43 protein-coding genes, 2 tRNA genes, 3 rRNA genes and 2 riboswitches (1 of these 50 only partly in view) are annotated in these 57671 nt (G+C 52.3%); of the genes, 13 read left to right on the top strand and 35 right to left on the bottom strand.

Annotation, left to right across the window (positions count from 1 at the left end):
- From ubiA to pgi, 4 genes are all read right to left on the bottom strand, one after another.
- On the bottom strand, nt 1–170 hold the start of the coding sequence (gene ubiA / locus CKQ54_RS05065) for a 4-hydroxybenzoate octaprenyltransferase (protein WP_181955561.1). The gene continues 697 nt to the left of window position 1, outside the view; 170 of the gene's 867 nt are visible here — the first part of the coding sequence; the start codon lies at nt 168–170; its stop codon lies off the left edge, out of view.
- Nucleotides 171–211: 41 nt separating this feature from the next.
- The gene (gene ubiC / locus CKQ54_RS05060; protein WP_120163848.1) at nt 212–751 is read right to left on the bottom strand and encodes a chorismate lyase; all 540 of its coding nucleotides are present in this window, start codon (nt 749–751) and stop codon (nt 212–214) included.
- An 89-nt stretch (nt 752–840) separates the two neighbouring features.
- Entirely contained in the window at nt 841–1248 is a 408-nt protein-coding gene (psiE, locus tag CKQ54_RS05055) for a phosphate-starvation-inducible protein PsiE (protein ID WP_095924316.1), read from the bottom strand.
- A gap of 251 nt (nt 1249–1499) precedes the next feature.
- Nucleotides 1500–3146 carry a glucose-6-phosphate isomerase gene (gene pgi / locus CKQ54_RS05050; RefSeq protein WP_120163849.1) on the bottom strand — a complete coding sequence of 549 codons (1647 nt, stop codon included), beginning with the start codon at nt 3144–3146 and terminating at the stop codon, nt 1500–1502.
- Nucleotides 3147–3374: 228 nt separating this feature from the next.
- A riboswitch (Lysine riboswitch) is annotated at nt 3375–3562 on the top strand.
- A gap of 109 nt (nt 3563–3671) precedes the next feature.
- Between pgi and lysC the strand changes: the two genes are divergently transcribed.
- Both lysC and panS read left to right on the top strand, forming a co-directional pair.
- The gene (lysC, locus tag CKQ54_RS05045) at nt 3672–5060 is read left to right on the top strand and encodes a lysine-sensitive aspartokinase 3 (RefSeq protein WP_120163857.1); all 1389 of its coding nucleotides are present in this window, start codon (nt 3672–3674) and stop codon (nt 5058–5060) included.
- Nucleotides 5061–5152: 92 nt separating this feature from the next.
- A complete protein-coding gene (gene panS / locus CKQ54_RS05040) occupies nt 5153–6070 on the top strand; it encodes a ketopantoate/pantoate/pantothenate transporter PanS (protein ID WP_112287084.1) in 918 nt (305 codons plus the stop codon).
- A gap of 85 nt (nt 6071–6155) precedes the next feature.
- Here the strand turns inward: panS and CKQ54_RS05035 are convergent, their stop codons facing one another.
- The 7 genes from CKQ54_RS05035 to CKQ54_RS05005 form a co-directional block, all read right to left on the bottom strand.
- Nucleotides 6156–7808 (bottom strand): Na/Pi cotransporter family protein, encoded by a 1653-nt coding sequence (locus CKQ54_RS05035; protein WP_112287085.1) that lies wholly within the window; start codon nt 7806–7808, stop codon nt 6156–6158.
- 15 nt (nt 7809–7823) lie between these two features.
- Nucleotides 7824–8480, bottom strand: a complete 657-nt coding sequence (locus CKQ54_RS05030; RefSeq protein WP_120163850.1) for an HAD family hydrolase — start codon at nt 8478–8480, stop codon at nt 7824–7826.
- Nucleotides 8477–9469, bottom strand: a complete 993-nt coding sequence (locus CKQ54_RS05025) for an ABC transporter ATP-binding protein (protein ID WP_120163851.1) — start codon at nt 9467–9469, stop codon at nt 8477–8479. The genes CKQ54_RS05030 and CKQ54_RS05025 overlap by 4 nt, the downstream gene beginning before the upstream one ends.
- A 2-nt stretch (nt 9470–9471) precedes the next feature.
- Nucleotides 9472–10257 carry an ABC transporter permease gene (locus CKQ54_RS05020; protein ID WP_113876665.1) on the bottom strand — a complete coding sequence of 262 codons (786 nt, stop codon included), beginning with the start codon at nt 10255–10257 and terminating at the stop codon, nt 9472–9474.
- Nucleotides 10258–10279: 22 nt separating this feature from the next.
- The gene (locus CKQ54_RS05015; RefSeq protein ID WP_112287089.1) at nt 10280–11122 is read right to left on the bottom strand and encodes an ABC transporter permease; all 843 of its coding nucleotides are present in this window, start codon (nt 11120–11122) and stop codon (nt 10280–10282) included.
- A 26-nt stretch (nt 11123–11148) separates the two neighbouring features.
- Nucleotides 11149–11946: an alkaline phosphatase family protein gene (locus CKQ54_RS05010; protein WP_120163852.1), complete on the bottom strand. Its 798-nt coding sequence runs from the start codon at nt 11944–11946 to the stop codon at nt 11149–11151.
- 85 nt (nt 11947–12031) lie between these two features.
- A complete protein-coding gene (locus tag CKQ54_RS05005) occupies nt 12032–13090 on the bottom strand; it encodes an ABC transporter substrate-binding protein (RefSeq protein WP_112287091.1) in 1059 nt (352 codons plus the stop codon).
- A 202-nt stretch (nt 13091–13292) separates the two neighbouring features.
- Between CKQ54_RS05005 and CKQ54_RS05000 the strand changes: the two genes are divergently transcribed.
- A complete protein-coding gene (locus tag CKQ54_RS05000; protein WP_120163853.1) occupies nt 13293–14003 on the top strand; it encodes a UTRA domain-containing protein in 711 nt (236 codons plus the stop codon).
- Nucleotides 14004–14191: 188 nt separating this feature from the next.
- On the opposite strand, the gene metH is transcribed toward CKQ54_RS05000, so the two are convergent.
- Nucleotides 14192–17875, bottom strand: coding sequence for a methionine synthase (gene metH, locus CKQ54_RS04995; RefSeq protein WP_120163858.1), 3684 nt, complete (start codon nt 17873–17875; stop codon nt 14192–14194).
- Nucleotides 17876–18140: 265 nt separating this feature from the next.
- Here metH and iclR point away from each other — a divergent pair, with 265 nt between their 5' ends.
- Entirely contained in the window at nt 18141–18983 is an 843-nt protein-coding gene (iclR, locus tag CKQ54_RS04990) for a glyoxylate bypass operon transcriptional repressor IclR (RefSeq protein WP_112287093.1), read from the top strand.
- Nucleotides 18984–19029: 46 nt separating this feature from the next.
- On the opposite strand, the gene aceK is transcribed toward iclR, so the two are convergent.
- From aceK to CKQ54_RS04945, 9 genes are all read right to left on the bottom strand, one after another.
- A complete protein-coding gene (gene aceK / locus CKQ54_RS04985; RefSeq protein WP_120163854.1) occupies nt 19030–20742 on the bottom strand; it encodes a bifunctional isocitrate dehydrogenase kinase/phosphatase in 1713 nt (570 codons plus the stop codon).
- Between the two features lie 54 nt (nt 20743–20796).
- Complete coding sequence (gene aceA / locus CKQ54_RS04980) at nt 20797–22119, bottom strand: isocitrate lyase (RefSeq protein ID WP_113876659.1); 1323 nt, start codon at nt 22117–22119, stop codon at nt 20797–20799.
- 40 nt (nt 22120–22159) lie between these two features.
- Complete coding sequence (gene aceB / locus CKQ54_RS04975; protein WP_120163855.1) at nt 22160–23758, bottom strand: malate synthase A; 1599 nt, start codon at nt 23756–23758, stop codon at nt 22160–22162.
- A 374-nt stretch (nt 23759–24132) separates the two neighbouring features.
- Nucleotides 24133–25062: a homoserine O-acetyltransferase MetA gene (metA, locus tag CKQ54_RS04970; RefSeq protein ID WP_113876657.1), complete on the bottom strand. Its 930-nt coding sequence runs from the start codon at nt 25060–25062 to the stop codon at nt 24133–24135.
- Nucleotides 25063–25354: 292 nt separating this feature from the next.
- A 5S ribosomal RNA gene (gene rrf, locus CKQ54_RS04965) occupies nt 25355–25470 on the bottom strand.
- Nucleotides 25471–25594: 124 nt separating this feature from the next.
- Nucleotides 25595–28503: ribosomal RNA gene (locus CKQ54_RS04960) — 23S ribosomal RNA — on the bottom strand.
- Nucleotides 28504–28712: 209 nt separating this feature from the next.
- A tRNA-Ala gene (locus CKQ54_RS04955) sits at nt 28713–28788 on the bottom strand.
- Nucleotides 28789–28925: 137 nt separating this feature from the next.
- A tRNA-Ile gene (locus CKQ54_RS04950) sits at nt 28926–29002 on the bottom strand.
- 71 nt (nt 29003–29073) lie between these two features.
- Nucleotides 29074–30616, bottom strand: a 16S ribosomal RNA gene (locus CKQ54_RS04945).
- The 16S, 23S and 5S rRNA genes sit together here with 2 tRNA genes alongside, the layout of an rRNA operon.
- 713 nt (nt 30617–31329) lie before the next feature.
- Between CKQ54_RS04945 and purH the strand changes: the two genes are divergently transcribed.
- Both purH and purD read left to right on the top strand, forming a co-directional pair.
- Nucleotides 31330–32919 carry a bifunctional phosphoribosylaminoimidazolecarboxamide formyltransferase/IMP cyclohydrolase gene (purH, locus tag CKQ54_RS04940; RefSeq protein ID WP_113878329.1) on the top strand — a complete coding sequence of 530 codons (1590 nt, stop codon included), beginning with the start codon at nt 31330–31332 and terminating at the stop codon, nt 32917–32919.
- Nucleotides 32920–32964: 45 nt separating this feature from the next.
- Complete coding sequence (gene purD / locus CKQ54_RS04935) at nt 32965–34254, top strand: phosphoribosylamine--glycine ligase (protein ID WP_120164010.1); 1290 nt, start codon at nt 32965–32967, stop codon at nt 34252–34254.
- A 65-nt stretch (nt 34255–34319) separates the two neighbouring features.
- On the opposite strand, the gene CKQ54_RS04930 is transcribed toward purD, so the two are convergent.
- The 6 genes from CKQ54_RS04930 to nudC form a co-directional block, all read right to left on the bottom strand.
- Nucleotides 34320–34973 (bottom strand): DUF1481 domain-containing protein, encoded by a 654-nt coding sequence (locus CKQ54_RS04930; protein WP_425272802.1) that lies wholly within the window; start codon nt 34971–34973, stop codon nt 34320–34322.
- 51 nt (nt 34974–35024) lie between these two features.
- Nucleotides 35025–35297 carry a nucleoid-associated protein HU-alpha gene (hupA, locus tag CKQ54_RS04925; RefSeq protein ID WP_013577396.1) on the bottom strand — a complete coding sequence of 91 codons (273 nt, stop codon included), beginning with the start codon at nt 35295–35297 and terminating at the stop codon, nt 35025–35027.
- Nucleotides 35298–35488: 191 nt separating this feature from the next.
- Nucleotides 35489–36079: a YjaG family protein gene (locus CKQ54_RS04920; RefSeq protein ID WP_095924297.1), complete on the bottom strand. Its 591-nt coding sequence runs from the start codon at nt 36077–36079 to the stop codon at nt 35489–35491.
- A gap of 70 nt (nt 36080–36149) precedes the next feature.
- Entirely contained in the window at nt 36150–36830 is a 681-nt protein-coding gene (nfi, locus tag CKQ54_RS04915; protein WP_120164011.1) for a deoxyribonuclease V, read from the bottom strand.
- Between the two features lie 9 nt (nt 36831–36839).
- A complete protein-coding gene (hemE, locus tag CKQ54_RS04910; RefSeq protein ID WP_120164012.1) occupies nt 36840–37904 on the bottom strand; it encodes a uroporphyrinogen decarboxylase in 1065 nt (354 codons plus the stop codon).
- 71 nt (nt 37905–37975) lie between these two features.
- Nucleotides 37976–38761: an NAD(+) diphosphatase gene (gene nudC, locus CKQ54_RS04905; protein ID WP_112288553.1), complete on the bottom strand. Its 786-nt coding sequence runs from the start codon at nt 38759–38761 to the stop codon at nt 37976–37978.
- A gap of 98 nt (nt 38762–38859) precedes the next feature.
- Between nudC and rsd the strand changes: the two genes are divergently transcribed.
- From rsd to thiH, 7 genes are all read left to right on the top strand, one after another.
- A complete protein-coding gene (rsd, locus tag CKQ54_RS04900; RefSeq protein ID WP_112288552.1) occupies nt 38860–39375 on the top strand; it encodes a sigma D regulator in 516 nt (171 codons plus the stop codon).
- Nucleotides 39376–39460: 85 nt separating this feature from the next.
- A riboswitch (TPP riboswitch) is annotated at nt 39461–39587 on the top strand.
- 122 nt (nt 39588–39709) lie between these two features.
- On the top strand, nt 39710–41662 hold the full coding sequence (thiC, locus tag CKQ54_RS04895; RefSeq protein ID WP_120164013.1) for a phosphomethylpyrimidine synthase ThiC: 1953 nt from the start codon (nt 39710–39712) through the stop codon (nt 41660–41662).
- Nucleotides 41659–42312 (top strand): thiamine phosphate synthase, encoded by a 654-nt coding sequence (thiE, locus tag CKQ54_RS04890; RefSeq protein WP_120164014.1) that lies wholly within the window; start codon nt 41659–41661, stop codon nt 42310–42312. The genes thiC and thiE overlap by 4 nt, the downstream gene beginning before the upstream one ends.
- Complete coding sequence (locus CKQ54_RS04885; protein WP_120164015.1) at nt 42305–43054, top strand: HesA/MoeB/ThiF family protein; 750 nt, start codon at nt 42305–42307, stop codon at nt 43052–43054. The genes thiE and CKQ54_RS04885 overlap by 8 nt, the downstream gene beginning before the upstream one ends.
- On the top strand, nt 43051–43251 hold the full coding sequence (gene thiS, locus CKQ54_RS04880; protein ID WP_120164016.1) for a sulfur carrier protein ThiS: 201 nt from the start codon (nt 43051–43053) through the stop codon (nt 43249–43251). The genes CKQ54_RS04885 and thiS overlap by 4 nt, the downstream gene beginning before the upstream one ends.
- A 1-nt stretch (nt 43252) precedes the next feature.
- A complete protein-coding gene (locus tag CKQ54_RS04875) occupies nt 43253–44032 on the top strand; it encodes a thiazole synthase (protein WP_120164017.1) in 780 nt (259 codons plus the stop codon).
- A complete protein-coding gene (thiH, locus tag CKQ54_RS04870) occupies nt 44029–45207 on the top strand; it encodes a 2-iminoacetate synthase ThiH (protein ID WP_120164018.1) in 1179 nt (392 codons plus the stop codon). The genes CKQ54_RS04875 and thiH overlap by 4 nt, the downstream gene beginning before the upstream one ends.
- Before the next feature lie 231 nt (nt 45208–45438).
- On the opposite strand, the gene rpoC is transcribed toward thiH, so the two are convergent.
- The 8 genes from rpoC to secE form a co-directional block, all read right to left on the bottom strand.
- The gene (gene rpoC / locus CKQ54_RS04865) at nt 45439–49659 is read right to left on the bottom strand and encodes a DNA-directed RNA polymerase subunit beta' (protein ID WP_095924286.1); all 4221 of its coding nucleotides are present in this window, start codon (nt 49657–49659) and stop codon (nt 45439–45441) included.
- A 91-nt stretch (nt 49660–49750) separates the two neighbouring features.
- The gene (gene rpoB, locus CKQ54_RS04860) at nt 49751–53779 is read right to left on the bottom strand and encodes a DNA-directed RNA polymerase subunit beta (protein WP_095924285.1); all 4029 of its coding nucleotides are present in this window, start codon (nt 53777–53779) and stop codon (nt 49751–49753) included.
- Nucleotides 53780–54111: 332 nt separating this feature from the next.
- A complete protein-coding gene (gene rplL / locus CKQ54_RS04855; RefSeq protein WP_013577410.1) occupies nt 54112–54477 on the bottom strand; it encodes a 50S ribosomal protein L7/L12 in 366 nt (121 codons plus the stop codon).
- 66 nt (nt 54478–54543) lie between these two features.
- Nucleotides 54544–55041, bottom strand: a complete 498-nt coding sequence (gene rplJ, locus CKQ54_RS04850; protein WP_112288545.1) for a 50S ribosomal protein L10 — start codon at nt 55039–55041, stop codon at nt 54544–54546.
- Between the two features lie 337 nt (nt 55042–55378).
- A complete protein-coding gene (gene rplA / locus CKQ54_RS04845; RefSeq protein ID WP_120164019.1) occupies nt 55379–56083 on the bottom strand; it encodes a 50S ribosomal protein L1 in 705 nt (234 codons plus the stop codon).
- A 3-nt stretch (nt 56084–56086) separates the two neighbouring features.
- Nucleotides 56087–56515 carry a 50S ribosomal protein L11 gene (gene rplK / locus CKQ54_RS04840; protein ID WP_013577413.1) on the bottom strand — a complete coding sequence of 143 codons (429 nt, stop codon included), beginning with the start codon at nt 56513–56515 and terminating at the stop codon, nt 56087–56089.
- A 178-nt stretch (nt 56516–56693) separates the two neighbouring features.
- The gene (gene nusG, locus CKQ54_RS04835) at nt 56694–57239 is read right to left on the bottom strand and encodes a transcription termination/antitermination protein NusG (RefSeq protein WP_009639145.1); all 546 of its coding nucleotides are present in this window, start codon (nt 57237–57239) and stop codon (nt 56694–56696) included.
- On the bottom strand, nt 57240–57623 hold the full coding sequence (secE, locus tag CKQ54_RS04830; RefSeq protein ID WP_034794996.1) for a preprotein translocase subunit SecE: 384 nt from the start codon (nt 57621–57623) through the stop codon (nt 57240–57242).
- Between the last annotated feature and the right edge of the window lie 48 nt (nt 57624–57671).

The raw sequence follows: 57671 nt of genomic DNA, 5'->3' as shown, positions 1-57671 counted from the left end.
GCACGCATAAAGAAAACGCCCAGTACGAACACCAGCAAAATCTTAGCAGATGGCATTCCACCACCGGCCACCCACAATGCCCATAATGTTGGCCACAGCAGCAACAGCGAGCCGATAGGTTTATCAATACGCATCAGGCGGCAGTAATCACGCCATGTGCCCTGAGTCATACTTCCTGACACTCTCTGTTCTCCTTGTTGATTAGTCTGGCTCATGCCTTGCTCACTTTACCCTCGGGGCGATGCACCGGCGAGTCCGGCAGGAAAATTTCCGTCAGCAGCAGCGGTTTGTCTGAAAGCCGCAGGCGGGAACGACGCGCCCATAAATCGCCCTGTTCACTCTGTAATTGCCCTAAGTGAATGTAATCGCGGGTCAGGTTGTTGCCGCTAAACAGATAGCGTCCGAGCGGCACGGTGCCCAGATCGACCAGCGCCAGGTCTGGCCCGGTCAGCGTTTCTTCAGGAATGACCGTGCGTCCCAGAAGCCAGGGTTCGGCATCGCCAAACAGCACGATTTCGCGGATCCAGTAACGGGCACTTTCCGGCAACTGCTGTGCTTCGCTTTCACCCAATTCCTCGCGGCTGACAAAACATTCGTTTTGCGGTTTCACGGTGACGGTAACACCCTGCTTTTCGAACCGGCGGGTCATGGATCCCATTTCCATCAGCCAGTCGGCGACATCTGCAGGTACCTGCGAGGGATCGTCAAACCAGTGGATCGGGGATTGTTCGGGGGAATGGGAATCAGACATCAACGGCTCCGTAATGAAGGTATTCATACCTCCAATGAATTATCTGCCCCGCATTCTAGCGCATGAATGCGGGTCAGTAATGGCCTGTTTTATTCGCGGCGCAAACGTTCGCCGTTAGCCAGGAACAGCGTCACGACCAGCACGAGGATCGCACAGGCGTAAACCAGCGTGTCATAAGGACTTTTATGGTCGACGATAATCAGACGGATAATCGCGGTGATACCGATGTAAATAAAATAGCGCAACGGGAAGTGATAGCCCGAGGAAAAGTATTTGATAATCAGTGCAATAAACTCGAAATAGAGGAAGTAAATGACAATTCCCTCTATCAGTAAATACGACGAAGACTGGTCGTTATTCACGAACAATACCATCGCCAGATGATACGTCTCGCGCCCGATAAAAATCATCAGGATCGCGGCCAGTCCCAATAAGAAAACGTTCAAGATTCGCTGCATAATGACGGATATCATCATTGCGCGTTTTGATCCTGCCATGTGATCTAAATCCCACTTTTGTTATGAATACCCGCAGAATACCACAGAGTCCGCACCAGAAAACGAGCATTAAAAAAGGGTCAGCCGGTGAAGGCTAACCCTTTTATTTAGAAATATTTTGGCCCGTCCCTCTAAATCATTCGTGCTGCATCCAGGCGGCAACTGAGTGAACTCCCGGGAGCATACACAAGTATGTGACCGGGATTCGTGAAGGCAGCCAATGCCGGGTCAGCGCGAAGGATAACGAGGGATTAGCGCCAGTTTTTAAAGCGGTTAATCAAACCGTTAGTCGAGCTGTCGTGACCGGTAACATCTTTGTCGTCTTCCAGCTCTGGCAAGATACGGTTCGCCAGCTGTTTGCCCAGCTCTACGCCCCATTGGTCAAAGGTGTAGATATTCAGGATAACGCCCTGAGTAAAGATTTTGTGCTCGTACATCGCGATCAACGCACCCAGGCTGTAAGGCGTGATTTCACGCAGCAGGATAGAGTTGGTCGGACGGTTACCTTCGAACACTTTGAACGGTGCAACGTGTTTAACGTCTTCCGGTTTTTTACCCTGATCGGCGAATTCTTTCTCGACGACATCCAGAGATTTACCGAACGCCAGCGCTTCTGTCTGTGCGAAGAAGTTAGACAGCAGTTTGGCGTGGTGATCGCTCAGCGGGTTATGGCTGATGGCCGGCGCGATGAAGTCACAAGGGATGATTTTGGTTCCCTGGTGGATCAGCTGATAGAACGCGTGCTGGCCGTTGGTGCCTGGTTCGCCCCAGATGATCGGGCCCGTCTGGTAATCTACCGGGTTGCCGTTACGGTCAACGAACTTACCGTTAGATTCCATGTTGCCTTGCTGGAAGTAAGCAGCAAAACGGTGCATGTACTGGTCGTATGGCAGAATCGCTTCGGTTTCGGTGCCGTAGAAATCGTTGTACCAGATACCGATCAGCGCCAGCAGAACAGGCAGGTTTTTCTCCGCCGGGGTATTCGCGAAGTGATTATCCATCGCGTGAGCACCGCTCAGCAGTTGTTCGAAGTTATCGAAACCAACAGACAGGGCGATGGACAGACCGATTGCAGACCACAGTGAGTAACGGCCGCCGACCCAGTCCCAGAATTCGAACATGTTGTCGGTGTCGATACCAAACTCGCTCACCGCTTTACCGTTGGTGGACAGCGCCGCGAAGTGTTTCGCCACGTGTTTGTTGTCGCCAGCGGTTTTCAGGAACCAGCCGCGCGCGCTGTGGGCGTTGGTCATGGTTTCCTGGGTGGTGAAGGTTTTTGATGCGACCAGGAACAGCGTGGTTTCCGGTGACAAGTCTTTCAGCGTTTCGGCGATGTGCGTGCCATCCACGTTGGAGACGAAATGCATATTCAGGTGGTTTTTGTACGGACGCAGCGCTTCGGTGACCATGAACGGACCGAGGTCTGAACCGCCGATACCGATGTTCACCACGTCAGTGATGGCCTTACCGGTATAACCTTTCCACTCGCCACCGATAACGCGCTCGGTGAAACCTTTGATTTTCGCCAGAACCGCATTCACTTCCGGCATCACATCTTTGCCGTCCACGACGATCGGCGTGTTGCTGCGGTTACGCAGGGCAACGTGCAGCACGGCACGGTCTTCTGTGCGGTTGATCTTCTCGCCAGAGAACATCGATTTGATGGCGCCCTGAAGGTCGGTCTCTTTCGCCAGCGCCTGCAGTTTGTCCAGCGTCTCTGCAGTGATTCGGTTTTTGGAGAAATCGACCAGCATCTGGTCTTCAAACGTGGCAGAGAATTTGGAGAAACGATCACCATCTTCAGCAAACAGATGGCTAATCTGCACATCTTTCATCTTGTCGAAATGCTGCTGCAGGGCTTGCCAGGCAGCGGTCTGAGTTGGATTGATATTTTTCATAGCAATGCTCTTAGGCTGAGAATAAATATGAGGTAACTGTCCCGATTGTATCCTGAACTTCCTGGGAAGAGATGCCTTTTCTTGCGATAGGTCAGATCTGCTAAATCACAATGACAGAGAACAATATTAGATGAGAATCGTTCAAAATGTGGCGCATGGGCCGCGAGACCGTTGACAGACGCGCCATAACCCGTTATTCCTAAGCACCTAACTCGCGCGCGTGTCGCGTGAGCCAGAAGAGGCGCGTCGCCCAGGAAGTGTATCGGAGGAGCCGAATCCTACGAAGGTACATCAGGGGGAGCGACGCCGAGGTCTGAAGCCCGCGGCAGGCATATGATCGACTACAGGGGCTGAATCCCCTGGGTTGTCACCGGGCATCCGAGAGGATGTCGACAAGGTGGGGCGCTTCTGGGTGTATCGTAGCATTTCTACGTCTGCCCCCTTCCCGCTCTCCCCTTGTGCCAATTCTTAAAGTTTATGGAATAGATGGGCGTCTGGTATGACGACCCTGACACGAGGTTTTACATGAATTACGCAGCAACCCGCAACGCCAACCCGCAGCCTCTGGGCAACGTTATCGTCGCCAAATTCGGCGGTACCAGCGTAGCGGATTTCGACGCCATGAATCGCAGTGCAGATATCGTTCTGTCGCGCCCTGACGTGCGTCTGGTTGTTCTCTCCGCCTCTGCGGGCGTCACCAATTTATTAGTCGAGCTGGCCGAAGGCAAAGAAGCCGAACGCCGGGCGTTCCTGCTTGATGAAATTCGCCGTATCCAGAATGCCATTATTGACCGTCTGGACAATCCGACGGTAATCCGCGAAGAGCTGACCCGCATGCTGGAAAACATCGCCATGTTGTCCGAAGCTGCCAGCCTCGCGACATCAACGGCACTGACCGACGAACTGGTCAGCCACGGCGAGCTGATGTCCACGCTGTTATTTGTAGAAATCATCCGCCAGCGCAACGTGCCGGTGGAGTGGTTCGACGTGCGTAAAATCATGCGCACCAACGATCGTTTCGGTCGTGCAGAACCGGACACGCAGGCACTGAGCGAACTGACCGTTCAGCAACTGCAACCGCGACTGCAGGACGCGCTGGTTATCACACAAGGCTTTATCGGTTCTGAAGGCAAAGGCCGCACCACGACACTTGGCCGTGGCGGCAGTGACTACACCGCTGCATTGCTGGGCGAAGCGCTGAGCGCCGTCCGTGTCGATATCTGGACCGACGTACCGGGGATTTACACCACCGATCCACGTCTGGTGCCCGCGGCAAAACGCATTGATCATATCGCCTTTGAAGAAGCCGCTGAAATGGCGACATTTGGCGCGAAAGTTCTGCATCCAGCCACATTACTGCCGGCAGTACGTCGCGGGATCCCGGTGTTTGTCGGTTCGAGCAAAGACCCGTCGGGCGGTGGCACGTTAGTGTGTGATACCACTGACAACCCGCCACTGTTCCGCGCGATTGCCCTGCGTCGCAGACAAACGCTGGTCACGCTGCACAGCCTGAGCATGTTGCATTCACGCGGTTTCCTCGCCGAAGTGTTTGGCATTCTGGCACGTCACAGCATTTCCGTGGATCTCATTACCACATCCGAAGTCAGCGTAGCGCTGACGCTGGATACCACCGGTTCGACCTCTTCTGATGCCAGCCTGCTGACCACCTCGCTGCTGACAGAATTATCCTCACTGTGCCGGGTGGAAGTGGAAGAAAATCTGGCGCTGGTCGCCATCATCGGCAACAAGCTGTCACAGGCCTGTGGCGTCGGCAAAGAAGTGTTCGGCGTGCTGGATCCGTTCAATATCCGCATGATTTGCTACGGCGCAAGCAGCTACAACCTGTGCTTCCTGGTGCCGGGCAATGATGCGGATCAGGTCGTTAAAACTCTACACCGCAACCTGTTCGAATAATTACGGGCGCGGTATATGAGAAGACCGGGCCATGTGCCCGGTCTTTTTTTGTCTGTACTTTTGCAAAACAACAAAGACAAGGATCATCCTCAATGTTAGCTAAAATAACCCGCCTGTTCCCGCTGTGGGCCGTGCTGTTATCCGTCGCGGCCTATTATTCGCCCGGCACATTCACCCCAATCGGCCCGCACGTTTCCACACTGCTGATGCTGATTATGTTCGCGATGGGCGTTACCCTCGAATTCGGTGATTTCAAACGCGTTCTTTCCCGTCCCGGCCCGGTCGCTGCGGCGACATTCCTGCATTATCTGGTGATGCCGCTGGCGGCCTGGGTACTGGCGAAGTTGTTCCATATGCCTGCAGATTTATCGGCGGGCATGATCCTGGTCGGCAGCGTGGCCAGCGGAACGGCTTCTAACGTGATGATTTACCTTGCCAAAGGTGACGTTGCGCTTTCCGTGACCATTTCGGCTGTCTCCACGCTGGTGGGCGTTTTCGCAACCCCGCTGCTGACACGTTTGTATGTCGATACACACATCAAGGTGGATGTGGAAGGCATGCTGCTGAGCATTTTGCAGATCGTGGTGATCCCGATTTTAGCCGGTCTGATTATTCATCATCTGTTCACGAAAACCGTGAAACGCATCGAACCGCTGTTGCCGCTTTTCTCCATGATTTGCATCGTGGCCATTATCAGCGCCGTGGTCGCGGGCAGTCAGGGTTTTATTGGCTCCGTCGGCCTTATCGTGATTGTGGCGGTGATCCTGCACAACGGCATCGGCCTGCTGAGCGGCTACTGGGGCGGGAAACTGTTTGGCTTTGACGAAACCACCTGCCGCACGCTGGCGATGGAAGTCGGGATGCAGAACTCAGGTTTAGCGGCGACGCTGGGGAAAATCTACTTCACCCCGCTGGCCGCGCTGCCAGGTGCGCTGTTCTCGGTCTGGCACAATCTGTCGGGTTCTTTGCTTGCCGGTTACTGGTCCGGTAAACCGGTTAAAAAAGACTAACTCTCCTCTTATAAAACAAAGGGCGCTTTTTACAGCGCCCTTTGTTTTCTTAACGAACCATTTGTTTTCTTAACGACCGATGATGTTAAACCCGTTTCATATCGTCATTCGGTTCGCGCTGTTCATCTTCCTGCTCGTCCTGATCCAGCACGTTATACGCCACCGCACAGAACAGCGAATTCAGACGTTTCATATCACCCAGCAACCCAAGGTGCAGCGAACTGGTTTCAATGCTTTGCACGTTATGCTGATGCAAACGGTCAACGTGAGCGTGCGCATAACGGCGGTCAAGAATACGGAAACGGTGTTTAGAGCGGCGCAGACGGCGCGCACTGGTCAGGTCGTTCGACAGGAAAACACCCAGACTCAGACGCAGGTTATCCTGCAATTTTTCATGTAAAGCATCCAGCTCCACCAGCCCTTCCGGCGAAAATGCCCGGCGCGTGGCGTGAGATTTGGCCGTGATATCGCCGGTCATGCGCTCGATAATGTCACCGGCCTGTTCGAGATTCAGCGCCATTTCAATGATTTCAGCCCAGCGGCGTGAATCATCTTCGCCCAGACCTTCTTTATTGATTTGAGCCAGATACAGCTTGATGGCGGTGTAGAGCACATCCACATCATCGTCGAGACGGCGTACTTCGCGATCCTGCGCCAGTTTACCGTGCATCACTTCGCGGTTGAGGATCAGCATATGTTCGACCACGTCGCCCATACGCAACGTTTCACGTGCGGCATTAGCCAGCGCCAGCGTCGGGGTATCGATCGCGCTGACGTCCAGATGGCGCGGACGCAAACGCGGGTCATCTTCCGGCACATCGGCAATCATCAGCTGGCAAATCTTCGCCATCGGCGCGGTCAGAGGCACCATCGCCAGACAGCGGATCAGGTTGTAGAACATGTGAAAATAGATCACCAGCTCTTCGTCCGGAATGCCCAGTCGCGCCAGCTGCGTCGAAAGTGGCCCGACAAACGGCAGCACAATCACTAAACCAATCAGTTTAAACAGCGTACTGCCCAGCGCGACACGTCGGCCTGCGGCGTTCATTTTGCTGGCATTGATCATCGCCAGCAGCCCGCTGCCGAGGTTGGCACCAATCACCAGACACAATGACACTTTCAGTGAGATAACGCCGGTTGCGGCGAGCGTTGCCGTCAGCAGAACTGCGGCCAGACTGGAATAACTGATGATGGCAAAGACTGCGCCGGTCAGGGCATCGAGCAGCACATCACCGGTCAGGGAAGAGAACAACACTTTTACGCCGGACGCCTGCATGATCGGCGTTGCCGCACCCACAATCAGTTCCAGCGCCAGTAAAATCAGACCCAGCCCGATACAGACACGTCCCATTTGTCCGGCGCGGGTTTGCTTGCGGCTGAGGAAGAAAGCGACACCGACGAAAATCAGCAGCGGGGAAAGCCAGGACAGATCGAACGTCAGGATACGCGCCATCACGGCGGTCCCGACATCTGCGCCGAGAATAATCACCAGCGCCGGTGCCAGCGCAACCAGCCCCTGCGAAACAAAGGACGTCACCAGCAGCGCCGTCGCATTACTGCTTTGTACCAGTGCGGTCACGCCAATACCGGCGACAAACGCCAGCGGTTTTTTCTCGACACTGTTACTCAGAACACGGCGCAGATTGGCGCCAAAGACACGCATGATGCCGGTACGCACGATGTGCGTACCCCATACGAGTAAAGAAATAGCAGACAACAGATGCAAAAGGGTTAACACGAAAGAACAGCTCCATTAACGCCAGGCATAGACCGGCCATCCTGCCTGCCGGGCGTGCTGGAGCAGGATGGCGTCCGGATTCACAGCCACCGGCTGACCCACACGGGTCAGTAAGGGCAGATCATTATGGGAATCCGAATAGAAACTGGCTTGTTGCAGCAGGGAATCGTCCTGATTGATGAGTTCAAGCAAACGCGACACTTTACCTTCGCGATAGGTCATCATCCCCTGCGTGGCGCCGGTAAAGCGCCCGTCTTTTATTTCAACACCAATCGCCAGCGTTTCCTCAACACCGAGGTAACGGGCAATCGGACGCACCAGATGCTCTCCGGACGCGGAAATAATCACCGTCCGATCGCCCTGTGCGCGGTGAGCGGCCAGACACTCACGCGCCTGCGCATAAATGCGCGGTGCAATCACAGCCTGAATATAACCCGCGACCATTGCCGCGACGTCACTTTCGCTGCGTCCGGCAAGTGGCACCAAAGTAAAGCGCATGTACTCCTGCATGTCCATCTTACCCACGGCATATTGTTGCATCAGCGCGGCATCCTGTTGCAGGAAAGCCTGCTCATCTGCCACCCAGCCATTCTCCACCATGTAGGCAGACCAGAGGCTGGAACAGTCGCCGCTAATCAGGGTTTCATCGAGATCAAACAGCGCCAGTTTCATGCAACTTCCCGTAACGTAACAAGATCTAACTGTAGACCAATATCGCTGCCATCGGCGCGAAGTGAGGCCACAGAACGGTTTAACACATCCACAGAAAGCTCGACTCCGTGCGCTATAACACGATAACGCACCACATTACCAAGCAGGCTGTGGCTGAGAACTTTAGCCGGAATACCTTCAATCAGCTCGCATATCGTCACCGACTCCGGACGAATGGCAACGCGGCCCGTGTAAATAATACCGGTCAGCGCCATCGCCTGTTCAGGGCTCAGCAGGTTGTAGCTGCCGATAAAGCCCGCGGCAAACGCATCGACAGGCTCAGTATACAGGGTTTCGGCATCGGCATTTTGGACGATTTGTCCTTTGTTCATCAGCACAATCCGGTCTGACATGGTCAGTGCTTCTTCCTGATCGTGAGTAACGAAAATCGCCGTCAGGTTCATTTCGCGCTGAATGCGGCGGATTTGCTCACGCAGATGCTTACGGATACGGGCATCGAGCGCGGAAAGGGGTTCGTCGAGCAGAAGCAGACGCGGTTGCGTCACCAGCGAGCGCGCCAGCGCCACACGCTGACACTGACCGCCGGAAAGCTGGTGCGGATAACGTTTGCCGTAATCGTTCATTTCCACCAGTTCCAGCACTTCTCCCACGCGGCGATGCAGTTCGGAAGCCGGTATCTTCTGCATCTTCAGACCAAACGCGACGTTGGCTTCCACCGTCATATTCGGGAAAAGCGCGTAGCTCTGGAAGACCATCCCGATCCCGCGCTGTTGTGGCGGCAACGGCACGATATCCTGCCCCTGGATTAGAATCTTTCCGCTGTCGACCGAAGTCAGCCCGGCCAGACAGCGCAGCAGCGTGGATTTCCCACAGCCGCTCGGCCCCAGCAACGTGACGAATTCGCCCTCTTCTGCCGAGAAATCGATGTTGTTGAAAATCTGTGTCGGGCCGTAAGACTTGTTGAGTTGAGTGACCTGCAAATACGACATAATCAGCTCTTTCCTTTGTTCAGCATGTTCGCCACCCAGGTGAAAATCAGGACGACCATGAAATAGGAGATAACCAATGCGCTGGTGAAATGGCCACTGCCATTGCGCATGTTATAGAGATAAACCTGCACCGTTTCATAACGGCTGCCCGCCAGCAGGTTGGCGAATACGAATTCCCCGATCAGGAACGAGAACGACAGCAGCACGGCAATCATTCCGCCCTTGCGTAAGTTCGGTAAAACCACCAGCAGCGCGGCTTTCCAGGTGCTGGCACCGAGCAGGTGCGCCGCATCCATCAGGTCACGAAGATTGATGGCCTGCATGTTGTTTGAGATGGCGCGATAGATAAACGGCAAGGCGATGGTGAAGTAACAGCCAATCAGGATCCACGGCGTACCGGTCAGCGCCAGTGGCTCAGCGGAATAAAGCTGCATCAGCCCCACTGAAGACACCACCGGCGGCACGGCAAACGGCAGCAGGATCAGGATATTCATCAGCGCGTCGAGCTTCGGGAAGTAGTAAGCAATCACAAACATCAGTGGCAGGATCAGCACCAGCGACAGGAAAAGCGTGCCGAAACACACCAGCAGTGAGTGCCAGAGTGCGATCAGGAATCGCGGATCGCTCCACAGTTCCACCAGCCATTTGAGCGTAAAGCCGCTAGGCAAAATGGTGGCGCCCCATTCCAGTACCAGCGCATACACCAGCGTCGCCAGCAACGGCAACATCAGGACAATCAGTAAAACCCAGATCACCACACGGTGGTAAATCGCTTCAGAGCGCGACATCTTACGTTCCTTTTTCAGGCAATCAGCTGCGCTGACTGAGATAGCTTTTACGCAATAACCACTGATGGATCAGCGTGATAAACGCCATCAGCACCACCAGTAACATCGCCAGCGCACTGCCCATATTGGGATCGAGCGAAATATCTCCCGACACCAGCGCCGCAATACGCACAGGCACCACGTTAAAGTTGCCAGTGGTCAGCGCGTAGACCGTGGCATACGCGCCCAGTGCATTGGCGAGCAAAATCACAAAGGTCCCCAGAAGCGCCGGGAACAGCACCGGAATGCCGATATACCGCCAGTAACTCCAGCGCCCCGCACCCAGCAACGCTGCAGATTCGCGCCAGTCTTCGCGCAGGGCATCGAATGCCGGATACATCAGCAAAACACCAAGCGGGATCTGGAAATAGGTGTAGAGAACAATCAGCCCATCTTTCGAATACAGGTCGAAGTGTTCCATCAGGCCATATTTTCTCAGCAGCAGCGTCAGGCAGCCGTTCAGTCCGAGCAAAATCACAAAGGCGAACGCCAACGGTACACCCGCGAAGTTGCTGGTCATATTGGTAAATGACATCACGAAGTCGTGAAGTTTTGTCGGACCCAACTGGCGAAGTGAATAACTGCCCACTAACGCGATAAGTAAGCCGTACAAACTCGACCAGATGGAAATATCCAGCGAGAAGCGCATCGCCTGCAGATAAAACGGTGACGTCAGAATGTCGCTGTAATTGCCCAGCCCCCAGGCTTCATAGGTTTCGCTGTAAAAACTGCTCACCGCAATCCAGGCCAGCGGCGCCAGCTGAAAAGCGATGAAAAACACCAGAAATGGCAACATAAACAGCGCCGCAATCCACTTAGCTTTCATCGGTTATCCTCTAAAAGTGACAGGATTCAGGCCAGTAATGCCGCGCAATGTGGCTTGTCGTGGGCAATATTCAGGATCTGGCAAATTGTTCCGCACAGCTCGGTTTGCAACGGCGCGGCGTCTTTCAAGCTGAACGCACTGCCGAACACGAACAGCGGCACCTGTCGCTCTTCTGGCAAAATACCACCGTGGCTGCGGTCATCGTTCATGCCGTGATCGGCGGTCACCATCACCTGATAACCGGCATCCAGCCAGTCGCCCAGATAGTGCGAAAGAATGCCGTCCGCCGTCCGTGCTTTGTTGCGGTATTGCGGCGTCGACAGGCCAAATTTGTGGCCAGCATCATCAATATTCATCGGGTGAATGAGCATAAAATCGGGGTCATGCCGACGGCGCAGGCTTTCTGCATCGTCGAACAAATGCGAATCGGGGTAACCGTCATCGTAATAAAAATGACCATGCTGAATTGTCAGCGACTCATCGCTGGTATGGCGGTCACGCGGCGGGTCAAACGGCGTGCGGTTATACAATTCGCTGACCCAATGATAAGCCGCAGCCGCCGTGGTCAGGCCGGCGTCGCGGGCATAATGGAAAATACTGCGTTGCGTGGATAACCGGTCAACGTGGTTATGCACAATCCCACTCACCACCGGCGTAATGCCGGTGAGGATGCATTCATAAAGCGGCCGGGACAGCGATGGCAGTTCGCATTCCAGTTGATACAAGCGGCCGCGTCCTGCGGCACACTGAGCCTGTAAATAACCCATTGCGTCTTTGCCGACCTGATAATTCAGGCCGTCGAGTACTACCAGAATGCTCTTCATTACACTTATGCCTTTCGTTTCAAACAGGTGTTGTCATTGAACCAATGCTTTCGCTGTCCGGTTTTTCTTATTTTTGCTTAATGGATTACTGCTGCATGTTGATCATGACGTTTTCCTGCCACAGACGAGGCAAGGTTTTGGCACTCTTATCCCAGGCAGCCGGATCGGCAATCGGGTGAGCATTTTTGTATTCGCTGGAAGGAAGCAGTTTGGCTTTGGCATCGTCGGGCAGCGTGATGTGATCAGCACGGATTGGACGGGCATAACCCTGCGCTAAGTTGATCTGACCTGCATCAGAGAAGATGTATTCACGCGCCAGTTTGGCGGCATTCGGGTGCCTGGCGAATTTGTTGATAATGGTGGTATAGCCGGAAGTGATGCTGCCATCAGAGGGGATCACCACGTCGAAGCGGGTTTTGTCAATTTTGTCGCGATAGCTCAGCCCATTGAAATCCCAGACCACGCCGACCTGCACTTCACCTTTTTCCAGAGAAGCAATGACCGGGTTAGTCAGGCTAAGACGCCCTGCTTTCGCCAGTTTGCCGAAATATTCCAGACCTGGTTTCAGATCCTTTTCATTGCCGCCCATCGCGTACGTTGCCGCCAGCACGCCGTTCGCGGCCTGCGCTGCCGTGCTCACATCACCGATGGTCACTTTGTATTTGCTGTTCAGCAGATCAGCCCAGCTGTGAGGCTCATCTTTGACCTGAGATTTATCAATGATAAAAGCAATGGTGCCGGTGTAAGCAAGTGCCCACATACCGTCTTTATCTTTCGCCCAGTCTGGCACCTGATCCCAGGTGGTAGGTTTATAAGGTTGAGTCACACCTTTTGAAACAGCAACCGGACCAAAGGCCGCACCCACATCACCGATATCAGCGCTGGCATTGTCTTTTTCCGCCAGGAATTTCGCAATTTCCTGCGCGGAACTCATGTCGGTATCGCTGTGTTTCAGGCCATATTTGGTATTCAGATCACTCCAGGTGGCTTTCCAGTTCGCCCAGTCATCAGGCATACCGACGCTGTTTACGGTTCCTTCGGCTTGCGCCGCTTTCAGGAGTTCAGCAGGAGGCTCAGCGGCAAATACCGATGAGGAGGAGAGGACAAGCGCGCTGGTTAACACAGATGCGAACAACTGTTTCATAACGGATGCTCCGGATGGTAGTGTGTGAAGTGCTGGTCTAGTCCAGCAAGAACCAAGCCAATCTAACGCTCAATTGTGATAATTATATGTCAGCGTGAAAAAGCAGCAGTTTTAAGCTTATCGCTGTTAACACGCGCACATTATTTACGCGATAAAGAGCCGGATTGGTGCAAAAACGCACTGAAATGAGGCTTGCTGACCGATGAGTGAATCGCAGACCACCCTTGCTGTTATCTGCAAGGCATTGAGCGAAAGTATTGCGGCCGGGGCATTTTCTGCCGAGGGAAGGCTGCCTTCTGAGCGGGCGTTAAGTGAACAATTTTCCACAACCCGTATCACAATACGGGAAGCATTAAGCCAGCTTGAGGCACAGGGGCTGATCTACCGGGAAGTACGCCGTGGCTGGTTTGTGTCACCGCCCCGCATTATTTACAACCCGTTGCAAAGAAGTCACTTTCACGCGATGGCGAAAGACCAGGGACGTAGCGCGCAGACCGAAGTGATCGATGCGAAGCACTGCGTTGCCAGTGAGACTGTCTGCCAGAAGTTACTGTTACCGTCTGAGAGTGAGGTGATATGTATCCGCCGGCTGCGTTATATCGATAAACGCCCGGTTTTGTATGTCGAGCACTATCTTAATCCGCTGTATTTTCAGGGCATTCTTGACGCGGATCTCACGACATCGCTGACTGATTTGTACGCATCCCGCTATGACATCCACTATGGACGCGTGCGTTTCGACATGGTGCCGACATTGCTGTCTGAACAAGCGTCACATGCGCTGAAAGTTGCTTCCGGCAGTCCGGCGCTGTTTATTACGCGTATCAACCGTGACCAGCATGACCGGGTTATCGACTGCGATCTGGAATACTGGCGCTATGACGCATTGCACATTGATGTGGAAGTGAACTGATTTAAAGAAGCAGAGAAATGGCAGGTGGAACCGGACGAGGGCTGAGGATGAATGTCAGGATCAGTGAAAACAGGCAGATCGTAAAGACGCCGTAAAATCATCCCTGATGGCTCGAACCGCGCCATCCATGGCGCGGACGCTTTACTCTTCTGCCTGTTTTCACCTCCAGAGAGCGGGAGTATTCAGGATCAGTCGGCGTCGTAACCTAAGTTCGGCGCCAGCCAGCGTTCGACTTCGGCGACAGGCATATTTTTACGCGCCGCATAATCTTCCACCTGATCACGCTGAATCTGCGCCACGGCGAAATATTTGCTGTCCGGGTGACTGAAATACCAGCCCGATACCGCCGCCCCCGGCCACATGGCGAAGGATTCGGTCAGTTGCATACCGGTGTTGGCTTCGACATCAAGCAGTTTCCAGATTTGACCTTTTTCAGTGTGTTCAGGACAGGCCGGATAACCAGGAGCCGGACGGATGCCCTGATAATTCTCGCGGATCAGTTCTTCATTGCTCAGATTTTCTGTCGGCGCAAAGCCCCAGTAAACCTTACGCACTTTTTCATGCAGGTATTCTGCGAACGCTTCTGCCAGACGGTCTGACAGCGCTTTAATCATGATTTTATTATAATCATCATGTTGCTTGTCATACGCCTCAGCCAGCGCGTCTTCTTCCAGCCCGCCGGTGACGGCGAACGCGCCCATGTAATCTTTCTTGCCGCTGGATTTCGGCGCAACAAAGTCCGCCAGACAGTAGTTGGCGAAGTCGTTTTTTTCGGTTTGCTGACGTAAATGATGGCTGACGACCAGCACGTCTTCACGACGTTCATCGCTATAGATTTCAATGTCATCACCCTTGCGGTTTGCAGGGAACAAGCCGACGACACCACGCGGATTAAGCAATTTCTCTGTGGAGAGTTTATCCAGCAGGTCATTGGCATCTTTGAACAGGCGCTTCGCTTCCTCGCCGACCACTTCATCTTCAAGAATGCGCGGGTATTTACCGGCCAGCGACCAGGTCATGAAGAAAGGCGTCCAGTCGATGTAATTACGCAGCGTTTCAATGCTGGCTTCCACTTTCTGAATGCCCAGCCGGTGAGCGACAGGCGGCGTGTAATTGTCCCAGTCAATGGTCATCGCGTTATCGCGGGCGACCTCAAGGCTGACCGGCGGTGTGCGGGGTTTTTTACGTGCATGCTGGATACGCACGGTGTCGTACTCTTTGCGCGTACGTTCGATAAACGCGTCACGCTGATCTTTTGACAGCAAGGCCGAGACCACGCCGACAGAACGCGAGGCATTTTGCACATAACAGGTCGCGCCACTGTAGTTTTGTTCGATTTTAACCGCGGTGTGCGCTTTTGAGGTGGTCGCGCCGCCAATCAGCAACGGCATGGTGAAACCTCGACGTTCCATCTCTTTCGCCACGTTAACCATTTCATCCAGCGACGGCGTGATCAGCCCCGAAAGCCCGATGATATCGACATTTTCTTCAATGGCCGTTTTCAGGATTTTGTCGGTGGGCACCATCACACCGAGATCGATAATCTCGTAGTTATTGCATTGCAGTACCACGCCAACGATGTTTTTGCCGATGTCATGTACGTCGCCTTTTACTGTCGCAAGCAGGATTTTGCCGTTGGTCTGGCCCTTCTCCTTACTCGCTTCGATGTACGGCTCCAGATAGGCCACGGCCTGCTTCATTACGCGCGCAGACTTCACCACCTGCGGCAGGAACATTTTACCGGCACCAAACAGGTCACCGACAACGTTCATGCCGTCCATCAGCGGACCTTCGATCACTTCAATCGGCCGCGCAGCGAGCTGGCGACACTCTTCGGTATCCAGTTCGATAAATTCGGTAATGCCTTTCACCAGCGAGTATTCAAGGCGTTTTTTGACTTCCCAGCTGCGCCATTCCGCCTGCTGTTTGTTGGCTTCGCCATCGTCCTTGCTGCCACGGTATTTTTCGGCAAGTTCAAGCAGACGCTCAGTACCATCGTCGCGGCGGTTGAGGATCACGTCTTCAACGGCGTCGCGCAGTTCAGCAGGTAAATCATCATAAATCGCCAGCTGCCCGGCGTTGACGATGCCCATATCCATACCGTTGCGGATAGCGTGATACAGGAAAACGGCGTGAATAGCTTCGCGCACCGGTTCATTACCCCGGAACGAGAAGGAAACGTTGGAAACACCGCCGGAAATCAGTGCGTGCGGCAATTGTGTTTTGATATCGGCGCAGGCTTCGATGAAATCGACAGCGTAGTTGTTGTGCTCTTCAATGCCGGTGGCGACCGCGAAAATATTCGGGTCAAAAATGATGTCTTCCGGCGGGAAACCGACTTTTTCAGTCAGTAATTTGTAGGCACGGAGGCATATTTCAATTTTGCGGGCGCGGGTATCCGCCTGTCCGGTTTCATCGAATGCCATGACCACTACGGCCGCACCATAGCGGCGCACCATGCGGGCGTGATGCAGGAAGGCTTCTTCGCCCTCTTTCATGGAAATGGAGTTAACAATCCCTTTGCCCTGAATGCATTTCAGGCCTTTTTCAATGACGTCCCATTTGGACGAGTCGATCATGATCGGCACGCGTGCAATATCCGGTTCACCGGCAATCAGATTGAGGAAACGCACCATCGCCGCTTCGGCGTCGAGCATCCCTTCATCCATGTTGATGTCGATAATTTGGGCGCCACTTTCCACCTGCTGACGAGCCACGGCCAGCGCTTCCGAATACTTTTCTTCTTTAATCAGCCGTTTAAATCTGGCGGAACCGGTGACGTTGGTGCGTTCACCGACGTTCACAAACAGCGTCTGCGGATCAATAGTCAGTGGTTCCAGCCCTGCAAGACGGCAGGCAACCGGGATAACCGGCAACGCACGTGGCGGTACGCCCTCGACAGCTTTCACCATCGCCGCAATATGTGCAGGCGTGGTACCACAGCAGCCACCGACGATGTTCAGGAAGCCCGAGCGCGCCCATTCGGCAATGTGCTCCGCCATCTCTTTGGCTTCCAGATCGTAGTCACCAAAGGCGTTGGGTAAACCGGCGTTGGGGTGAGCTGTCACATAACATTCTGCAATGCGGGATAGCTCAGCAACATACTGACGTAACTCATCCGGCCCCAGTGCACAGTTCAGGCCGAAAGTGAGCGGTTTAACGTGACGCAGTGAGTTATAAAAAGCTTCTGTCGTCTGGCCTGATAGCGTACGGCCGGAAGCGTCAGTGATAGTGCCGGAAACCATCACAGGCAATACAATGCCCATCGCTTCAAACTCGCTTTCAACCGCGAATGTGGCGGCTTTGGCGTTGAGCGTGTCAAAGATGGTTTCGATCATGATCAAATCTGCGCCGCCTTCAATCAGCGCACGGGTCGATTCGCGATAGGCCTGGACCAGTTGATCGAAAGACACATTACGGAAAGCGGGATCGTTGACGTCTGGGGAAATCGACGCCGTACGGTTAGTCGGGCCTAACACACCGGCGACGTAACGTGGTTTATCCGGTGTGCGGGCGGTCCACTCATCGGCGCACTGACGCGCCAGCCGGGCTGCTTCATAGTTAATTTCAGCCGACAGCGATTCCATATGGTAGTCAGCCATCGCAATCGTGGTGGAGTTAAAAGTGTTGGTTTCGAGAATATCGGCGCCAGCAGCCAGATAACCGTTATGGATCTCGACGATCACTTCCGGTTTAGACAAGACCAGAAGATCGTTATTGCCTTTAAGATCGCTTTCCCAGTCAGCAAAACGTTCGCCACGGTAATCTTCTTCTTCCAGACGGTAGCTTTGGATCATGGTGCCCATGCCGCCGTCCAGAACCAAAATGCGCTGTGCCAGTTGCTTATGTAGCGCCTCAACTCGATTAGTCACTTTCACCTCATCACCCGTCACTGACACCCGGCAAATTGTGCATTCATGCGCCGGAAATTATGGTCAACATCCTAGCATACCTTCCCCGACCAAAAGCCCGCGCCGACGTGAGACTTTTTCAATTCAGGAAGGCATCCCGCAAATGCAGTGCAACACATCGGATGAGCGCAAAGGCTGGTTGCGATCCATACTGTAAAAACGAAAACCAATTCCAAAAATGATTTTTCTTCGCCAGCATTTGGCGCATCTTACAAGGAACAGGCTCATGGCAACGTCCGTATCGGCTCCGGCCAAACGTGCTAAGAAAACCAAAGCCGCGACTGCAACAAGCAGCGCCGCGACCGGGCAGGTTCAGTCCCTGACACGTGGCCTTAAGTTGCTGGAATATATCGCTGAAGCGCAAGGCAGCGTAGCGCTGACAGATCTTGCTCAGCAGGCAGGATTGCCGAATTCCACCACCCATCGCCTGCTGACCACGATGCAGCAACAAGGTTTTGTCCGTCAGGTCGGCGATCTGGGTTTGTGGACCATAGGCTCGCACGCTTTTGTTGTGGGAAGCAGTTTCCTGCAAAGCCGGAATTTACTGGCGATGGTCCACCCGATGTTGCGTCGCCTGATGGAGGAATCCGGCGAAACGGTGAATCTGGCGGTACTGGATCACAGTGATTATCAGGCGATCATTATCGATCAGGTGCAATGCAATGCGCTGATGCGAATGTCCGCGCCGATTGGCGGCAAATTACCGATGCATGCGTCAGGTGCCGGTAAAGCCTTTCTTTCGACATTACCGGAAGAACGCCTGGCAAAACTGCTGCATAAGATTGGCCTGCACAGCTATACGCCGCTGACAAAAACCTCTCCGGCGAACCTGAAGCAGGAGCTGGCGGACACACGTAAACGCGGCTATGCCTTTGATGATGAAGAGCATGCACTTGGCCTGCGCTGTGTGGCGACCTGCATTTACGACGAACATAATGATGCGTATGCGGCGATTTCCATCTCTGGCCCGATTTCGCGCATCACTGATGACCGGGTGACGGAGCTGGGTGCTCTGGTGATCCATGCGGCGAAAGAAATTACGCAGGCGTACGGCGGCGGGAAACACTGAAAGGGCACTGAAATCCCGCCGAAATATGGCGGGACGATTACGCGCTTTAGCGGCGGCTAAAGCGCTGAGAACGGCGATAAGCAAACACATCTTCCACATGCCCTTCGCTGATACGCTGCTGTAAACCGCGCCAGTAACCGGCGCTGAACAGGTCGTCGTGCAGCGACTCAAAAATCTGACCAAGACGCTTGTCACTGCACAGGAAATGCCGGAATTCTTCCGGGAAAACATCACCGGGCGCAATGCTGTACCAGGGTTCGCTGGCCAGTTCATCTTCAGGATAACGTGCTGCTGGAATGTCGCGGAAATTCACTTCGGTCATGTAGCAGATTTCGTCGTAGTCATAAAACACCACACGACCATGACGGGTCACGCCAAAATTCTTAAACAACATATCACCTGGAAAGATATTCGCCGCGGCCAGCTGCTTGATTGCATTGCCATATTCCTCTATTACATCATGAAGCTGCGCATCACTGGCCTGCTCCAGATATAAATTCAGCGGCGTCATACGCCGTTCTATATACAGATGATGAAGCGCAATGCTGTCACCCAGATCTTCAATTTTAGCCGGCACTTCTCGCTGTAATTCAGTCATCAGCTCAGGACTAATATTTTTCTTCGGCAGAACAAAATGCTCGAACTCCTGCGTATCGGCCATCCGCCCTACGCGGTCATGCTCTTTCACTAACTGATAGCAGGCCATGACCTGTGCTTCGGTCACTTCTTTTTGCGGCGCAAAATTGTCTTTGATGACTTTGAACACCCGGTCACTGCCGGGCAAAGTAAAGACCAGCATAACCATGCCTTTGACACCCGGCGCAATAATAAAAGACTCGTCGGTCTGCGCCATAAAGCGTAAGTGCTCGCGGTAACACTCAGTTTTTGCATGCTTCTGGCAGCCGATGGCGCTGTAAAGTTCAGCAGTGGTTTTCGCCGGTAATATCTCACGCAACCATTCAACCAGCGCGCCGGGTTGTGGGGCGTACACCATGAAATAAGAGCGCGCAAACCCGAAAACGATGCTGGCATCATTACCTTCAGTAAGACAGGTATCCACAAACAACTGATTCTGATGATTGAGATGTACCGGCAACAGCAGCGGGAATACCTGCGACCCTGCCCTGATTTTCCCGATAATCCACGTGGCCTTATTGCGATAAAAAAGCTCTGTGGCGATCTCAATATCAGCATCCGCCAGCCACTCAGCGGAAAAGCGTTGCTGCAATGCCGTAGCAATATAATCAACATCGCGGTTCGCCTCTTCCCACGGTAAACGTACCGGCAGGTCATCAAGCACCTTTGATAATGCGGCTATCAGATTGCCCTGCACCGGATACTCACGTGACAAGGGACGGGAACAATTTTGTGGTTTTCTGACAGGCTGCTCGCTGAAAATAAAAAGCTTATCTGCCGTCAGATCACGATGTTTGAAGATCCGGCAATAAACTGAATTAAAAAAGCTTTCGGCGATTTCAGCCCGGGGATAATCAGGCAGTAATTCGGAGTAACATTCCTTTATGCGGATCAGGAATGCGGCATCATAAAAGTGCTGACCGGTGATGCATTTAAGCTGGGCAACCACCAGTCCGACATGGTGATCATACAAATGAATACGCTGCTTCATCGCCGCCTGTACCGCTGGCCAGTTGGCATTTTCAAAACGTTGCTGCGCCCCCGATGTCACCTCCAGAAAGCGGCCGTACTGTGCGTCGAATCCCTGCAAAATAGTCTGTGCAATCAACAGTTCTATACGCATAGTGGCAGCTCCAAAAGAGAAAAAGGCCCGGATTTCGCCGGGCCAGAAAGAGAGTCAGTGCGATGTGGATGAGAATTGCTGTTCTTCGGTGGAACCGGTCAGCGCGGTCACCGAGGAGCGCCCGCCCTGAATGATGGTGGTGACCTTGTCGAAATAGCCCGTTCCGACTTCCTGCTGATGGGAAGCGAAAGTGTAGCCACGGCTGATGGCAGCGAATTCAGGTTCCTGCACTTTGTCGACATAGTGCTTCATCCCTTCGCCCTGTGCGTAGGCATGAGCCAGATCGAACATGTTGAACCACATGCTGTGAATGCCCGCCAGCGTGATGAACTGGTACTGATAGCCCATCGCGGCCAGCTGATCCTGGAAACTGGCGATGGTTTTATCGTCGAGATTCTTCTTCCAGTTAAACGATGGCGAACAGTTGTAGGCCAGCAGTTTGCCCGGGAATTTGGCATGAATGGCCTCGGCAAAACGCTGAGCCAGTTTCAAATCTGGCGTAGATGTTTCACACCACACCACGTCAGCGTATGGCGCATAAGCCAGCCCCCGGCTGATAGCCTGTTCAATACCCGCATGCGTTCTGTAGAAACCTTCATGCGTTCTTTCGCCGGTAATAAACTGGCTGTCATACGGGTCACAATCGGATGTCAGTAAATCTGCGGCATCTGCATCGGTGCGCGCCACCAGCAACGTCGGCACCCCGAGAACATCGGCGGCAAGACGCGCGGAAACCAGTTTCTGTACCGCTTCCTGTGTTGGCACCAGAACTTTTCCGCCCATATGCCCGCACTTTTTAACAGCAGCGAGCTGATCTTCAAAATGAACGGCTGCAGCACCGGCTTCAACCATGGATTTCATCAGTTCAAACGCATTGAGTACGCCACCAAAACCGGCTTCAGCATCGGCCACAATCGGCAGAAAATAGTCGGTATAACCGGGCTGACCGGGTTCAATGTTATTCGCCCACTGGATCTGATCAGCACGGCGGAAAGTATTGTTAATCCGCGCCACCACTTCAGGCACCGAATTCACCGGATACAACGACTGATCCGGATACATACTGGAAGCCGTATTAGCATCGGCAGCCACCTGCCACCCGGACAGATAAATGGCTTCAATCCCCGCTTTCGCCTGCTGTAATGCCTGCCCGCCGGTCAGAGCACCGAGGCAATTCACATAGCCTTTACGCGAAGCGCCATGCAGTAAATTCCACAGACGTGCCGCACCGTGCTGAGCCAATGTACATTCAGGGTTTACTGAGCCACGCAGGCTGATCACCTCTGCCGCCGTGTAAGGTCGCGTGATATTTTTCCAGCGCGGCTGGTTCCAGGTTTCTTCAAGCTGCTGAATTTGCTGAGTACGGGTCGTTTTCATGGCAAATGCTCCGGTCTTTTTTTATGTAGGGTAAGAAGAGTCAGGCCAGCAGCTGATAGCCCGGCAGGGTCAGGAAGTCGATTAACTCATCCTGTGTGGTGATTTTTTCCATCAGTGCCGCGGCTTGTGTGAAGCGACCTGCGCTGAAACGCTGTTCGCCCAACTCCTGCTGAATGACCAGCATTTCCTCATTGAGCATGCGGCGGAACAGCGGTTTCGTGACCGGCTGGCCGTCATTTAACGACTTGCCATGGTGGATCCACTGCCAGATAGATGTCCGGGAGATTTCAGCGGTGGCGGCATCTTCCATCAATCCGTAAATCGGCACGCAGCCATTACCGGAAATCCAGGCCTCAATGTATTGCACTGCGACGCGGATATTGGCGCGCATACCTTCTTCGGTGCGTTCGCCGGAACAAGGTTCGAGCAATTGTCCGGCGGTAATTTGATCATCTTCTTCCCGCAAGACATCCAGCTGGTTTGAACGGTTGCCCAGCGCTTTGTCAAACACTTCAAGCACGGTGTCAGCCAGCCCGGGGTGTGCGATCCAGGTACCATCATGTCCGTTATTCGCTTCCAGCTCTTTATCTGTCCGGACTTTGTTCAGCACCCATTCATTGCGCTTAACGTCTTTGCTGGGAATAAAGGCCGCCATGCCACCCATCGCAAATGCGCCACGGCGGTGACAAGTTTTAATCAGCAGACGCGAGTAAGCACTGAGGAAAGGCTGAGTCATGGTCACGGACTGGCGATCGGGTAATACGCGGTCAGCATGATTCTTCAGTGTTTTGATATAGCTGAAGATGTAATCCCAGCGACCACAATTCAGGCCGACAATATGATCCCGCAGGTGATAAAGGATTTCATCCATCTGGAAAACAGCAGGCAGGGTTTCAATCAGTACCGTCGCTTTAATCGTACCGCGAGATAATCCGGCATAGTCTTCGGCAAAACTGAAGACCTGGTTCCACCAGTCAGCTTCATGATAAGACTGCATTTTTGGCAGGTAGAAATAAGGGCCACTGCCTTTTTCCAGCAAAGCGCGGTAGTTGTGGAAGAAATACAAAGCAAAATCGAACAGCGAGCCGGGAATAGCTTCGCCCTGCCAGGTCACATGCTTTTCGGGTAAATGCAGCCCACGGACACGGCAAATCAGGATGGCCGGATCGGGCTTGAGCTGATAAATTTTCCCGGATTCATTGGTGTAGCTGATCGTCCCGTTCACCGCGTCGCGTAAGTTGATTTGCCCTTCGATGACTTTCTGCCAGTCCGGAGCCAGAGAATCCTCAAAATCCGCCATAAAAACTTTCACATTGGCATTGAGCGCATTGATTACCATCTTGCGTTCAACAGGACCGGTGATCTCTACGCGGCGGTCCAGCAAATCAGCCGGGATCCCGAGTATTTTCCAGTCTGAATTTTTAATGGAAGTGGTTTCCGAAATAAAATCAGGCAATGCCCCCTGATCTATATTCTGCTGCACGGCAATACGGTCAGCCAGTAAGCGGTTACGCTGCGGGGTAAAATGCACGACCAGCTCGGACAAAAACTCCACGGCCTCTTGGGTCAGAATTTGCGCTTCGTTCTCGCCAAAACGACGCGTAAAGCCAAGCTGACTGCGTGTAATTTGCTCTGACATCGCTTTTCTCCTGAATTATCTGCTTAATCTGCCAGACCGCTTCACTGAACAGACACTTTTACGGTTGGAAATACACCGGAGATGCACTCATATTTCTGAGGCAATTTTCCTCTGGTCATTTATTGCCCGATAGATTTAAGCGTAATCAGGAATTCCATAAAATCAAAAACGATTTCCATTTTATTTTTAAATATAAAAAGACTTATTTTTAATCAATGAGATATGCGTAAATTATTTTTTCATAAAATGGTAATGAATTTCGATCGAAGGAAGAGTACGAAGAACAGGAAGGGACCAGAGAAAAGGATCGCAGGGATAAAAAGAGGATGAACAGACGACCGGCAAGATCGTCTGCTGAAAACGTGAATAAGGGATTACTCGAGGGTTGGATTCATCTGACGCAGGTCAAACGGCGTGATCTGATAAACGTAATAATTCAACCAGTTAGTGAACAACAGGTGACCGTGACTCCGCCAGGTCGCCTTCGGTGAAAGTTCGGCGTTATCCTGCGGGAAGTAGTTGTAAGGCATTTCCGGAGATAAGCCCGCTGAGACGTCGCGCAGATACTCTCCGGCCAGCGTTCCTGCATCATATTCAGGATGTCCCGTCACGAAGGCCATACGCTTATCTTTCGTCGCAAAGAGATACGCCCCCGCCTCTTCAGATTCCGCGAATATATCCAGATCCGTATGCTGACGAAGCACATCAGCGGGGAAATCTGCATAACGAGAATGCGGAGCGAGGAAGCTTTCATCAAAACCGCGGGTCAGTAACGCCAGAGGTTGCAGCGTCTGATGCGGGTACACCCCTGAGAGCTTGGCTTCACGCGTCATTTTAGGCAGACCGTAAAGTACATTCAGTGCAGCCTGAACCGCCCAGCAGACAAATAGCGTCGATGTTACATGCTCTTTCGCCCAGTGAATGACACGCTCAATTTCCGGCCAGTAGGCCACATCGCAAAAGTCGACCAATCCCAGAGGCGCACCGGTGACGATCAGACCGTCATAGTTGTCATGTTGAATGTCTTCAAAGTCGCAATAGAAGTTGTTCAGATGCTCTGCGGGGGTGTTTTTAGACTCACGGCTATCGATGCGCAGCAGCTGTACATCAATCTGAAGAGGCGAGTTTGAAAGCAGCCGTAAAAACTGATTTTCGGTCTCAATTTTCTTCGGCATCAGGTTGAGAACCAGCACCTTAAGAGGACGGATCTCCTGGGTTTTCGCACGTGATGACGTCATGACAAAGACGTTCTCATTGCGCAGGAAATTCACGGCTGGTAGTTCATCTGGAACCCGGATCGGCATAACAACTTCCTCACTGCATCCATTTATACGTTTAGACTTCTAGATAGCCGAAGATAACGGGTTTTGTTTAAGATGTCGAGCTTGCAAGTGGTAAGTGAAAATGTTTCAGCTTCAGTTATTAATTTAGAGGATCTGGTTATAAAGAACGGGAAATGAAGGGAAAGATGCGATAAGAAACAGGCGTCAAACGAGTAAACACTTACGATTTTCGAACAAATATTGAACAATAAAATCCAAATTCCCCATAGCAAAAAGCCCTGTACGTCAGTACAGGGCTTTCCACTTATTTGATGCCTGGCAGTTCCCTACTCTCGCATGGGGAGACCCCACACTACCATCGGCGCTACGGCGTTTCACTTCTGAGTTCGGCATGGGGTCAGGTGGGACCACCGCGCTACTGCCGCCAGGCAAATTCTGTTTTATTCCTACCGCATCGTGCCATGATTTCTCATCCCACTCCGCCATACGAACCAATCTCGGAACAATCAGCTGAAAATCTACTTCAAGTCTCTAAAAACACCTTTGGTGTTGTAAGGTTAAGCCTCTCGGGTCATTAGTACTGGTTAGCTCAATGCATCGCTGCACTTACACACCCAGCCTATCAACGTCTTAGTCTTAAACGTCCCTTCAGGTGGCTTAAAGCCACAGGGAAGACTCATCTCGAGGCAAGTTTCGCGCTTAGATGCTTTCAGCGCTTATCTTTTCCGCATTTAGCTACCGGGCAATGCCATTGGCATGACAACCCGAACACCAGTGATGCGTCCACTCCGGTCCTCTCGTACTAGGAGCAGCCCCTCTCAATCTTCCAACGCCCACGGCAGATAGGGACCGAACTGTCTCACGACGTTCTAAACCCAGCTCGCGTACCACTTTAAATGGCGAACAGCCATACCCTTGGGACCTACTTCAGCCCCAGGATGTGATGAGCCGACATCGAGGTGCCAAACACCGCCGTCGATATGAACTCTTGGGCGGTATCAGCCTGTTATCCCCGGAGTACCTTTTATCCGTTGAGCGATGGCCCTTCCATTCAGAACCACCGGATCACTATGACCTACTTTCGTACCTGCTCGAGCCGTCACTCTCGCAGTCAAGCTAGCTTATGCCATTGCACTAACCTCACGATGTCCGACCGTGATTAGCTAACCTTCGTGCTCCTCCGTTACTCTTTAGGAGGAGACCGCCCCAGTCAAACTACCCACCAGACACTGTCCTCACCCCGGATCACGGGGCCGAGTTAGAACATCAAACATTAAAGGGTGGTATTTCAAGGTTGGCTCCACGCAGACTGGCGTCCACGCTTCAAAGCCTCCCACCTATCCTACACATCAAGGCTCAATGTTCAGTGTCAAGCTATAGTAAAGGTTCACGGGGTCTTTCCGTCTTGCCGCGGGTACACTGCATCTTCACAGCGAGTTCAATTTCACTGAGTCTCGGGTGGAGACAGCCTGGCCATCATTACGCCATTCGTGCAGGTCGGAACTTACCCGACAAGGAATTTCGCTACCTTAGGACCGTTATAGTTACGGCCGCCGTTTACCGGGGCTTCGATCAAGAGCTTCTCCTTGCGGATAACCCCATCAATTAACCTTCCGGCACCGGGCAGGCGTCACACCGTATACGTCCACTTTCGTGTTTGCACAGTGCTGTGTTTTTATTAAACAGTTGCAGCCAGCTGGTATCTTCGACTGGCTTCAGCTCCGGGAGCAAGTCCCTTCACCTACGCGCCAGCGTGCCTTCTCCCGAAGTTACGGCACCATTTTGCCTAGTTCCTTCACCCGAGTTCTCTCAAGCGCCTGAGTATTCTCTACCTGACCACCTGTGTCGGTTTGGGGTACGATTTCGTGTTACCTGGAGCTTAGAGGCTTTTCCTGGAAGCTTGGCATCAACTACTTCACCACCGTAGTGGCTCGTTATCACGCCTCAGGGTTGATATGCGACCGGATTTACCAAATCACACCCCCTACACGCTTGAACCGGGACAACCGTCGCCCGGCTAGCCTAGCCTTCTCCGTCCCCCCTTCGCAGTAACACCAAGTGCTGGAATATTAACCAGCTTCCCATCGACTACGCTTTTCAGCCTCGCCTTAGGGGTCGACTCACCCTGCCCCGATTAACGTTGGACAGGAACCCTTGGTCTTCCGGCGTGCGGGTTTTTCACCCGCATTATCGTTACTTATGTCAGCATTCGCACTTCTGATACCTCCAGCAAACCTCACAGTTCACCTTCGACGGCTTACAGAACGCTCCCCTACCCAACAACGCATAAGCGTCGCTGCCGCAGCTTCGGTGCATGGTTTAGCCCCGTTACATCTTCCGCGCAGGCCGACTCGACCAGTGAGCTATTACGCTTTCTTTAAATGATGGCTGCTTCTAAGCCAACATCCTGGCTGTCTATGCCTTCCCACATCGTTTCCCACTTAACCATGACTTTGGGACCTTAGCTGGCGGTCTGGGTTGTTTCCCTCTTCACGACGGACGTTAGCACCCGCCGTGTGTCTCCCGTGATAACATTCTTCGGTATTCGTAGTTTGCATCGAGTTGGTAAGCCGGGATGGCCCCCTAGTCGAAACAGTGCTCTACCCCCGAAGATGAGTTCACGAGGCGCTACCTAAATAGCTTTCGGGGAGAACCAGCTATCTCCCGGTTTGATTGGCCTTTCACCCCCAGCCACAAGTCATCCGCTAATTTTTCAACATTAGTCGGTTCGGTCCTCCAGTTAGTGTTACCCAACCTTCAACCTGCCCATGGCTAGATCACCGGGTTTCGGGTCTATACCTTGCAACTTGACGCCCAGTTAAGACTCGGTTTCCCTACGGCTCCCCTATTCGGTTAACCTTGCTACAAAATATAAGTCGCTGACCCATTATACAAAAGGTACGCAGTCACCCAACAAAGTAGGCTCCCACTGCTTGTACGTACACGGTTTCAGGTTCTATTTCACTCCCCTCGCCGGGGTTCTTTTCGCCTTTCCCTCACGGTACTGGTTCACTATCGGTCAGTCAGGAGTATTTAGCCTTGGAGGATGGTCCCCCCATATTCAGACAGGATGTCACGTGTCCCGCCCTACTCATCGAACTCACAACGTATGCATTTTTGTGTACGGGACTATCACCCTATACTGTGCGACTTTCCAGACGCTTCCACTAACACATACGCTGATTCTGGTTCTGGGCTCTTCCCCGTTCGCTCGCCGCTACTGGGGGAATCTCGGTTGATTTCTTTTCCTCGGGGTACTTAGATGTTTCAGTTCCCCCGGTTCGCCTCATTACACTATGTATTCATGTAATGATAATGTGTCGAAACACACTGGGTTTCCCCATTCGGGTATCGTCGGGTATAACGGTTCATATCACCTTACCGACGCTTTTCGCAGATTAGCACGCCCTTCATCGCCTCTGACTGCCTAGGCATCCACCGTGTACGCTTAGTCGCTTAACCTCACAACCCGAAGGTGTTTCCACCGTCGCGCTGCGATTATTTGAGAGACTCTGTTACAGACTAATCCACCACTCAGTACTTCTACGGAGAGTGATGTTCAGCTGTAAACTTTCAATTTTCAGCTTGTTCCAGATTGTTAAAGAGCAAAATACTTCGCAGTATACTGTTTCCAATACACTCTGAAGTATTATTTAGGGGCTGTACGGTAATGGTGGAGCTAAGCGGGATCGAACCGCTGACCTCCTGCGTGCAAGGCAGGCGCTCTCCCAGCTGAGCTATAGCCCCATACAGTCACTTACAGATACCTTAATCACTAACACACCAGCAAGATGAGTTAGCCAATTTGTTCTCAGGCAAGGCGGAGTTCATACGACGTTTGCAAGTGCAAACGAGTGTGACGACAACGCAGCATGAGGACGAATTGGTAGGCCTGAGTGGACTTGAACCACCGACCTCACCCTTATCAGGGGTGCGCTCTAACCACCTGAGCTACAAGCCTATTAAGGTATTTCTGCTCGTTACTTTCTATCAGACAATCTGTGTGGACACTGCACAATGCGTATCTTGAGGTAAGGAGGTGATCCAACCGCAGGTTCCCCTACGGTTACCTTGTTACGACTTCACCCCAGTCATGAATCACAAAGTGGTAAGCGCCCTCCCGAAGGTTAAGCTACCTACTTCTTTTGCAACCCACTCCCATGGTGTGACGGGCGGTGTGTACAAGGCCCGGGAACGTATTCACCGTAGCATTCTGATCTACGATTACTAGCGATTCCGACTTCATGGAGTCGAGTTGCAGACTCCAATCCGGACTACGACATACTTTATGAGGTCCGCTTGCTCTCGCGAGTTTGCTTCTCTTTGTATATGCCATTGTAGCACGTGTGTAGCCCTACTCGTAAGGGCCATGATGACTTGACGTCATCCCCACCTTCCTCCGGTTTATCACCGGCAGTCTCCTTTGAGTTCCCACCATTACGTGCTGGCAACAAAGGATAAGGGTTGCGCTCGTTGCGGGACTTAACCCAACATTTCACAACACGAGCTGACGACAGCCATGCAGCACCTGTCTCAGAGTTCCCGAAGGCACTAAGCTATCTCTAGCGAATTCTCTGGATGTCAAGAGTAGGTAAGGTTCTTCGCGTTGCATCGAATTAAACCACATGCTCCACCGCTTGTGCGGGCCCCCGTCAATTCATTTGAGTTTTAACCTTGCGGCCGTACTCCCCAGGCGGTCGACTTAACGCGTTAGCTCCGGAAGCCACGCCTCAAGGGCACAACCTCCAAGTCGACATCGTTTACAGCGTGGACTACCAGGGTATCTAATCCTGTTTGCTCCCCACGCTTTCGCACCTGAGCGTCAGTCTTTGTCCAGGGGGCCGCCTTCGCCACCGGTATTCCTCCAGATCTCTACGCATTTCACCGCTACACCTGGAATTCTACCCCCCTCTACAAGACTCTAGCTTGCCAGTTTCAAATGCAGTTCCCAAGTTAAGCTCGGGGATTTCACATCTGACTTAACAAACCGCCTGCGTGCGCTTTACGCCCAGTAATTCCGATTAACGCTTGCACCCTCCGTATTACCGCGGCTGCTGGCACGGAGTTAGCCGGTGCTTCTTCTGCGAGTAACGTCAATGTACAGTGCTATTAACACTGAACCCTTCCTCCTCGCTGAAAGTGCTTTACAACCCTAAGGCCTTCTTCACACACGCGGCATGGCTGCATCAGGCTTGCGCCCATTGTGCAATATTCCCCACTGCTGCCTCCCGTAGGAGTCTGGACCGTGTCTCAGTTCCAGTGTGGCTGGTCATCCTCTCAGACCAGCTAGGGATCGTCGCCTAGGTGAGCCATTACCTCACCTACTAGCTAATCCCACCTGGGCACATCCGATGGCGTGAGGCCCGAAGGTCCCCCACTTTGCTCTTGCGAGGTCATGCGGTATTAGCTACCGTTTCCAGTAGTTATCCCCCTCCATCAGGCAGTTTCCCAGACATTACTCACCCGTCCGCCGCTCGCCGGCAAAGTAGCAAGCTACTTCCCGCTGCCGCTCGACTTGCATGTGTTAGGCCTGCCGCCAGCGTTCAATCTGAGCCATGATCAAACTCTTCAATTAAAAGTTCGATTTGCTTAAACAAGTTAAGCGGTGCTCAGAGATTACTTCGTAATAATTCAACTAAATGAATTACTGCTTGGTCACTCTAAGACTTGACATTGCTGTCAATAAATATTTTGCCACCGAAGTGGCTGATATCGTCTTGTGAGTGCCCACACAGATTGTCTGATAAATTGTTAAAGAGCAGTGAGTTACGCGCTTTCGCTTGCTAACTCGAGGTGGCGTATATTACGCTTTCCTCATTCAGTGTCAACCGTTTATTTCATCCGATTGCCGCTGTTTTTAATCTTTCCGACCCGGTTACTTCGTGATGTTGTTCACGTTGTTCCCTGTCGATGGAGCGGCATTATAGGGAGTTCTCAGCAGGCCGCAAGGGCTAATTTTAAGAAAAATCACTGTTTGCTGCATTACACAGCAAACACACTGCTTATACCGTGTTTTACACAGATTTATCCACAGGGGAGCAGGAATCTCAAATTTTGCGAGCGTCGCGCAATCGTTTTCGCTACAATTTCGCGCGTCAGTTTTCGCAGCCCTTTATGGGTAATAATGAAATACCGGTTGCCGGAGGGGAGTTATCCGAGCTCAGTCCCGCGTTTTCTGCAAATTGCTCTCAATAATTTTCTCTATATAAAGAGAAGGAGAGAAGAAAAGCGTCACTGAACTCCGATAACGCTCTTTACTGCGACTCCAAAGCCAAGGATACAACCACCATGCAACAATCTCGTCCAATCCGCCGCGCCCTGCTCAGTGTTTCTGACAAAGCCGGTATCGTAGAATTCGCCCAGGCCCTGTCTTCGCGTGGCGTTGAATTACTTTCCACTGGCGGAACTGCCAGTCTGTTGGCTAAAGCCGGCCTGCCAGTCACTGAAGTGTCTGACTACACCGGTTTTCCGGAAATGATGGATGGACGCGTCAAAACTCTGCACCCGAAAGTTCACGGCGGCATTCTCGGTCGTCGCGGGAAAGATGATGAAATTATGGCGCAGCATTCTATTGCGCCAATCGACATGGTGGTCGTTAACCTTTATCCGTTCGCACAAACCGTCGCTCGCCCGGACTGTTCACTGGAAGATGCAGTAGAAAACATTGATATCGGTGGCCCGACAATGGTTCGCTCGGCGGCGAAGAACCACAAAGACGTCGCCATCGTGGTGAAGAGCAGCGACTACGCTTCTATTATAGAAGAGATGGATTCCAACAGCAGCTCGCTGACGCTGGCGACCCGTTTCAATCTGGCGATCAAAGCTTTCGAGCACACGGCCTCTTATGACGGCATGATTGCCAACTACTTCGGCACCATGGTGCCGGCTTATCACGGCGATACCGAATCCGCTTCCGGACAGTTCCCGCGCACACTGAATCTTAACTATATAAAGAAACAAGATATGCGTTATGGCGAAAACAGCCATCAGAACGCGGCCTTCTATATAGAAGAGAACGTCAGCGAGGCTTCGGTTGCCACTTCTACCCAGCTTCAGGGCAAGGCGCTTTCTTATAACAACATTGCGGATACCGATGCCGCACTGGAATGTGTGAAAGAATTTGCTGAACCGGCCTGCGTCATCGTTAAACATGCCAATCCTTGCGGCGTGGCCATCGGTGACAGCATTCTGGCCGCTTACGAGCGCGCCTATCAGACTGACCCGACATCCGCTTTCGGCGGCATTATTGCCTTCAACCGTGAACTGGATGCCGAAACAGCAAAAGCCATCATCAGCCGTCAGTTTGTTGAAGTGATCATTGCGCCATCTGTCAGTGCCGAAGCTCTGGCCCTGACCGCAGCCAAACAAAACGTTCGCGTACTGACCTGCGGGCAATGGGAAGATCGTCAGAAAGCACTGGACTTCAAACGTGTTAATGGCGGCCTGCTGGTTCAGGATCGCGATTTGGGTATGGTTGATGCGGCTGATCTGCGTGTGGTTTCAGAGCGCCAGCCGACGGAGCAGGAACTCACAGATGCGCTGTTCTGCTGGAAAGTCGCAAAATTCGTGAAATCCAACGCCATTGTGTATGCACGTGACAAAATGACCATCGGTATCGGCGCTGGCCAGATGAGCCGCGTTTACTCCGCTAAAATTGCCGGTATTAAAGCCGCCGACGAAGGTCTGGAAGTCGCCGGTTCTGTCATGGCTTCTGATGCTTTCTTCCCGTTCCGCGACGGCATCGATGCAGCAGCAGCAGTAGGCATCACCTGCGTTATTCAGCCTGGCGGTTCTATCCGTGACGATGAAGTGATCGCCGCGGCAAACGAACACGGCATTGCGATGCTGTTCACCGACATGCGCCACTTCCGTCATTAATTTTCTTTTAGCGGGTGCGATGCGCCCGCTCACCGGAGTCTTCGAATGAATATTTTAATTATCGGTAACGGCGGGCGTGAACATGCACTGGCATGGAAGGCATCGCAGTCACCTCTGGCTGATAAAGTCTTTGTTGCGCCTGGCAATGCCGGTACCGCGCTGGAGCCGTTGCTGGAAAATGTGGACATCGCCGCCACTGACATCGCCGGTTTGCTGGCTTTCGCCAAAAGTCATGATATTGACCTGACCATCGTTGGCCCTGAAGCGCCACTGGTAATTGGTGTGGTGGATGCTTTCCGCGCAGCCGGTCTGAAAATCTTTGGCCCGACGCAGGAAGCAGCGCAGCTGGAAGGTTCTAAAGCTTTCACTAAGGATTTCCTGGCTCGACATAACATTCCAAGCGCTGATTATCAGAACTTCACTGAAATCGAAGCTGCGCTGGCTTATCTGCGCAGCAAAGGCGCGCCGATAGTCATCAAAGCTGATGGTCTGGCAGCAGGTAAAGGCGTCATTGTTGCGATGACGTTGAAAGAAGCGGAAGACGCCGTTCACGACATGCTGGCAGGCAATGCTTTCGGCGATGCAGGCCATCGCATTGTTATTGAAGAATTCCTCGACGGCGAAGAAGCCAGTTTCATCGTTATGGTCGACGGCACCAATGTGCTGCCGATGGCGACCAGTCAGGATCACAAACGCGTGGGTGACGGCGACAGCGGCCCGAATACCGGCGGCATGGGCGCTTATTCTCCGGCGCCGGTAGTGACCGATGAAATTCATCAGCGCGTCATGGATCAGGTTATCTGGCCGACCGTTCGTGGGATGGCGGCAGAAAACAACACTTATACCGGTTTCCTGTATGCAGGTCTGATGATCTCAGCTGACGGGCAGCCAAAAGTGATCGAGTTCAACTGCCGTTTCGGCGATCCGGAGACTCAGCCGATCATGTTGCGTCTGCGTTCAGATCTTGTGGATCTTTGCCTCGCCGGTGCTGAAGGTCGTCTGGGCGATAAAACATCAGAGTGGGATCCGCGCCCGTCGCTGGGTGTCGTGCTCGCCGCGGGTGGCTATCCTGCCGATTACAAAACCGGAGACGTTATCCACGGTCTGCCGCTGGAAGAAGCGCCAGATGGCAAAGTCTTCCAGGCCGGAACCCGCTTGCAGGATGAACGTGTGGTAACGAATGGCGGCCGCGTATTGTGTGTGACTGCGTTAGGCAAAACCGTGGAAGCGGCTCAGGCACGCGCTTATGATTTAGCAAAAGATATTCACTGGGAAGGCAGCTTTTGCCGCAAAGACATCGGTTATCGCGCTATCGACCGCGAACGTAATCAGTAATTTTTTCCGTCCCGACGATCAACAAAGGCACGCTTCGGCGTGCCTTTTCTTTTATCAAAACGGGATCAGAGGTCAGACTCTTTCGGTTCCCATTTACAGAAATCTTCATTGGCGACCAGCAACAGCTCGTTGCCCTGCGGTGCCGTCAGCCAGGCTAGCCCCAGATTATCATTACTGCGACTGGCTCGTTTCGCCAGCCAGACCTGTGAACGGACAGTGAGCGCCGGCGTCACTTGTTCACCTGCGCAGGTCGTTATGATGCCTTTGCGCCAGCGAGCCTGAACCAGGCGGACATTCCCTGCCTGCAGCGCATTGCTCAGGTCGAGGATTTTTGACGCTTCATATTTATAGCGTTCGATTTCATCAGAGGATAATTTTTCCCGACGCTCCGGGAGCTGTCGCTGCATAAAGCTGACATTGCCACCCTCGTCAAAACGCAGCATGACGCCCAAATCCGTTTTGGTGGCATGAGTTTCTTTAATCAGGTGCAATTGCCCCTGCTGGAATTCGTATCGGGTGATGATCGTATCGCCGCCGAAATAGGGGCTATAGACGTTGAGAATGGTTTGAGGCTCGTGCTGGGCGGTATCTTCACGCCAGAGCCGGTTGATTCCCTGATCAGCAACATAACCGCTGGCAAAGAATAACTCAGAACCTTTATCAGAACTACAACCCACCAGACCGAGCACCAGTAAACCTGCTACCAACCTGGGGGTGATAAACTGAAGGGGCCTAAAAACCCCTCCGCTTATTCTTTTCACTGCAAGCAATTACTTAACAGCGTCTTTCAGAGCTTTACCAGAAACGAACGCAGGCACGTTTGCAGCTGCGATTTTGATTTCTTTACCAGTCTGTGGGTTACGACCAGTACGCTCGTTACGATGATTTACCTTGAAAGTCCCGAAACCAACCAATTGTACAGCATCACCTTCTTTCAGAGACTCGGTAATAGCAGACAGAGTAGATTCAAGAGCAACTTTGGCCTGTGCTTTGGAAAGATCAGCTTTGTCCGCAATTACATCAATCAGTTGAGTCTTGTTCATAAGTTATCCTTTACAGTGTGTTTATCGTTTGCAAAGCATCGAGTGCGACGGATATGCCGATTGACAGCACCCTCCTGCATACACGCACCGATAGCCACTTTTTTTTACGCACCCCAAATGTAGACCAGACAGGGTGCGGATGTGAAGCCTTAAGGCACGACAAATCAGGCGTTAAATCACGTTTTCTTGCCTTATTGCGCTAAATTTATGCCGATGTTACTGACAGCGGCTTCACGCAGGTCAGAACGTAACCCTTTTATTAATTCCAGGTCACGCTCTTCACAGTCAGCCAACAGGCGAAAAATCTCCCATTGGATGTCCCATTCTTCTTCAACGGCAGGGATGACCTTGAGTTCTTCATCGGTCATTTCTTTACCTGCCTGAGTCATTTCCAGCATCGCGACAGTACGAATTGACGTCTCACTCACCGCAATGGCATGAGACAACGTTTCGCCGCTTAGACGCGAATGAATCAGTTCGCCTAATGCAATACACGCATCAATCGCCGGATAAACCCCGTAGAGATCGTAATCATCGGAAGAAGGCACCGCTTCCTCCAGTTTTTCGAGCTGTGAGTCAAAATTGACCTTGGCGTCTTTTACCACCAGCGTTTCCCAGATTAAGTCCAGGATACGACGGTAAAGCTGTGCTTCGCCAAACCCGGTTTCCAGGCAAAATGCCTGATAGTTCGGGTACATGCGTTCGCACAAGCTCGCCATAAACGTCACGTGTTGCCAACTTTCCAGCTTTTCGAGACGTAAATGAATTGGATTACGTAACATGAGTTGATCTCGTTAACTTTTCTGCGCGGGAGTTTACCTGAAATAAATCAATATCCCTATTCCTTGATTCCTAAAGATCATCACTCAAGCGTTGCCAGCGTTGAAACGACGCCCGGTTTGATGCCACGGCATCCGCCCAACGGGTCGGTTCCGGCAGCCGATATTGCCGCATGCATTGTTCCACCCAATAAAGAGAAGAATCCATGCTGATCCGATTACCAGGCGAGATGAACAATGGATTACAGCGTAGCTTGCTTCGCCACACCCAGCCAATCTGTTCATCGCCTTCATACAGCCCCTGACTGCTGTGTAGCGCTTCACCTAACGGCAGGAACTGCCCGCATAAACGGCTTTTCGCCACACCAATGGTCGGCACGTCAATCATCAGGCCAAAATGACTGGCGACACCGAGCCGCCGCGGATGCGCGATCCCCTGCCCGTCAACCAGAACCAGATCAGGGTGCGATGAGATTTGCTGCCAGGCTTGTAAAAGTGCGGGGAGCTCACGGAAAGAAAGGAAACCAGGAATGTAGGGCATGACGGTCGGAATGCGGGCTATCTGGTATTCGACCAGCTCCAAAGTTGGATAACTCAGAACAGCGACCGCCGCGCGGGTGACTTCACCGCCCTGCTCAAACCCGACATCCACACCGGCGATCAACGACGGTGTGGTGAATTCAGGCGGATCCTGCAGTTCAATCTGATCTGCGAGGATCCGTTGCTCTTCACGTAACGCGCGCGTGTCGATCATAATGCCATGTTACTCGTGATACTGGCGGGACAGGCTGTGTACCGCTTCCACAAAAGCTCCCGCATTTTCTGGCGGAACGTCCTGGTGGATACCGTGGCCAAGATTAAACACATGGCCATTACCTTTGCCGAAACCAGCCAGAATGGTTTCCACTTCCTGCTCAATCCGCACCGGTGAGGCGTAAAGCATGGAAGGATCCATGTTGCCCTGAATCGCCACTTTGTCGCCAACCCGACGGCGCGCTTCAGCAATATCGGTGGTCCAGTCCAGACCCAGCGCGTCACAACCCGTTGCCGCCATCGCTTCCAGCCACTGGCCTCCGCCTTTGGTAAACAAGGTCACCGGCACACGGCGGCCTTCGTTTTCACGAATCAGGACATCGACGATTTTGTGCATGTAGTTAAGAGAGAACTCACGGTAATCGCGAGGTGTCAGCACGCCGCCCCAGGTGTCAAAAATCATCACCGACTGCGCGCCCGCTTTAATCTGAGCATTAAGGTAAAGAATGACGCTGTCGGCCACTTTATCCAGCAACAGGTGCAAGGTAGACGGATCGGCGTACATCATTTTTTTAATTTTGGTAAAGGCTTTGCTGCTACCGCCTTCAATCATATACGTCGCCAGAGTCCACGGGCTACCGGAGAAACCGATAAGCGGCACTTCACCTTTCAGGTTTTTACGGATGGTACGCACGGCGTTCATCACATAGCCCAGCTCCATTTCAGGATCCGGAACCGGCAGCTTTTCGACATCAGCACGATTGGTCAGTGGCGAAGAAAAACGCGGGCCTTCACCGGCTTCGAAATACAGCCCCAGCCCCATCGCATCAGGAATGGTCAGGATGTCGGAGAACAGGATCGCTGCATCCAGCGGATAGCGACGAAGCGGCTGTAAAGTCACCTCACAAGCCAGTTCGGCATTCTTACACAGCGACATAAAATCGCCGGCTTCAGCGCGGGTTTCTTTGTACTCCGGCAAATAACGGCCAGCCTGACGCATCATCCACACCGGTGTAATGTCCACTGGCTGACGTAACAAAGCACGCAGGTAACGGTCGTTTTTCAACTCATTCATTCTTGCTCTTTCCTTCAATATTCGGGCCGCCCGACAATCATATGACGGCATTCTATCACGCAAAACTGACGCTAGACCTCGTCGTCTTCGCTTTCTGCGCGGCACTGCGCAACTGTGTCTTCAATCAGACGACGGGCAATCGTGCCGGGCGGTGGCAGCTGTGGCAGCTGGTCAAAGCGGTACCAGTCAGCGTTAAGCAGCTCTTTCGGGTCGTGTTTAATATCGCCGCTGTCGTAATCCGCCATAAATGCCATCATCAGCGAATTGGGGAACGGCCACGGTTGGGAACTGACGTAACGGACATTCTTCACGCGGATATTACTTTCTTCCATGACCTCGCGAGCCACGGTTTCTTCCAGTGTTTCACCGACTTCAACAAAGCCAGCCAGAACCGTGTGAATGCCATTACGATGACGGACGTGCTGCGCCAGCAAAATCTCATCACCTTTGCGGATTGCTACAATGATGCAGGGCGCAATCTGCGGGTAATAGCGTTCGCGGCAATTCCCGCAAAGTGCGGCCCACTCGGTCTTACTGACGTGCATTTCATGCCCGCAGTATCCGCAGAACTTATGAGAACGATAAAATTCTGACAGCTGCACGCCGCGCCCGACCAGCTGGAATAATCCGCGATCCTGATCCAGCAGCTGACGGGCAGAAACCATATGATTTGGCATTGTCTGACGGACCAGCCAGACAGGTTCACCCTGCCATTCACCAATCTGACGCGCCGTTTTACCGGTCAGAGAATATTGTGCGGCGCTGCCAAACGGCAGTTCGCCCTCAGGCAGCCACAGCTTGCCTTCCTGGCTGATAACCCACCAGCCGTTATGTTGCTCAGTAATCTGTAATTCCATAATTGTTGTTGCATAACCTCGTCGGGACTGACAATCTGAGTAAGATATTCACATATTAGTAACTTTTAGTTACTTTTTTATCGCTCACGGAGTCAACCATGCTAAATCGTCTGGAAAGACTGACCCAACGCGTTGGTGGCAGTAATGAGTTAGTGGATCAATGGCTGCACGCGCGCAAAGAGCTGCTGGTTTCGTACTGCACTTTGGTCGGCCTGAAACCCAATAAAGAAAAACATACCCCTCTCAACGAAAAAGCGCTGGATAACTTTTGCCATAACCTGGTGGACTATCTTTCTGCCGGTCATTTCCATCTGTATCAGCGGATCATTGATGAAGTCGAAGGTGCGAACAGTCCGATAAAATTGCAGGCTGCGAAAATATACCCTGCACTGGAGCTGAACACTGAAGCTATCATGGCTTTCCATGATAGTTACACTGAAAATGATATTGATGATGACAATGCTTTCGCATTTCATTATGCATTATCCGATGTAGGTGAAGCGTTGGATGCGCGTTTTCAGCTGGAAGATCAATTGATTATTCTGGCATTTGACCGCAGCAATCATGAAGAAAAACCCCCTGCAAATGAAGAACATCTCGCCAGACCGGCTTAACGCTTTGTCACATTAAAACTCTGCACCTGTTTGTGGTTTTAATTGTAGTTTTAGTTGTAGTTTCAAAAAACGCCTCCTATATTGAGGCTTCTTGTCGGAGTGCCTAGCGCATAATTTTCTCGCGAAGATTACGCCAGGCTGAGACCGTTAATTCGGGATCCGCGGAACCTGATCGGGTTAGTACCCGCGAAGGGAACAAGAGTAATGTTATGCGTTCAGCTCACTCTGGCATTCGCCTGCATCAGGCCGCCTGTGCTGCACCGCCCATTTTTACTCCTGCCGTAAACCTCCAGACAAGCAATTTTCCATCACGTTTTTTTGCGAGGAATTTGCTATGTCGAGTACCCAGAAACCCGTTATTTCCGAAAAGAAAGCGTCTAATCGCCGTGAACAACGTGCGCAGGCTCAGTCGTTTATCGACAGTTTGCAGGGCGAAGCCTTCCCCAATTCCCGCCGTATTTATCTTGAAGGTGACCGCAAAGATATTCGCGTGCCGATGCGTGAAATCCAGCTCAGCCCGACACTGGTCGGCGGTGGCAAAGATAATCCGAAGTTCGAAGAAAACGAAGCCATCCCTGTTTATGACACCGCCGGACCTTACGGGGATCCGTCAGCAGTTATCGACGTGCACACCGGTCTGGAAAAATTACGTGCCCGCTGGATAAAAGAGCGTGCGGACACGGAGGAACTCCCACAGGTCAGCTCCGGCTTTACCCAGCAACGGCTGGCGGACGAAGGGCTGGATCATCTGCGCTTCGAACATCTGCCGCGTCCGCGTAAAGCCATGTCTGGCAAAAATGTTACGCAACTGCATTACGCACGCAAAGGCACGATTACCCCGGAAATGGAGTTCATCGCCATTCGCGAAAACATGGGCCGCGAGCGGATCCGTGGTGAGATTTTGCGCCAGCAACACCCCGGTGAAAGCTTTGGCGCGCATTTGCCTGCCAATATCACCGCAGAGTTTGTGCGTCAGGAGGTCGCCGCCGGGCGTGCGATTATTCCTGCTAACATCAACCATCCTGAATCAGAGCCGATGATCATCGGGCGTAATTTCCTGGTGAAAGTGAACGCTAATATCGGCAACTCAGCGGTGACATCATCCATCGAAGAAGAAGTCGAGAAGCTGGTGTGGTCAACGCGCTGGGGCGCAGACACCGTGATGGATCTCTCCACCGGCCGTTATATTCATGAAACCCGCGAATGGATCCTGCGTAACAGCCCGGTGCCGATCGGCACGGTGCCGATTTATCAGGCGCTGGAAAAAGTGAACGGCGTGGCCGAAGACCTGAACTGGGAAATGTTCCGCGATACCCTGCTGGAACAGGCCGAGCAAGGCGTCGATTACTTCACCATTCATGCCGGTGTCTTGCTGCGTTACGTGCCGATGACGGCCAAACGTCTGACCGGCATTGTGTCGCGTGGTGGTTCGATTATGGCGAAATGGTGTCTGTCACATCATCGCGAAAGTTTCCTGTTTGAGCATTTTCGTGAAATTTGCGAAATCTGCGCCGCCTACGATGTCTCCCTTTCATTGGGCGACGGCTTACGTCCGGGCTCAATTCAGGATGCCAATGACGAAGCACAATTCGCTGAATTACGCACGCTGGGCGAACTGACCAAAATTGCCTGGGAATACGATGTGCAGGTGATGATCGAAGGTCCCGGGCATGTGCCGATGCAGATGATCCGACGCAACATGACCGAAGAACTTGAACACTGCCACGAAGCGCCGTTCTATACACTCGGCCCGCTGACCACTGATATCGCGCCGGGTTACGACCACTTCACCTCCGGTATTGGTGCGGCGATGATTGGATGGTTTGGCTGCGCCATGCTGTGTTATGTCACGCCAAAAGAGCATCTCGGCCTGCCGAACAAAGAAGACGTTAAGCAGGGTTTGATTACCTACAAAATCGCAGCACACGCCGCCGATTTAGCCAAAGGTCATCCGGGTGCGCAAATCCGCGATAACGCCATGTCCAAAGCGCGTTTTGAATTCCGCTGGGAAGACCAGTTCAATCTGGCTCTGGATCCGGCCACTGCCCGCGCTTACCACGATGAAACGCTGCCGCAGGAATCCGGCAAAGTTGCTCACTTCTGCTCGATGTGCGGTCCGAAATTCTGCTCAATGAAAATCACTCAGGAAGTTCGCGATTACGCCGCCGCGCTGGAAGCCAAAGCCCAGCCAATAGAACTCGTTGAATCCGGCATGGCGCAAATGTCGGCCGAATTCCGTTCACGCGGCAGCGAGCTTTATCACCCTGCCACGGAGATCAACAAATGAATCAGTCCGCTCAGCCCTTTCCTGCCGTTCCTTTTCACCTCGGTTTATATCCGGTCGTTGATACTGTGGAATGGATCGCCCGCCTGCTGGAAGCAGGGGTTAAAACGCTGCAACTGCGTGTAAAAGATTTACCCGATGAAGAAGTCGAGCCAGCAATAATCGAGGCCATCGCACTAGGGAAAAAATATCAGGCGCGGTTATTCATCAACGATTACTGGCGTCTGGCGGTAAAACATCAGGCTTATGGCGTGCATCTGGGTCAGGAAGATCTGGATACTGCCGATCTTGCGGTAATCCGTCAGGCAGGTTTACGACTGGGCGTTTCCACCCATGACGATACAGAAATGGCGCGCGCTGTCGCCGTGAATCCTTCATATATCGCACTCGGACATATCTTCCCGACGCAGACCAAGGACATGCCGTCAGCCCCCCAGGGTCTGGAAGAACTTTCCCGACATATTAAGCAACTCGACGGAAGATTCCCGACGGTAGCTATTGGCGGGATCAGCATTGAACGCGCGCCGTCGGTTCTCGATTGCGGCGTCGGCAGCATTGCCGTGGTCAGCGCCATTACGCAGGCAGCGGACTGGCGTGCCGCTACCGCCGAACTGCTGGCTTTATGCGCCAGCAAGGTGCCGGAAGATGCTTAACGACGCGGCATTTATGCGTTACAGCCGCCAGCTGATGCTGGAAGAATTCGGCCCGCAGGCGCAGGAAAAGTTACAGGCGGCAAAAGTGCTGATCGTAGGTCTTGGCGGTCTCGGCTCTCCCGCAGCCCTGTATCTGGCGGCTGCGGGCGTCGGCACGCTGATTCTGGCCGATGACGATCAATTGCACATCACTAATCTTCAGCGGCAAATTCTCTACCGCACAGCGGATCTCGATCAGCCCAAAGCCGCTCTGGCAAAGCGTGAGCTGCTGCGCCTGAATCCGCTTTGCGAAGCCGTGGCGATCACGGAACGACTGTCGGGAGAAGCTTTAACCCGTGCCATATCAGATGCTGATATCGTTTTGGATTGCAGCGACAACATGGAAACCAGACACGCGGTCAATAAAGCCTGCGTGGATGCCGGTAAAACGTTAATCAGCGGCAGTGCCGTCGGATTCAGTGGGCAGCTTCTGGTAATTGAAGCCCCCTACACTCACGGCTGTTATGCCTGTTTGTATCCGGATCAGGAAACCGTGCAACGTGATTGCCGGACATCCGGCGTACTCGGGCCAGTTGTGGGCACCATCGGCATATTACAGGCACTCGAAGCACTGAAAATTCTGGCAGGTCTGCCTTCGGTTCTGAGCGGCAAACTGCGGCTGTTCGACGGAAAAACACAAAACTGGCGTTCGCTGCAACTCACGCGATCGTCAAGCTGTGCCGTCTGCGGAGGCCACGCGTGAACATTCTGGTTAATGATGAATCTCACCACTTCAGTCAACCGCTCACGTTACTTGCCCTGCTCGATGAACTGGCGTTAAAGCCAGCAGGCAGCGCGCTGGCAGTTAATCAGGTCATTATTCCCCGTGATAACTGGCCTGCTCACTTGCTGGAAGACGGTGATGAGATTTTGCTCTTTCAGGCGATAGCCGGAGGCTGACATGTTAAAAATTGCTGATACCACATTCACATCGCACCTTTTTACAGGTACGGGAAAATTCGCCAGTCCGGCATTGATGCAACAGGCGCTGGCCGCATCCGGCTCTCAGCTGGTGACCATGGCGATGAAGCGGGTCGATCTGCGCCGCGGGGGAGACGATATTTTGTCTCCCCTGCAGCAACTCGGCGTGCGTTTGCTGCCGAATACTTCAGGGGCTAAAACGGCGGAAGAAGCGGTGTTTGCCGCGCAACTGGCAAGAGAAGCGTTGGGAACAAACTGGGTGAAACTCGAAATTCACCCGGATGTAAAATATCTGCTGCCTGATGCCGTTGAAACGTTGAAAGCCGCAGAGATTCTGGTGAAACAAGGCTTCGTGGTTCTGCCGTATTGCAGCGCGGATCCGGTGCTGTGTAAGCGTCTGGAGGAAGCGGGTTGCGCAGCGGTCATGCCGCTGGGTGCGCCAATCGGTTCCAATCAGGGGCTGCAAACCCGCGAGTTTCTGCAAATCATCATCGAACAGGCGCGTATTCCTGTGGTGGTGGATGCCGGTATTGGCGCGCCGAGCCAGGCCGCGCAAGCGCTGGAAATGGGTGCCGATGCTGTGCTGGTCAATACCGCGATTGCCGTCGCGGGCGATCCGGTAGAGATGGCTACCGCATTCCGCCTCGCGGTTCAGGCCGGAGTCATTGCCCGCCAGAGTGGTTTAGGCGGCAGACAGCGACACGCCAGTGCATCGAGCCCGCTGACCGGTTTTCTCAATACCTCACAGGCGACGTCATGAGCAGCTTTACGGATGTCTGGTCTGCGCTGAACTGGGATGACCTTTCGCTGCGCATTAACAGTAAAACAACACGTGACGTCGAACGGGCGCTCAGCCGGAATAAAATCGACCGTGAGGGTTTTATGGCGTTAATTTCTCCGGCGGCGCTGCCTTATCTGGAACCCATGGCGCAGCGGGCTCAACAACTCACGCGCCAGCGCTTCGGCAACACGGTGAATTTCTTCGCACCGCTGTATTTATCCAATCTTTGCGCCAACGAATGTACTTATTGCGGCTTTTCGATGAGCAATAAAATCAAACGTAAAACGCTGGATAAGGATGAAATCGGGCGGGAATGCGAAGCGCTGAATGCGCTGGGCTTCAAACATCTGTTGCTGGTCACCGGCGAACACAAAGGGAAAGTTGGCATGGACTATTTTCGCCGTCACTTCCCGGCGATCAGAAACCATTTTGATTCGCTGATGATTGAAGTTCAGCCGCTGCAACAGGAAGAATATGCTGAGCTGAAAACGCTGGGACTGGATGGCGTGCTGGTTTATCAGGAAACCTATCACGCGCCGACGTATGCATTACATCATCTGCGAGGCCAGAAACAGGATTTCTTCTGGCGACTGGAAACACCAGACCGGCTCGGACGAGCGGGAATTGATAAAATCGGGCTGGGTGCACTGTTCGGACTTTCAGGAAACTGGCGGACTGACAGTTATATGGTGGCCGAGCATTTGCTGTATCTGCAACAAACTTACTGGCAAAGCCGTTATTCGGTGGCGTTTCCGAGATTGCGTCCTTGCGCCGGTGGAATAGAACCGGCGTCATTGCTGGAAGAAAATCAGCTTGTTCAGCTGATATGCGCTTTCAGAATGCTGGCACCGGATGTCGAGCTTTCACTGTCTACACGCGAATCACCTTATTTCCGCGATCACGTCATTCCGCTGGCGATCAACACCGTCAGTGCCGGATCTAAAACACAGCCCGGCGGCTATGCTGACGATCATCCGGAGCTTGAGCAATTTGCTCCGCACGATAACCGATCGCCACAACGCGTTGCGCAAGCATTAACGCAAGCCGGGCTTCAGCCGGTGTGGAAAGACTGGGACAGTTTTTTGGGGCGCGTCTCGCAGGAAAATGTCGGTGGATGGCAAACCGGTAAACTCTCAGGAATGCAGATTCCATAAAATGATTTTGCCCCTCGCGCCAGCAGGCCGGGGGCATTACTGTGCTTTTGCCGCTGCATATTCGCAGATGGCCGGCGCCACTCATCCCGGCGCTGCTTCCAAATAGCCGGAACAGGTTATCGTCCAGTTCCCTGTTCCGGCTCCTCTTTCTCAGCATTATCAATTCCCAGATTTCAGGCAAAAAAAAACCGCCCCCGAAGGAGCGGTTTTATGCGTTTCGACAGAAGACGATTAATCGTCGCTGTTACCGAAACCTGCGTTCAGCAGTTCAGCCAGGTTAGCCGTTGCTTCATCCGCGCTGACTTGCGGTACAACTGGCACTTCGCCCTGAGCTTTACGGCGTGCACGATCCTGGTGATAAGCGTAACCGGTACCGGCTGGGATCAGACGGCCAACGATAACGTTCTCTTTCAGGCCACGCAGTTCATCACGTTTACCGGCAACAGCCGCTTCGGTAAGAACGCGCGTGGTTTCCTGGAACGACGCAGCAGAGATGAAGGATTCGGTCGCCAGGGATGCCTTGGTGATACCGAGCAGGTCACGGCTGAATGTTGCCGTGATTTTGCCTTCAGCTTCCAGCTTACGGTTAGCGATTTTAACGCGAGACATTTCTGCCTGCTCGCCTTCCAGGAAGTCAGTGCCACCAGCGCTAACGATGGTGCCTTTACGCAACATCTGACGAACGATAACTTCGATGTGTTTATCGTTAATCTTAACGCCTTGCAGACGGTAAACTTCCTGCACTTCGTTGGTGATATAGCGGGTAACCGCGTGAACACCACGTAAACGCAAGATGTCGTGCGGAGACTCTGGGCCGTCGGATACGACGTCACCACGTTCCACAACTTCGCCTTCGAACACGTTCAGCTGACGCCATTTAGGGATCATTTCTTCGTAAGCATCGCTGCCATCTAACGGAGAAATTACCAGACGACGTTTGCCTTTGGTTTCTTTACCGAAGGAGATGATCCCGCTGATTTCAGCAAGGATTGCAGGCTCTTTCGGACGACGTGCTTCGAACAGGTCAGCAACGCGTGGCAGACCACCGGTGATGTCCTTGGTACCGCCGGATTCCTGAGGAATACGCGCCAGGGTGTCACCAGAGTGGATCTGAGTACCATCTTCCAGCTGAACAATCGCTTTACCTGGCAGGAAGTATTGAGCAGGCATATCAGTACCTGGGATCAATACGTCGTCGCCTTTAGCGTCAACGATTTTCAGTGCCGGACGCAGGTCTTTACCGCTACCGGTACGCTCTGCAGAGTCCAGAACTACCAGAGAAGACAAACCGGTCAGGTCGTCGGTCTGGCGTGTGATGGTCTGAGTATCCACCATATCGGCAAAGCGAATGAAACCACTCACTTCACTGATAACTGGCATTGTGTGCGGATCCCAGTTAGCAACGGTTTCGCCGCCGTTAACTGATGCGCCATCGCCTTTGCCCATCACGGAACCGTAAGGCACTTTATAGCTTTCTTTGGTACGACCGAATTCGTCGATCAATTTCAGCTCAGTGTTACGGGAAGTGATGACCAGTTTGCCGTTAGAGTTGCTAACGTGCTTATGGTTGCTCAGTTTAATGGTACCAGTGTTCTTAACCTGGATGCTGGATTCCGCTGCCGCACGAGATGCCGCACCACCGATGTGGAACGTACGCATCGTCAGCTGGGTACCCGGCTCACCGATGGACTGTGCTGCAATAACACCGATCGCTTCACCTTTGTTGATGATGTGACCACGTGCCAGGTCGCGACCGTAGCAGTTTGCACACACACCAAAGTCGGTTTCGCAACTTACGACTGAACGTACTTTCACGCTGTCGACTGAGTTCTCTTCTAACAGATCACACGTCTTCTCGTGAAGCAGGGTGTTACGTGGAACCAGGATATCCGCCGTACCCGGCTTGAGGATATCTTCTGCAGTCACACGACCCAGAACACGTTCGCGCAGTGGTTCTTTAACGTCGCCACCTTCGATGACCGGAGTCATCATGATGCCTTCGTGAGTACCACAGTCGTCTTCGGTCACAACCAGATCCTGCGCGACGTCAACCAGACGACGAGTCAGATAACCGGAGTTAGCCGTTTTAAGTGCGGTATCCGCCAAGCCTTTACGAGCACCGTGAGTAGAGATGAAGTACTGGAGTACGTTCAGACCTTCACGGAAGTTCGCGGTGATTGGCGTTTCAATGATGGAACCATCTGGTTTCGCCATCAGGCCACGCATACCGGCCAGCTGACGAATCTGTGCAGCAGAACCACGCGCACCGGAGTCGGCCATCATAAAGATACTGTTGAAGGAAACCTGCTGTTCAACAACACCGTCACGGTTGACGACGTCTTCAACAGACAAGTTTTCCATCATTGCCTTAGCAACACGTTCGTTGGCCGCAGCCCAGATGTCGATCACTTTGTTATAGCGTTCGCCAGCAGTTACCAGACCAGACTGGAACTGTTCCTGGATTTCAGCAACTTCGGTTTCTGCTTCTTCGATAATCTCTGCTTTCTTCGCAGGGATTACCATGTCATCGATACCTACTGACGCGCCTGAACGGGCAGCGTAAGCAAAACCGGTGTACATGATCTGGTCAGCAAAAATAACGGTCGGCTTCAGGCCCAAAATGCGGTAACAAGTGTTCAGCATTTTGGAGATAGCTTTTTTGCCCAAAGGCTGGTTGACGATAGAGAACGGCAGACCTTTTGGTACGATCATCCAAAGGATGGCGCGACCAACAGTCGTGTCGATAATCGACGTCTTGTGCGTAACTTCGCCTTCGGTATTTTTGATCTCTTCTGTAATACGCACTTTGACACGCGCATGCAGAGAGGCCAAACCGGCGCGGTAAATACGCTCAGCTTCTTTAGGACCGGTCAGAACCATGCCTTCGCCTTTGGCGTTAACACAGTCACGAGTCATGTAGTACAGACCCAATACAACGTCCTGAGAAGGAACGATGATTGGCTCGCCGTTCGCAGGTGACAGGATGTTGTTGGTAGACATCATCAACGCACGCGCTTCCAGCTGAGCTTCCAGCGTCAACGGTACGTGAACAGCCATCTGGTCACCATCGAAGTCGGCGTTATATGCCGCACAAACCAGCGGGTGCAGCTGAATTGCTTTACCTTCGATCAGAACCGGTTCAAACGCCTGGATACCCAAACGGTGCAGGGTTGGTGCACGGTTCAGCAGTACCGGGTGTTCGCGGATAACTTCGTCCAGGATATCCCAAACGACAGCTTCTTCGCGCTCAACCATTTTTTTAGCGGCTTTGATGGTGGTGGCCAGGCCACGCAGTTCCAGCTTGCCGTAAATGAACGGTTTGAACAGTTCCAGTGCCATTTTCTTCGGCAGACCACACTGGTGCAGACGCAGGTATGGACCTACGGTGATAACGGAACGACCAGAGTAGTCGACACGTTTACCCAGCAAGTTCTGACGGAAACGACCCTGTTTACCTTTAATCATGTCTGCCAGAGATTTCAGCGGACGCTTGTTAGAGCCGGTGATAGCACGACCGCGACGGCCGTTATCCAGCAAAGCATCTACCGCTTCTTGCAGCATACGTTTTTCGTTACGTACGATGATGTCTGGCGCAGCCAGATCCAGCAGGCGTTTCAGACGGTTGTTACGGTTGATAACGCGACGATACAGATCGTTCAGATCCGACGTTGCGAAACGGCCGCCGTCCAACGGAACCAATGGACGCAAGTCTGGTGGCAGTACCGGCAGCACGGTCAGGATCATCCACTCTGGTTTGTTACCAGACTGAACGAACGCTTCCAGCAGCTTGATACGCTTGGTCAGCTTCTTACGTTTGGTTTCGGAGTTGGTTTCGTTCAACTCTTCACGCAGTTGCTCGCACTCTGCTTCCAGGTCCATGTTTTTCAACAGAGCCTGAATTGCTTCCGCACCCATCTTCGCGTCGAACTCATCACCAAACTCTTCCAACGCATCCAGATACTGCTCTTCAGTCAGGATCTGGCGTTTTTCGAGGTTAGTCATGCCGCCTTCGATAACCACATAGGATTCGAAGTACAGAACACGTTCGATATCACGCAGTGGCATATCCAGCAGCAAACCGATGCGCGATGGCAGCGATTTCAGGAACCAGATGTGTGCAGTCGGGGAAGCCAGTTCGATGTGGCCCATACGCTCACGGCGTACTTTAGTCTGGGTCACTTCAACGCCGCACTTCTCGCAGATCACGCCGCGATGTTTTAAACGCTTGTACTTACCGCACAGGCATTCGTAGTCTTTTACTGGTCCGAAGATACGGGCACAGAAAAGGCCGTCACGTTCTGGTTTGAACGTACGGTAGTTAATGGTTTCTGGCTTCTTAACTTCACCAAAAGACCAAGAACGGATCATGTCTGGCGATGCCAGAGCAATTTTGATCGCATCAAACTCTTCGGTCTTAGTTTGCGCTTTCAGAAACTTTAGTAAGTCTTTCACGGATTGGCTCCCGTCGGGTTAGACCTGTTAGGCACCTGGTCTGTATTGATTAACAGGCAGGTGCCCCTGTGATCAGTGCGAATTCGAGTACTTACTCGTCTTCCAGCTCGATGTTGATACCCAGAGAACGGATTTCTTTCAACAATACGTTGAAGGATTCCGGCATGCCTGGTTCCATACGATGATCGCCATCTACGATGTTTTTATACATCTTAGTACGGCCGTTCACGTCATCGGACTTAACAGTCAGCATTTCCTGCAGGGTATATGCGGCACCGTATGCTTCCAGCGCCCACACTTCCATCTCACCGAAGCGCTGACCACCGAACTGAGCTTTACCACCCAGCGGCTGCTGAGTAACAAGGCTGTAAGAACCGGTAGAACGCGCGTGCATCTTATCGTCAACAAGGTGGTTCAGTTTCAGCATGTACATGTAGCCGACAGTAACCTGACGCTCGAATTGCTCGCCGGTACGGCCGTCAAACAGTGTGATCTGACCAGAGGTAGGGATTCCGCCCATTTCAAGCAGTTGCTTGATCTCTGACTCTTTCGCACCGTCGAAGACTGGTGTTGCAATCGGCATACCTTTTTTCAGGTTCTCAGCCAGACGCAATACTTCGTCATCGGTGAAGGTGGTCAGATCAACTTTCTGACAAACGTCGTCGCCCAGATCATAGGCACGCTGGATGAACTCGCGCAGCTTAGAAACTTCTTCTTGTTTCTTCAGCATGGCATTGATTTTTTCACCAATACCTTTCGCGGCCATACCCAGGTGGGTTTCCAAAATCTGACCAATGTTCATACGTGATGGAACGCCCAGCGGGTTCAGTACGATATCAACAGGAGTCCCGTTTTCATCGTAAGGCATATCTTCGATCGGGTTGATCTTGGAGATAACACCTTTGTTACCGTGGCGGCCTGCCATCTTGTCACCAGGCTGGATTTGACGTTTAACGGCCAAATACACTTTAACGATTTTCAGCACACCTGGTGCCAGATCATCGCCCTGAGTGATTTTACGACGCTTAGCTTCGAGTTTTTTCTCAAACTCGGATTTCAGTTCGTCGTACTGTTCAGCAAGCTGTTCCAACTGATTCTGTTTGTCTTCGTCAGTCAATGACAGTTCTAACCAACGATCGCGAGGCAATTTGCCAAGTTTGTCAGCTTCAACACCGCCAGCAACCAGCGCAGACTGGATACGCGCAAACAGACCCGCTTCCAGAATCTGCAGCTCTTCAGTCAGGTCTTTCTTAGCCTGCTTCAGCTGCATCTCTTCGATTTCCAACGCACGCTTGTCTTTTTCCACGCCATCGCGGGTGAAGACTTGCACGTCGATAACCGTACCGGAAACACCGTTTGGTACACGCAGAGAAGAGTCTTTAACGTCAGACGCTTTCTCACCGAAGATCGCACGCAGCAGTTTCTCTTCTGGCGTCAGCTGGGTTTCACCTTTAGGTGTCACCTTACCAACCAGAATGTCACCACCGGTCACTTCAGCACCGATATAAACGATACCGGACTCATCCAGTTTAGAGAGCGCAGCTTCACCCACGTTAGGGATGTCAGCGGTGATCTCTTCAGGCCCTAACTTGGTGTCACGGGACACACATGCCAGTTCCTGGATATGGATGGTCGTGAAGCGGTCTTCCTGCACAACACGTTCGGAGACTAAAATGGAGTCTTCGAAGTTGTAACCGTTCCAAGGCATGAACGCGACACGCATGTTCTGACCCAGTGCCAGTTCGCCCAGATCTGTTGACGGACCATCTGCCAGCACGTCGCCGCGCTCGATTGGCTCGCCCAGATTCACACACGGCATCTGATTGATGCAGGTGTTCTGGTTAGAACGGGTGTATTTGGTCAGGTTATAAATGTCGATACCTGCTTCGCCCGGGTACATCTCTTCTTCGTTAACACGAATAACGATACGGGATGCATCCACGTACTGAACAATACCGCCACGTTTAGCTACGGCAGTAACACCGGAGTCAACCGCTACAGCACGTTCCATACCAGTACCTACCAGCGGCTTATCAGCGCGCAGGGTCGGAACTGCCTGACGTTGCATGTTCGCACCCATCAATGCACGGTTGGCGTCATCGTGTTCCAGGAATGGAATAAGTGAAGCACCAACGGATACAACCTGCTGGGTGGAAACGTCCATGTAGTCAACCTGATCGCGGCTAAACAGGCTTGATTCGCCTTTGCTACGACAAGTGACCAGGTCTTCAATGAAGCGCCCTTCTTCGTCCAGGTTGGAGTTCGCCTGAGCGATTACGAAGTTGCCTTCTTCAATTGCAGACAGATAGTTGATTTCATCAGTCACCAGACCATCACGCACGCGACGGTAAGGGGTTTCCAGGAAACCGTACTCATTGGTCTGTGCATACACAGACAAGGAGTTGATCAGACCGATGTTTGGACCTTCTGGCGTTTCGATTGGACATACGCGACCGTAGTGAGTCGGGTGTACGTCTCGAACTTCAAAGCCAGCACGTTCACGGGTCAAACCGCCCGGGCCCAATGCAGAGATACGACGCTTATGCGTAATCTCAGACAACGGGTTGTTCTGGTCCATAAATTGTGACAGCTGGCTTGAGCCGAAGAATTCTTTCACCGCAGCCGAAATCGGCTTAGCGTTGATCATATCCTGAGGCATCAATGTGTCGAGGTCGCCCAGAGACAAACGCTCTTTAACCGCACGCTCAACACGAACCAGACCTACACGGAACTGGTTTTCAGCCATTTCGCCGACGGAACGAATACGACGGTTGCCCAAGTGGTCGATATCATCCACTTCGCCCTGGCCGTTACGAATGCCGATCAGCTTTTTCATTACCTGAATGATGTCGTCTTTGCTCAGGATACCTGAACCTTCGATTTCATCACGCAGCAGAGAACGGTTGAACTTCATACGACCAACAGCAGACAGGTCGTAGCGATCTTCAGAGAAGAACAGGTTCTCAAACAGGCTTTCGGCCGCTTCACGCGTTGGTGGCTCACCAGGACGCATCATTCGGTAGATCTCAACCAGTGCGCTCAGGCGATCGCTGGTTGGGTCGACGCGAATGGTCTCGGACATGTACGCGCCATGATCGAGGTCGTTGGTGAACAGCGTTTCAATGGTTTTGTGACCGGACTGGCTCAGTTTAGCCAGCAGATCCAGAGACAATTCCATGTTAGCCGGGACGATCAGCTCACCGGTATTGGTGTCGATGTAGTCTTTAGAGACCACTTTCCCTGCGATGTACTCAACAGGAACTTCGATGCGCTGAATTTCGTCTTTTTCAAGCTGACGAATATGGCGGGCAGTGATGCGGCGGCCTTTTTCTACATAGACTTTGCCGTCAGCTTCGATATCAAAGGAAGCTGTTTCACCGCGCAGGCGCTCAGGTACCAGTTCCATCTGCAACTTGTTGTCGCGGATCTGGTAAGTCACCTTGTCAAAGAACAGGTCAAGGATCTGTTCAGTCGTGTAATTTAATGCACGCAGAATGATGGTCGCAGGCAATTTACGGCGACGGTCAATACGCACAAACAGGTTGTCTTTCGGATCAAACTCGAAATCTAACCATGAACCGCGGTAAGGGATGATACGTGCGTTATAAAGCACTTTACCCGATGAGTGGGTTTTACCCTTATCGCTGTCGAAGAATACGCCCGGACTACGGTGCAGCTGAGATACGATAACCCTCTCAGTACCGTTAATCACGAAGGTACCATTTTCGGTCATGAGCGGAATTTCGCCCATATAGACTTCTTGTTCCTTGATGTCTTTGACCGTACCTTCTGGTGCTTCACGTTCATAGATTACCAGGCGCAGTTTCACGCGCAGTGGCGCGGAGAACGTCACACCACGGATCTGGCATTCTTTAACGTCGAATACAGGCTCACCAAGACGGTAGCTAACGTATTGCAGCTCAGAGTTACCGCTGTAGCTCTTGATAGGGAATACAGAACGGAATGCAGCTTCCAGACCGTACTGGCCTTCCGGATCTTGCTCGATAAACTTCTGGAACGAGTCAAGCTGGATAGAAAGGAGATATGGAATGTCCAAAACTTGTGGACGTTTACCAAAATCCTTACGAATGCGTTTTTTCTCGGTATAGGAGTAAACCATAGGGTTCCTCAGCTCGCTGATCAGTGACCCAATCTTGTCTGCCCTGAGAAGGACAGTTCATGCAACACCGTTTATGTCGACCGGAAAGCAGAAACGCTTCCCGCAATATCTGTTTTCTACCACTCTTAAATCATTTCGTTGTGCGTTATCTGTAGATGAGCTACAGCAAGGGGCATCAATATATTAAGGCGTCTATAGAAAGAGATATTAGAGTAGTTCAGTGCTCAAACAGTGTGAAACACCACTGACACTCTATAGCGCAAAAAGGCTGGTGACTAAAAAGTCACCAGCCATCAGTCTGTTAGGACAGACTGCACTCCGGGAAGTTAAACTTACTTAACTTCAACAGAAGCACCAGCTTCTTCCAGAGATTTTTTCAGAGCTTCAGCGTCGTCTTTGCTGATGCCTTCTTTCAGAGCTGCTGGAGCAGACTCAACCAGGTCTTTAGCTTCTTTCAGACCCAGGCCAGTTGCGGTACGAACAGCTTTGATAACTGCAACTTTGTTCGCGCCAACAGCAGCCAGAACAACGTCGAACTCAGTTTTTTCTTCAACAGCTTCAGCAGCAGCAGCAGGACCTGCAACAGCAGCAGCAGCTGAAACGCCGAATTTCTCTTCCATAGCGGAGATCAGTTCAACGATTTCCATTACAGACAGAGCTGCAACGCCTTCAATGATTTGTTCTTTAGTGATTGACATTTCAAGTGTTCCTAGAATTCAGAAATAGTGTATACGTAAGCAAATGAACGAGATAAAAAAGGCTGATTAAGCAGCTTCTTTCTGATCGCGTACAGCAGCCAGAGTGCGAACCAGTTTGCCTGCAGAGGCTTCTTTCATGGTTGCCATCAGGCGTGCGATTGCTTCTTCGTAAGTAGGCAGAGTTGCCAAGCGGTCGATTTGAGCCGCAGGAATAAACTCACCTTCAAAGGCCGCAGCTTTAACCTCAAATTTTGCATTCGCTTTAGCGAAATCTTTGAACAGACGGGCAGCAGCGCCTGGGTGTTCAGCAGAGAATGCAATCAAGGTTGGACCGACAAACGTGTCTTTCAGGCACTCAAACTGAGTACCTTCTACGACGCGACGCATCAAGGTGTTGCGAACAACACGCATGTAAACGCCAGCTTCACGACCTGCTTTACGCAGTTCAGTCATTTTATCTACAGTTACGCCACGAGAATCCGCAACAACCGCAGACAGCGCGCCTTTGGCTACTTCGATGACTTCAGCAACAATCGCTTGTTTGTCTTGAAGATTTAATGCCATTAGCTTTTTGCTCCTGGATTTGGCCGGGGAAAATCCCCGGAACTCACATCACTTGTTATCGAGAATCGATATCAAGCGTTCAAACACGGTGAGCAGAGAATCCAGCAAAGACAAATCTTAATTCTTTATAAAAAAGACAAAGAAATATTTTCTTCAGGCTCTGTCACCGTCTACGCAGGAAGGATTAAGTCCCTTTCGGGACACCTGCGGTCTTGGACGGAGGTCTGGATAGGCCAGACTCCAACCGAAAAATCTTGGTTTCGCATTAACGAAACAACGGGCCATAGATTCTAGACAAATCTACCGCCCGCGTAAAGCGATAAACGTCAGCAGTTAATTAGTTAACTGTTGCGCTCAGGCCGCTTTGATCAACAGCAAGACCAGCGCCCATGGTAGTGGACAGGCTTACTTTCTTGATGAAAACGCCTTTAGCCTGAGAAGGCTTCGCTTTTTTCAGAGCGACCAACAGAGCTTCCAGGTTTTCTTTCAGCTTGTCGGATTCGAAATCAACCTTACCGATGGTGGTATGGATGATGCCGTTTTTGTCGTTACGGTAACGAACCTGACCCGCTTTAGCGTTCTTAACCGCTTCAGCAACGTTAGGAGTTACAGTACCAACTTTCGGGTTAGGCATCAGACCACGTGGGCCCAGAACCTGACCTAATTGGCCAACAACGCGCATTGCATCTGGAGATGCGATAACAACGTCGAAGTTCATTTCGCCTTTCTTGATCAGGTCAGCCAGATCTTCCATACCTACCAGCTCAGCGCCTGCAGCTTTAGCAGCTTCAGCGTTTGCACCTTGGGTGAAGACGGCAACGCGAACAGAACGACCGGTGCCATGTGGCAGTACGGTTGCGCCGCGAACGTTTTGATCAGATTTACGAGCGTCGATGCCGAGGTTAACAGCAACGTCAACGCTTTCTACGAATTTAGCAGTGGCCAGCTCTTTGAGCAGAGCAACGGCTTCGGTGATGTCATACTGTTTAGTAGCATCAACTTTGTCACGGATCACGCGCATGCGCTTGGTCAGCTTAGCCATTTATTAATCCTCCACTACCAGGCCCATGGAACGAGCAGTACCTTCGATGGAGCGAGTCATCGCTTCAACGTCAGAACCAGTCATGTCCGCAGCTTTGGTTTCTGCGATTTCACGAACCTGAGCACTCGTTACTTTACCCACTTTGTCTTTGTTCGGCTTGCCGGAACCAGACTTGATACCAGCCGCTTTCTTCAGCAGTACTGCTGCAGGAGGGGTTTTGGTAACAAAGGTGAAAGAACGGTCAGAATAAACAGTAATAACAACAGGAATTGGCAGGCCTTTTTCCATGCTATCAGTCTTAGCATTGAACGCCTTACAGAATTCCATGATGTTCACGCCTTGTTGACCCAGAGCTGGACCAACTGGCGGACTTGGGTTTGCCATACCGGCTGCAACTTGCAGCTTAACGTAGGCTTGTACTTTCTTGGCCATGGTAAATATCCTCGTTTGGGTGATATCGCCTGTTTGAAGAGGCTCCCCGTTATTTACAGAACTTGGTTCTTTACGTTTCACGTGCAGAGGCTGCACATAAAAACAAAAGGCGCGAAATTATAGTTCAATTTCGCGCCTTGTACAACATCTGTTCTAACGAATATTTAGAAAGCTGCTGTTAGCCTTTTTCAACCTGACCGAAGTCCAGTTCAACCGGTGTTGCACGGCCAAAGATGGATACAGACACTTTCAGGCGGCTTTTTTCGTAATCAACTTCTTCAACCACACCATTGAAGTCCGCAAACGGACCGTCGTTAACACGTACCAGTTCACCTGGTTCAAACAATGTTTTAGGACGTGGCTTATCACCCACTTGCTGCAGGCGATTCATGATCGCATCAACTTCTTTATCGCTGATTGGTGCAGGACGATCTGACGTTCCGCCAATGAAGCCCATCACACGAGGAACGCTGCGAACTAAGTGCCAGCTGGCGTCATTCATTACCATCTGTACCAGCACATAACCCGGGAAGAATTTACGTTCACTTTTACGGCGCTGGCCACCACGGATCTCAACCACTTCTTCGGTTGGAACCATGACTTCACCAAACAGTTCTTCCATGTCATGTAATTTGATGTGCTCACGCAGCGATTGCGCTACGCGGCCTTCAAAGCCAGAAAACGCCTGAACGACGTACCAACGTTTTTTAGGTGCTTCAGACATTTAGAACCTCAAGCCAGTAATGAAAGATACCAGGCGGACTAAAATACCATCCAGCCCCCACAGAATCAGAGACATAACGGCAGTCACCGCAGCAACGATCAGTGTGGTATGCAATGTTTCCTGGCGCGTTGGCCAAATGACTTTACGTACTTCAGTACGCGCTTCACGAGCAAACGCGACTGTCGCTTTGCCTTTAGTGGTCAGTAATGCCACTGCGCCTGCAATTGCGATAATAACAACTACGGCTAACGCGCGTAACGGCAGGCTGTATGCACGGTAATAATAGTTACCGACAATAGCTACAACCAACAAAACGGCAACAACCAGCCACTTTACCGCTTCCAGGCCGCGCCCGCTCCCTTGAGCCTCGGTATTCGCACTCATAAACCAACCCGTCACAATGATTCAGAACAAACAACTTTGCCTCGCATT

Source organism: Rahnella variigena, from assembly GCF_003610915.1.
Lineage (GTDB): Bacteria > Pseudomonadota > Gammaproteobacteria > Enterobacterales > Enterobacteriaceae > Rahnella > Rahnella variigena.
The sequence above is the reverse complement of the archived record's forward strand: the minus strand, read 5'-3'. Positions and strand labels throughout refer to the sequence as shown.

Bases quoted from the DNA above. Each gene is read 5' to 3' on its own strand.
- ubiC (WP_120163848.1), bottom strand. From the start codon at position 751: ATGTCTGATTCCCATTCCCCCGAACAATCCCCGATCCACTGGTTTGAC.
- psiE (WP_095924316.1), bottom strand. From the start codon at position 1,248: ATGGCAGGATCAAAACGCGCAATGATGATATCCGTCATTATGCAGCGA.
- pgi (WP_120163849.1), bottom strand. From the start codon at position 3,146: ATGAAAAATATCAATCCAACTCAGACCGCTGCCTGGCAAGCCCTGCAG.
- lysC (WP_120163857.1), top strand. From the start codon at position 3,672: ATGAATTACGCAGCAACCCGCAACGCCAACCCGCAGCCTCTGGGCAAC.
- panS (WP_112287084.1), top strand. From the start codon at position 5,153: ATGTTAGCTAAAATAACCCGCCTGTTCCCGCTGTGGGCCGTGCTGTTA.
- CKQ54_RS05030 (WP_120163850.1), bottom strand. From the start codon at position 8,480: ATGAAACTGGCGCTGTTTGATCTCGATGAAACCCTGATTAGCGGCGAC.
- CKQ54_RS05025 (WP_120163851.1), bottom strand. From the start codon at position 9,469: ATGTCGTATTTGCAGGTCACTCAACTCAACAAGTCTTACGGCCCGACA.
- CKQ54_RS05020 (WP_113876665.1), bottom strand. From the start codon at position 10,257: ATGTCGCGCTCTGAAGCGATTTACCACCGTGTGGTGATCTGGGTTTTA.
- CKQ54_RS05015 (WP_112287089.1), bottom strand. From the start codon at position 11,122: ATGAAAGCTAAGTGGATTGCGGCGCTGTTTATGTTGCCATTTCTGGTG.
- CKQ54_RS05010 (WP_120163852.1), bottom strand. From the start codon at position 11,946: ATGAAGAGCATTCTGGTAGTACTCGACGGCCTGAATTATCAGGTCGGC.
- CKQ54_RS05005 (WP_112287091.1), bottom strand. From the start codon at position 13,090: ATGAAACAGTTGTTCGCATCTGTGTTAACCAGCGCGCTTGTCCTCTCC.
- CKQ54_RS05000 (WP_120163853.1), top strand. From the start codon at position 13,293: ATGAGTGAATCGCAGACCACCCTTGCTGTTATCTGCAAGGCATTGAGC.
- iclR (WP_112287093.1), top strand. From the start codon at position 18,141: ATGGCAACGTCCGTATCGGCTCCGGCCAAACGTGCTAAGAAAACCAAA.
- aceK (WP_120163854.1), bottom strand. From the start codon at position 20,742: ATGCGTATAGAACTGTTGATTGCACAGACTATTTTGCAGGGATTCGAC.
- aceA (WP_113876659.1), bottom strand. From the start codon at position 22,119: ATGAAAACGACCCGTACTCAGCAAATTCAGCAGCTTGAAGAAACCTGG.
- aceB (WP_120163855.1), bottom strand. From the start codon at position 23,758: ATGTCAGAGCAAATTACACGCAGTCAGCTTGGCTTTACGCGTCGTTTT.
- metA (WP_113876657.1), bottom strand. From the start codon at position 25,062: ATGCCGATCCGGGTTCCAGATGAACTACCAGCCGTGAATTTCCTGCGC.
- purH (WP_113878329.1), top strand. From the start codon at position 31,330: ATGCAACAATCTCGTCCAATCCGCCGCGCCCTGCTCAGTGTTTCTGAC.
- purD (WP_120164010.1), top strand. From the start codon at position 32,965: ATGAATATTTTAATTATCGGTAACGGCGGGCGTGAACATGCACTGGCA.
- hupA (WP_013577396.1), bottom strand. From the start codon at position 35,297: ATGAACAAGACTCAACTGATTGATGTAATTGCGGACAAAGCTGATCTT.
- CKQ54_RS04920 (WP_095924297.1), bottom strand. From the start codon at position 36,079: ATGTTACGTAATCCAATTCATTTACGTCTCGAAAAGCTGGAAAGTTGG.
- nfi (WP_120164011.1), bottom strand. From the start codon at position 36,830: ATGATCGACACGCGCGCGTTACGTGAAGAGCAACGGATCCTCGCAGAT.
- hemE (WP_120164012.1), bottom strand. From the start codon at position 37,904: ATGAATGAGTTGAAAAACGACCGTTACCTGCGTGCTTTGTTACGTCAG.
- nudC (WP_112288553.1), bottom strand. From the start codon at position 38,761: ATGGAATTACAGATTACTGAGCAACATAACGGCTGGTGGGTTATCAGC.
- rsd (WP_112288552.1), top strand. From the start codon at position 38,860: ATGCTAAATCGTCTGGAAAGACTGACCCAACGCGTTGGTGGCAGTAAT.
- thiC (WP_120164013.1), top strand. From the start codon at position 39,710: ATGTCGAGTACCCAGAAACCCGTTATTTCCGAAAAGAAAGCGTCTAAT.
- thiE (WP_120164014.1), top strand. From the start codon at position 41,659: ATGAATCAGTCCGCTCAGCCCTTTCCTGCCGTTCCTTTTCACCTCGGT.
- CKQ54_RS04885 (WP_120164015.1), top strand. From the start codon at position 42,305: ATGCTTAACGACGCGGCATTTATGCGTTACAGCCGCCAGCTGATGCTG.
- CKQ54_RS04875 (WP_120164017.1), top strand. From the start codon at position 43,253: ATGTTAAAAATTGCTGATACCACATTCACATCGCACCTTTTTACAGGT.
- thiH (WP_120164018.1), top strand. From the start codon at position 44,029: ATGAGCAGCTTTACGGATGTCTGGTCTGCGCTGAACTGGGATGACCTT.
- rpoB (WP_095924285.1), bottom strand. From the start codon at position 53,779: ATGGTTTACTCCTATACCGAGAAAAAACGCATTCGTAAGGATTTTGGT.
- rplL (WP_013577410.1), bottom strand. From the start codon at position 54,477: ATGTCAATCACTAAAGAACAAATCATTGAAGGCGTTGCAGCTCTGTCT.
- rplJ (WP_112288545.1), bottom strand. From the start codon at position 55,041: ATGGCATTAAATCTTCAAGACAAACAAGCGATTGTTGCTGAAGTCATC.
- rplA (WP_120164019.1), bottom strand. From the start codon at position 56,083: ATGGCTAAGCTGACCAAGCGCATGCGCGTGATCCGTGACAAAGTTGAT.
- rplK (WP_013577413.1), bottom strand. From the start codon at position 56,515: ATGGCCAAGAAAGTACAAGCCTACGTTAAGCTGCAAGTTGCAGCCGGT.
- nusG (WP_009639145.1), bottom strand. From the start codon at position 57,239: ATGTCTGAAGCACCTAAAAAACGTTGGTACGTCGTTCAGGCGTTTTCT.
- secE (WP_034794996.1), bottom strand. From the start codon at position 57,623: ATGAGTGCGAATACCGAGGCTCAAGGGAGCGGGCGCGGCCTGGAAGCG.